The 57,671-nt window shown below is 46.0% G+C and carries 47 protein-coding genes and 3 tRNA genes (2 of these 50 running past the window's edge); 44 read left to right on the top strand and 6 right to left on the bottom strand.

The annotated features are described in order from the left end of the window. A protein-coding gene (locus BLHYD_RS09435) for a glutamine synthetase family protein (RefSeq protein ID WP_005946204.1) crosses the window boundary here: on the bottom strand, positions 1 to 755 show its 5' portion. It extends 457 nt beyond the left edge of the window; the window shows 755 of its 1,212 coding nt (coding positions 1-755); its start codon is at positions 753 to 755; the stop codon falls past the left edge of the window. 257 nt (positions 756 to 1,012) lie between these two features. On the opposite strand from BLHYD_RS09435, the gene BLHYD_RS09430 reads away from it, so the two are divergent. From BLHYD_RS09430 to purF, 4 genes are all read left to right on the top strand, one after another. Continuing rightward, positions 1,013 to 3,109 carry a glutamine synthetase III family protein gene (locus BLHYD_RS09430; protein ID WP_040350297.1) on the top strand — a complete coding sequence of 699 codons (2,097 nt, stop codon included), beginning with the start codon at positions 1,013 to 1,015 and terminating at the stop codon, positions 3,107 to 3,109. A gap of 72 nt (positions 3,110 to 3,181) precedes the next feature. Continuing rightward, complete coding sequence (gene asnB, locus BLHYD_RS09425) at positions 3,182 to 4,765, top strand: asparagine synthase B (RefSeq protein WP_040350296.1); 1,584 nt, start codon at positions 3,182 to 3,184, stop codon at positions 4,763 to 4,765. A gap of 45 nt (positions 4,766 to 4,810) precedes the next feature. Next, the gene (locus BLHYD_RS09420) at positions 4,811 to 6,421 is read left to right on the top strand and encodes a CTP synthase (protein WP_005946196.1); all 1,611 of its coding nucleotides are present in this window, start codon (positions 4,811 to 4,813) and stop codon (positions 6,419 to 6,421) included. Continuing rightward, a complete protein-coding gene (purF, locus tag BLHYD_RS09415; RefSeq protein ID WP_005946194.1) occupies positions 6,418 to 7,806 on the top strand; it encodes an amidophosphoribosyltransferase in 1,389 nt (462 codons plus the stop codon). Before BLHYD_RS09420 ends, purF begins: the two co-directional genes overlap by 4 nt. Positions 7,807 to 7,872: 66 nt before the next feature. Here purF and BLHYD_RS09410 read toward each other — a convergent pair whose 3' ends face one another. Both BLHYD_RS09410 and BLHYD_RS09405 read right to left on the bottom strand, forming a co-directional pair. Beyond that, positions 7,873 to 9,261 (bottom strand): DUF4179 domain-containing protein, encoded by a 1,389-nt coding sequence (locus tag BLHYD_RS09410; RefSeq protein WP_005946193.1) that lies wholly within the window; start codon positions 9,259 to 9,261, stop codon positions 7,873 to 7,875. Continuing rightward, positions 9,258 to 9,770, bottom strand: coding sequence for an RNA polymerase sigma factor (locus tag BLHYD_RS09405; RefSeq protein ID WP_021844700.1), 513 nt, complete (start codon positions 9,768 to 9,770; stop codon positions 9,258 to 9,260). The genes BLHYD_RS09410 and BLHYD_RS09405 overlap by 4 nt, the downstream gene beginning before the upstream one ends. A gap of 392 nt (positions 9,771 to 10,162) precedes the next feature. On the opposite strand from BLHYD_RS09405, the gene BLHYD_RS09400 reads away from it, so the two are divergent. The 7 genes from BLHYD_RS09400 (at position 10,163) to BLHYD_RS09370 (ending at position 17,736) form a co-directional block, all read left to right on the top strand. Continuing rightward, the gene (locus BLHYD_RS09400; protein WP_005946187.1) at positions 10,163 to 11,617 is read left to right on the top strand and encodes an acyltransferase family protein; all 1,455 of its coding nucleotides are present in this window, start codon (positions 10,163 to 10,165) and stop codon (positions 11,615 to 11,617) included. A gap of 40 nt (positions 11,618 to 11,657) precedes the next feature. Further along, on the top strand, positions 11,658 to 12,338 hold the full coding sequence (locus tag BLHYD_RS09395; protein ID WP_005946185.1) for a response regulator transcription factor: 681 nt from the start codon (positions 11,658 to 11,660) through the stop codon (positions 12,336 to 12,338). Beyond that, positions 12,335 to 13,807 carry a sensor histidine kinase gene (locus BLHYD_RS09390; protein WP_005946183.1) on the top strand — a complete coding sequence of 491 codons (1,473 nt, stop codon included), beginning with the start codon at positions 12,335 to 12,337 and terminating at the stop codon, positions 13,805 to 13,807. The genes BLHYD_RS09395 and BLHYD_RS09390 overlap by 4 nt, the downstream gene beginning before the upstream one ends. Before the next feature lie 183 nt (positions 13,808 to 13,990). Continuing rightward, entirely contained in the window at positions 13,991 to 14,608 is a 618-nt protein-coding gene (hisH, locus tag BLHYD_RS09385) for an imidazole glycerol phosphate synthase subunit HisH (RefSeq protein ID WP_005946179.1), read from the top strand. 4 nt (positions 14,609 to 14,612) lie between these two features. Further along, positions 14,613 to 15,374 (top strand): imidazole glycerol phosphate synthase subunit HisF, encoded by a 762-nt coding sequence (gene hisF, locus BLHYD_RS09380; protein WP_021844703.1) that lies wholly within the window; start codon positions 14,613 to 14,615, stop codon positions 15,372 to 15,374. Positions 15,375 to 15,384: 10 nt separating this feature from the next. Then, positions 15,385 to 16,092, top strand: a complete 708-nt coding sequence (ung, locus tag BLHYD_RS09375; RefSeq protein ID WP_005946175.1) for a uracil-DNA glycosylase — start codon at positions 15,385 to 15,387, stop codon at positions 16,090 to 16,092. A 24-nt stretch (positions 16,093 to 16,116) separates the two neighbouring features. Next, positions 16,117 to 17,736: a putative polysaccharide biosynthesis protein gene (locus BLHYD_RS09370; RefSeq protein ID WP_005946174.1), complete on the top strand. Its 1,620-nt coding sequence runs from the start codon at positions 16,117 to 16,119 to the stop codon at positions 17,734 to 17,736. A 236-nt stretch (positions 17,737 to 17,972) separates the two neighbouring features. Here BLHYD_RS09370 and BLHYD_RS09365 read toward each other — a convergent pair whose 3' ends face one another. After that, positions 17,973 to 22,229, bottom strand: a complete 4,257-nt coding sequence (locus BLHYD_RS09365) for a 2-hydroxyacyl-CoA dehydratase (RefSeq protein WP_005946172.1) — start codon at positions 22,227 to 22,229, stop codon at positions 17,973 to 17,975. A 258-nt stretch (positions 22,230 to 22,487) separates the two neighbouring features. On the opposite strand from BLHYD_RS09365, the gene tgt reads away from it, so the two are divergent. From tgt to BLHYD_RS09260, 21 genes are all read left to right on the top strand, one after another. Next, the gene (gene tgt, locus BLHYD_RS09360) at positions 22,488 to 23,618 is read left to right on the top strand and encodes a tRNA guanosine(34) transglycosylase Tgt (RefSeq protein WP_005946170.1); all 1,131 of its coding nucleotides are present in this window, start codon (positions 22,488 to 22,490) and stop codon (positions 23,616 to 23,618) included. Positions 23,619 to 23,762: 144 nt separating this feature from the next. Next, positions 23,763 to 24,065 (top strand): preprotein translocase subunit YajC, encoded by a 303-nt coding sequence (gene yajC, locus BLHYD_RS09355; RefSeq protein ID WP_005946169.1) that lies wholly within the window; start codon positions 23,763 to 23,765, stop codon positions 24,063 to 24,065. Between the two features lie 264 nt (positions 24,066 to 24,329). Beyond that, positions 24,330 to 25,412, top strand: coding sequence for a 3-isopropylmalate dehydrogenase (leuB, locus tag BLHYD_RS09350; protein WP_005946166.1), 1,083 nt, complete (start codon positions 24,330 to 24,332; stop codon positions 25,410 to 25,412). A 67-nt stretch (positions 25,413 to 25,479) separates the two neighbouring features. Then, positions 25,480 to 27,150, top strand: a complete 1,671-nt coding sequence (gene ilvD, locus BLHYD_RS09345; protein WP_005946164.1) for a dihydroxy-acid dehydratase — start codon at positions 25,480 to 25,482, stop codon at positions 27,148 to 27,150. Positions 27,151 to 27,173: 23 nt separating this feature from the next. Next, positions 27,174 to 28,850, top strand: coding sequence for a biosynthetic-type acetolactate synthase large subunit (ilvB, locus tag BLHYD_RS09340; RefSeq protein WP_005946162.1), 1,677 nt, complete (start codon positions 27,174 to 27,176; stop codon positions 28,848 to 28,850). Continuing rightward, positions 28,847 to 29,929 carry a 3-phosphoserine/phosphohydroxythreonine transaminase gene (serC, locus tag BLHYD_RS09335; protein ID WP_005946160.1) on the top strand — a complete coding sequence of 361 codons (1,083 nt, stop codon included), beginning with the start codon at positions 28,847 to 28,849 and terminating at the stop codon, positions 29,927 to 29,929. The genes ilvB and serC overlap by 4 nt, the downstream gene beginning before the upstream one ends. 1 nt (position 29,930) lies before the next feature. Continuing rightward, positions 29,931 to 31,094, top strand: coding sequence for a phosphoglycerate dehydrogenase (locus BLHYD_RS09330; protein ID WP_005946159.1), 1,164 nt, complete (start codon positions 29,931 to 29,933; stop codon positions 31,092 to 31,094). A gap of 19 nt (positions 31,095 to 31,113) precedes the next feature. Further along, positions 31,114 to 31,359: a hypothetical protein gene (locus tag BLHYD_RS09325; RefSeq protein WP_021844706.1), complete on the top strand. Its 246-nt coding sequence runs from the start codon at positions 31,114 to 31,116 to the stop codon at positions 31,357 to 31,359. Between the two features lie 172 nt (positions 31,360 to 31,531). After that, positions 31,532 to 33,781 carry a 1,4-alpha-glucan branching enzyme gene (glgB, locus tag BLHYD_RS09320; RefSeq protein WP_021844707.1) on the top strand — a complete coding sequence of 750 codons (2,250 nt, stop codon included), beginning with the start codon at positions 31,532 to 31,534 and terminating at the stop codon, positions 33,779 to 33,781. 5 nt (positions 33,782 to 33,786) lie between these two features. Continuing rightward, a complete protein-coding gene (locus tag BLHYD_RS09315; protein ID WP_005946155.1) occupies positions 33,787 to 34,647 on the top strand; it encodes a mechanosensitive ion channel family protein in 861 nt (286 codons plus the stop codon). Positions 34,648 to 34,741: 94 nt separating this feature from the next. After that, a tRNA-Thr gene (locus BLHYD_RS09310) sits at positions 34,742 to 34,814 on the top strand. Positions 34,815 to 34,870: 56 nt separating this feature from the next. After that, positions 34,871 to 34,943 (top strand) — tRNA-Ala (locus BLHYD_RS09305). 65 nt (positions 34,944 to 35,008) lie between these two features. Then, positions 35,009 to 35,081 (top strand) — tRNA-Thr (locus BLHYD_RS09300). Between the two features lie 204 nt (positions 35,082 to 35,285). After that, a complete protein-coding gene (locus BLHYD_RS09295) occupies positions 35,286 to 36,590 on the top strand; it encodes an amidohydrolase (RefSeq protein WP_021844708.1) in 1,305 nt (434 codons plus the stop codon). 30 nt (positions 36,591 to 36,620) lie between these two features. Continuing rightward, positions 36,621 to 37,970, top strand: coding sequence for an amidohydrolase family protein (locus tag BLHYD_RS09290; protein WP_005946153.1), 1,350 nt, complete (start codon positions 36,621 to 36,623; stop codon positions 37,968 to 37,970). Positions 37,971 to 37,982: 12 nt separating this feature from the next. Beyond that, positions 37,983 to 39,050 (top strand): ABC transporter ATP-binding protein, encoded by a 1,068-nt coding sequence (locus tag BLHYD_RS09285; RefSeq protein ID WP_005946152.1) that lies wholly within the window; start codon positions 37,983 to 37,985, stop codon positions 39,048 to 39,050. Positions 39,051 to 39,056: 6 nt separating this feature from the next. Further along, entirely contained in the window at positions 39,057 to 39,911 is an 855-nt protein-coding gene (locus BLHYD_RS09280; RefSeq protein ID WP_005946150.1) for an ABC transporter permease, read from the top strand. Next, complete coding sequence (locus BLHYD_RS09275) at positions 39,908 to 40,711, top strand: ABC transporter permease (RefSeq protein WP_005946148.1); 804 nt, start codon at positions 39,908 to 39,910, stop codon at positions 40,709 to 40,711. Before BLHYD_RS09280 ends, BLHYD_RS09275 begins: the two co-directional genes overlap by 4 nt. A gap of 11 nt (positions 40,712 to 40,722) precedes the next feature. Further along, complete coding sequence (locus tag BLHYD_RS09270; RefSeq protein WP_005946146.1) at positions 40,723 to 41,769, top strand: polyamine ABC transporter substrate-binding protein; 1,047 nt, start codon at positions 40,723 to 40,725, stop codon at positions 41,767 to 41,769. Between the two features lie 62 nt (positions 41,770 to 41,831). Continuing rightward, a complete protein-coding gene (ptsP, locus tag BLHYD_RS09265) occupies positions 41,832 to 43,463 on the top strand; it encodes a phosphoenolpyruvate--protein phosphotransferase (protein ID WP_005946145.1) in 1,632 nt (543 codons plus the stop codon). A gap of 15 nt (positions 43,464 to 43,478) precedes the next feature. After that, positions 43,479 to 44,612 (top strand): DUF362 domain-containing protein, encoded by a 1,134-nt coding sequence (locus BLHYD_RS09260; protein ID WP_260784501.1) that lies wholly within the window; start codon positions 43,479 to 43,481, stop codon positions 44,610 to 44,612. Positions 44,613 to 44,616: 4 nt separating this feature from the next. On the opposite strand, the gene BLHYD_RS09255 is transcribed toward BLHYD_RS09260, so the two are convergent. Beyond that, the gene (locus BLHYD_RS09255; RefSeq protein ID WP_005946139.1) at positions 44,617 to 45,483 is read right to left on the bottom strand and encodes a homocysteine S-methyltransferase family protein; all 867 of its coding nucleotides are present in this window, start codon (positions 45,481 to 45,483) and stop codon (positions 44,617 to 44,619) included. 207 nt (positions 45,484 to 45,690) lie between these two features. Here BLHYD_RS09255 and BLHYD_RS09250 point away from each other — a divergent pair, with 207 nt between their 5' ends. The 8 genes from BLHYD_RS09250 (at position 45,691) to BLHYD_RS09215 (ending at position 51,576) form a co-directional block, all read left to right on the top strand. Then, a complete protein-coding gene (locus BLHYD_RS09250; protein WP_005946137.1) occupies positions 45,691 to 46,425 on the top strand; it encodes an ABC transporter ATP-binding protein in 735 nt (244 codons plus the stop codon). Positions 46,426 to 46,428: 3 nt separating this feature from the next. After that, complete coding sequence (locus BLHYD_RS09245) at positions 46,429 to 47,346, top strand: SufB/SufD family protein (RefSeq protein ID WP_005946135.1); 918 nt, start codon at positions 46,429 to 46,431, stop codon at positions 47,344 to 47,346. 77 nt (positions 47,347 to 47,423) lie between these two features. After that, positions 47,424 to 47,612, top strand: coding sequence for a hypothetical protein (locus BLHYD_RS09240; RefSeq protein WP_005946133.1), 189 nt, complete (start codon positions 47,424 to 47,426; stop codon positions 47,610 to 47,612). A gap of 60 nt (positions 47,613 to 47,672) precedes the next feature. Beyond that, positions 47,673 to 49,121: a fibronectin type III domain-containing protein gene (locus BLHYD_RS09235; RefSeq protein WP_005946131.1), complete on the top strand. Its 1,449-nt coding sequence runs from the start codon at positions 47,673 to 47,675 to the stop codon at positions 49,119 to 49,121. Positions 49,122 to 49,168: 47 nt separating this feature from the next. Then, positions 49,169 to 49,831, top strand: a complete 663-nt coding sequence (locus BLHYD_RS09230) for a YkgJ family cysteine cluster protein (protein WP_005946130.1) — start codon at positions 49,169 to 49,171, stop codon at positions 49,829 to 49,831. Positions 49,832 to 49,846: 15 nt separating this feature from the next. Further along, positions 49,847 to 50,380 carry a nucleoside-triphosphatase gene (locus tag BLHYD_RS09225; RefSeq protein ID WP_005946128.1) on the top strand — a complete coding sequence of 178 codons (534 nt, stop codon included), beginning with the start codon at positions 49,847 to 49,849 and terminating at the stop codon, positions 50,378 to 50,380. Between the two features lies 1 nt (position 50,381). Next, positions 50,382 to 50,828, top strand: a complete 447-nt coding sequence (locus BLHYD_RS09220; protein WP_021844714.1) for a GNAT family N-acetyltransferase — start codon at positions 50,382 to 50,384, stop codon at positions 50,826 to 50,828. Between the two features lie 40 nt (positions 50,829 to 50,868). Beyond that, the gene (locus BLHYD_RS09215) at positions 50,869 to 51,576 is read left to right on the top strand and encodes a 5'-methylthioadenosine/adenosylhomocysteine nucleosidase (RefSeq protein ID WP_005946124.1); all 708 of its coding nucleotides are present in this window, start codon (positions 50,869 to 50,871) and stop codon (positions 51,574 to 51,576) included. 211 nt (positions 51,577 to 51,787) lie between these two features. Here BLHYD_RS09215 and BLHYD_RS09210 read toward each other — a convergent pair whose 3' ends face one another. Then, positions 51,788 to 53,308 carry an ASKHA domain-containing protein gene (locus tag BLHYD_RS09210; RefSeq protein ID WP_005946122.1) on the bottom strand — a complete coding sequence of 507 codons (1,521 nt, stop codon included), beginning with the start codon at positions 53,306 to 53,308 and terminating at the stop codon, positions 51,788 to 51,790. Between the two features lie 436 nt (positions 53,309 to 53,744). On the opposite strand from BLHYD_RS09210, the gene BLHYD_RS09205 reads away from it, so the two are divergent. The 4 genes from BLHYD_RS09205 to BLHYD_RS09190 all read left to right on the top strand — a co-directional run. Then, the gene (locus BLHYD_RS09205; RefSeq protein WP_005946120.1) at positions 53,745 to 54,920 is read left to right on the top strand and encodes a pyridoxal phosphate-dependent aminotransferase; all 1,176 of its coding nucleotides are present in this window, start codon (positions 53,745 to 53,747) and stop codon (positions 54,918 to 54,920) included. Continuing rightward, positions 54,917 to 56,092 carry a Zn-dependent hydrolase gene (locus tag BLHYD_RS09200; protein ID WP_005946119.1) on the top strand — a complete coding sequence of 392 codons (1,176 nt, stop codon included), beginning with the start codon at positions 54,917 to 54,919 and terminating at the stop codon, positions 56,090 to 56,092. Before BLHYD_RS09205 ends, BLHYD_RS09200 begins: the two co-directional genes overlap by 4 nt. A 71-nt stretch (positions 56,093 to 56,163) precedes the next feature. Beyond that, positions 56,164 to 56,889: an aspartate/glutamate racemase family protein gene (locus BLHYD_RS09195; protein ID WP_040350295.1), complete on the top strand. Its 726-nt coding sequence runs from the start codon at positions 56,164 to 56,166 to the stop codon at positions 56,887 to 56,889. Positions 56,890 to 56,910: 21 nt separating this feature from the next. Next, positions 56,911 to 57,671: the 5' portion of a sugar ABC transporter substrate-binding protein gene (locus BLHYD_RS09190; RefSeq protein WP_005946117.1), read on the top strand. Its footprint extends 292 nt past the window's final position; 761 of the gene's 1,053 nt are visible here — the first part of the coding sequence; the start codon lies at positions 56,911 to 56,913; its stop codon lies beyond the right edge, outside the window.

The raw sequence follows: 57,671 nt of genomic DNA, 5'->3' as shown, positions 1-57,671 counted from the left end.
TCATCAGGCTGTATGGAAATATTGATATGGAAGCCGTTTCCCGGCTCGACCGGAAGGGGCTTCGGTGTGAAATCTGCTGAAAGGCCATTGCGGTAGGAAACGATTTTTGTGATTGTTCGAAAGAGCATGGTCTGATCTGCCGCGGTGAGAGCATCGGAGTAGCGGAAATCAATTTCATTCTGTCCGGGCCCTGCTTCATGGTGAGAGCTCTCAGGGCGAATCCCCATCTGCTCCAGAGTAAGACAGATTTCCCGGCGTATATTCTCTCCTTTGTCGTCGGGGGCAATATCCATATATCCTGCTTTGTCATAGGGAGTTTTGGTGGGACAGCCCTTTTCGTCAAGCTGGAATAGATAGAATTCCTGTTCTGCACCAAAGAAAAACTGATACCCGGCTGTTCTCGCGTCTTCTATCGCTTTTTTCAGAAAGCTACGTGTGTCGCATTCGAAGGGCGTGCCGTCTGGGTAGGAAATATGACAGAAAATCTGGACTACCCGGCCGTGCTCTGGCCTCCAGGGGAGGAGTCTTAAAGTCTCAGGTTCCGGATGGAGGAAAAGGTCGGAATGGGTTTCGTCCCCAAAGCCTGCGATAGAAGAAGCGTCAAAGGCAATTCCGTACTGAAACGCGCGGGAGAGCTCTTCTGGGAGAATGGAAATGTTTTTCTGTCTGCCGAATACATCGCAGAAAGCGAGGCGGATAAACTTTACGTCTTCTTCCAGAACATACTGCATAACCTCTTCCTTTGAATACTTCATGGTCTTTTACCTTCTTTCTACTATTTCTTGGTTTACCATATCATTCCGTTTTTGATTTGTCAAGAGAGCTCAAAATTGTGCCCAGAATGCATTCCGAAGAAAAAAAGAAAATCAGGGGATTGACAAATGGAAGGACTGAGGAGTAGAATAAAGTTGTTTTTTAATTTAAGGCAAAGGCGTCTTTTATGTATCCGCATAAAAGGCGTCTTTGCCTTTTTTCAGACTTATCATAAATACAAAAGAAAGGAATGTTTGCTATGAGAACAGTATCAGAGTATTTTGGAAGCCTGGTTTTTGATGACAGGGAGATGAGAGCTGCCCTGACGGCGGAAGTATATGCTTCGCTTAGAAAAACCATAGATGAAGGAAGAAAGCTGGATATCACCGTGGCCAATGCGGTAGCGTTCGCCATGAAGGATTGGGCGTTATCCAAAGGGGCGACACATTTTACACACTGGTTTCAGCCGCTTACGGGAATTACTGCAGAAAAGCATGACAGTTTTATCATGCCGGCGCCGGACGGAGGAGTCATCATGGAGTTTTCCGGAAAGGAATTGATCAAAGGAGAACCGGATGCTTCCTCCTTCCCAAACGGAGGACTCAGGGCAACTTTTGAGGCCAGAGGGTATACTGCCTGGGATCCTACCTCTTATGCTTTTATCAAAGGAAAAGAACTGTGCATCCCCACGGCTTTCTGTTCTTACAGCGGACATGCGCTGGATAAAAAGACGCCGCTTCTGCGGTCAATGGAAGCTCTGAATAAGCAGGCTCTTCGAATCTTGAGGCTTTTTGGGGACAAAAAGACCAAATGTGTCCGTCCTTTTGTGGGCTGCGAACAGGAGTATTTCCTAATTACTAAGGAGATGTACGACAAACGTCCGGATCTACGGTATACGGGAAGGACTCTGTTCGGAGCGAAGCCCTCAAAAGGGCAGGAGATGGATGATCATTATTTCGGCGCTATCAAACCAAGGGTGGCTGCCTATATGGAAGAACTGAACGAAGAGTTGTGGAAACTGGGAGTTCTGGCGAAGACTGAGCACAACGAGGTGGCTCCGGCTCAGCATGAGCTGGCTCCGATCTATACGACTGCAAATATCGCCACAGATCACAATCAGTTGACGATGGAAATCATGCAGAAAGTGGCCAGGAAACACAATCTGATCTGTCTGCTCCATGAAAAGCCCTTTGCAGGCGTCAATGGAAGCGGAAAACATAACAACTGGTCCATCGCCACGGATTCAGGACAGAATCTTCTTTCTCCCGGGGAGACACCCTATGAGAACGCTCAGTTTCTTCTTGTCTTGTGTGCCGTCATCAAAGCGGTGGATGATTACCAAGATCTTCTGCGTATCGGAGTGGCCACAGCGGGAAATGATCACCGCCTAGGAGCAAACGAGGCGCCGCCGGCTGTCATATCCATTTTCTTGGGAGACGAACTGACAGGAGTTCTAGAAGCGATCGAGACGGACACGCCATATCAGGGTGTGAAAGCGACTCAGATGAAATTAGGGGTAGATGTGCTACCGAAGTTTAGACGAGACACCACAGACCGAAACAGGACATCGCCGTTTGCGTTCACCGGAAATAAATTTGAGTTTCGAATGGTCGGTTCCTCTGACAGTATTGCCTGTTCCAATATTATGCTCAATACGGCGGTTGCTGAGTCTTTGAAAATTTACGCGGACAGACTAGAGGGCGCGGCAGATTTTGAAACTGCTCTCCATGAAATGATCCGAAAGACCATCAAAGATCACAAGCGTATCATTTTCAACGGGAATGGATATGATGGAAGCTGGATTAAGGAAGCCATGGAGAAAAGAGGGCTGATGAATCTAAGGGCGACGCCCGATGCGGTTCCCCATCTGCTCGACAAAAAAAACGTGGACATGCTGACTAGGCACGGGGTATACAGCGAAGAGGAATTGAAATCTAGATATGAGATCACTTTGGGTAACTACTGCAAAACAGTGATTATTGAGGCGAATACCATGGCGGATATGGCAAGGACTCAAATTGCCCCGGCAGTGGAAGAGTATATTGCGGCTCTCGCGAATACGGCGTCTGCGAAAAAGGTGCTGGATTCCACACTAGACTGCGGGTATGAAAAAGAGCTTATATGGAGGCTCTCTGTTTTGAACGTCAAAATCTCTGTCAAGGTAAAGGAACTGGAAGAGTCGATGCAGTCTCTTGCGTCTGTGAAAGAGATCGGGGAGAAAGCAGCTTTGATTCGGGATACAGTACTTGAGAGGATGGAAGAACTGAGAGAGGGCTGCGATGAGGCGGAGACCCTTACGGCGAAAAAATATTGGCCATATCCCTCTTACGGCGATTTGCTGTTCAGCGTAAACTAAGGAGAGCATGCCGTCTTAATAAAAGCATCTGAGAAAAGTAGCACGTACAGTAAATGCAGGAGGCAGTGTTTTATGTGTTCCATTATGGGTTATTGCGGCAGCAGCGCCGCTTATGATGTTTTTTTGGAAGGATTTCAACGGACGATATCCAGAGGGCCGGACGATACTAGGATTGTGGATACCGGCAAGGGGTTTTTGGGATTTCATCGGCTTGCGATTATGGGGCTTAGCGATTCGGGGATGCAGCCTTTTGAGCTAGATGGCAGCTATGTGGTCTGCAACGGCGAGATTTATGGCTTTGAGAAATGGAGAGAGAAGCTGAGAAAAAAAGGGTATGCTTTTCAGAGTGGAAGCGACTGTGAAATCCTTCTTCCGATGTACCGGGAATATGGGGTGGAAATGTTCAGAATGCTGGACGCGGAGTTTGCCTGTATTTTTTATGACGGGAAGTCAGGGGAATACCTGGCTGCCCGTGATCCCATAGGGATTCGTCCTCTATATTATGGATATAATAAAGAAGGAGTGCTTTTGTTGGCTAGCGAGGCGAAAAATCTCGTAGGCCTTGTGGAAAAAATCATGCCGTTCCCACCCGGACATTACTATAAAGGTGGCAGGTTTATCCCTTACCGGGATATCACGGCAGTAAAGAAAATCTGTCGGGATGATCTGGAGACGGTTTGCCAGAAGATCCATGATAAGCTGATCGCCGGTGTAGAGAAGAGAATGGTTTCTGACGCCAAAATAGGCTTTCTGCTTTCAGGGGGCCTGGATTCTTCTTTAGTGTGCGCGATTGCGGCGAAAAAGAGCAAAAAGCCTATCAGGACTTTCGCCATCGGTATGAAAGAAGACGCGATTGATCTGAAATATGCCAGACAGGCGGCCGCTCATATCGGAAGCGAACACAGAGAAATCTATATGACCCCGCAGGAGGTATTTTCCTCTTTGGAGGAGTTGATTTATCTTCTTGGTACCTATGATATCACGACGATCCGAGCCAGTGTGGGCATGTATTTGTGCTGCAAGGCGATTCACGAACGGACAGACGTGAGGGTGATTTTGACCGGGGAGATTTCAGACGAACTGTTCGGCTATAAATATACGGACTTTGCACCGGACGCTCAGGCGTTTCAGAAGGAATCAGAAAAAAGAATCCGGGAACTTCACATGTACGATGTGCTGCGGGCGGACCGCTGTATTAGCGTGAACTCTCTGGAAGCCAGAGTTCCTTTTGGCGATCTGGATTTCGTAGAGTATGTCATGTCGGTAGATCCTGAAAAAAAGCAGAATGTCTATGGAAAGGGAAAGTATCTGCTTCGGCATGCTTTTGAAAAAGACGGGTATCTGCCAGATGAGATTTTATGGAGAGAAAAAGCTGCGTTTTCTGACGCGGTAGGCCATTCCATGGTGGATCATTTAAAGACTTACGCTGACAGCCACTATACCGATGAAGAATTTGAACTTCGGGCCCGGAAATACGATTACGCCCGCCCGTTTACAAAAGAGTCCTTGCTTTACCGAGAGATTTTTGAAAAGTATTATCCCGGACAGGCGCAGATGATCGCGGGCTTTTGGATGCCGAACAAAACTTGGAAAGGGTGCGATGTGAACGATCCTTCCGCCCGCGTTCTCTCAAACTATGGAGAGAGTGGAAGATAACACTCGGCAGCTGCCAGGGCTACCGAAAATTGAAAGGAGAAGTGCATGACAAAATATATTTTTGTAACAGGAGGCGTTGTGTCGGGACTTGGAAAAGGTATTACTACAGCGTCTCTGGGGAGACTGCTAAAAGCAAGAGGCTTGAAAGTCGCGGCTCAGAAACTGGATCCTTATATCAACATAGATGCAGGTACAATGAGCCCCTACCAGCATGGGGAGGTCTTCGTTACGGAAGATGGGGCGGAGACAGATCTGGATCTGGGACATTACGAACGGTTTATTGACGAGGATTTGAATCAGTATTCTAACCTCACCACGGGCAAGGTCTACTGGAATGTGCTCAATAAGGAACGGAGAGGGGAATATCTCGGTTCTACTGTCCAAGTGATTCCTCACATCACCAACGAGATCAAAGAATTTGTCTACCGCGTTGGGAAGAAGACAAACGCTGACGTGGTTATTACAGAAATCGGCGGTACCACCGGAGATATTGAGTCTCAGCCCTTTATTGAAGCGGTGCGGCAGATTTCTCTGGAAATAGGCGAGGAAAATAGTCTGTTTATCCATGTGACGCTGGTGCCGTTTCTGCAGGGTTCTCGTGAGCATAAGACCAAACCGACCCAGCATTCCGTAAAGGAACTGCAGGGGATGGGAATTACTCCGGATATTATCGTACTGCGCTGCAACGAACCTCTGGAGTTTTCGATATTCAGGAAGATATCTATGTTTTGCAATGTAAAACCGGACTGTGTGATAGAAAATATCACCCTGCCAGATTTGTACGAAGCTCCTCTAATGCTGGAAAAGTCAGGTTTTTCTCATATTGTCTGTCGAATGCTTGGTCTGAATGTCCCAGAGCCAGATCTGGCCGAATGGACAGAGATGGTCCGGCATATCAAAGCCCGGAGGTTTCATGTGGAAATTGGCTTGGTGGGAAAATATGTGGAGCTGCACGATGCTTACCTTTCCGTTTCGGAAGCTCTGCGCCACGCTGGATTTTTCTATAATGCTTACATCCACATTCATTGGATTGATTCAGAAAAGATAACAGAAGAAAACACAAAAGAAGTTCTTAAAGGACTGGATGGGATTCTGGTTCCTGGTGGTTTTGGATACCGGGGGACAGAAGGGATGATTTTGGCGGCGAAATATGCCAGGGAAGAAGAAATCCCTTATTTCGGCATCTGCCTGGGAATGCAGATCGCGGTGATTGAATTTGCGAGGAACGTAGCAGGCATTAAAGACGCAGGATCCAGGGAATTCGACCAGCATTGTCCCAGTAAAGTCATTGATTTTATGCCGGGGCAAAGCAGTCAGATTGCCAAGGGAGGAACCCTGCGTCTGGGGGCTTATCCCTGCGTCATCCGTCCGGAGACCACGATGGAGCGGTGCTATAAAACTACTCAGATCAGCGAACGGCACCGGCATCGCTATGAATTCAACAATGCTTTTTATGACAGGCTGCAGCAGTCAGGCCTAACTTTCAGTGGCTTTTCCCCGGACGGGACGCTGGTGGAAACCATCGAACTGAGCAAACACCCTTTTTATGTAGGGGTTCAGTATCACCCAGAATTTAAGAGCCGTCCCAATAAACCCCATCCTCTTTTCAAAGGGTTTGTCGAAACGGCTCTTTCTCATAATGGAGGAGGAGTATGAGCAGTATTCATGAAGAGTGCGGCGTTTTCGGTGTATTTGCGCCGAAACCGATGGAGACGGCGCAGATTACCTATTATGGACTATATGCCCTGCAGCATCGAGGACAGGAAAGTTGCGGTATCGTAGTGAACGACGACGGACAATTTTGTTCTCACAAAGATTTAGGACTCGTCAGTGAAGTATTTTCCGAAGATGTCCTTTCGCGTTTTCCCAGAGGGCGTATGGCGGTGGGACATGTCCGTTACGGGACTACAGGGGGAACGAGCAGGAGAAACTGTCAGCCCATCGAGGTAAATCATCAAAAGGGAAAGATGGCTCTGGCTCACAATGGAAATCTCTCTAATACAGATAAATTAAGGGACGTGCTGGAACTTTCCGGTGCTATTTTCCACACCACCAGTGATACGGAAACCATTGCCTATATTATTACAAAGGAACGGTTGAAAACGGATTCGATTGAGAAAGCAGTCAGTGAGGCAATGCCCGTCCTTGACGGTGCTTATTCTCTGGTACTGATGTCGCCGAGAAAGCTAATCTGCGTCAGGGATCCCTATGGATTCCGTCCTCTTTGCTATGGCAAAACTCGGGACGGTGTGTATATCGTGGCGTCGGAAAGCTGTGCGGTTCGGGCCGTCGGCGCTGAGGTTATACGGGATGTAGCCCCTGGAGAAATTCTGGAATTTTCAGACGAAGGAGTTGTTTCCCACAGAGAGCACTGTCAGGAAAAAGAGAAAAAAATCTGTATCTTTGAATATATTTATTTTGCGCGTCCGGATTCTAAGATTGACGGTGTCTCGGTCCACTTGTCACGGGTACGCGCAGGAAGGATTCTAGCCCGGACTCACCCAGTGTCGGCAGACCTCGTCATGGGAGCTCCGGATTCTGGCCTTGACGCGGCTCTGGGATTCAGCCAGGAATCCGGAATCCCTTTTGGAATCGGGTTGATCAAAAACAAATACATAGGAAGAACTTTTATTTCTCCCGAGCAGGGAGCGCGTCTTGATGCAGTGAAAATAAAGCTCTCCGCCGTGGAAGAAAGCGTGAAAGGCAAGCGGGTGGTTCTCGCGGACGATTCCATTGTCCGGGGCAATACCATAGGACGGGTCGTGGAGCTTTTGCGGGATGCAGGGGCGAAGGAAGTGCATGTACGAATTTCTTCCCCGCCTTTTCTGCATCCTTGTTACTACGGTACCGACGTTGATTCTGAAGAAAACCTTATAGCCTGTAAGCACGCGGTCTCAGAGATCGCGGCAATGATAGGAGCGGATTCCCTGGGTTATTTTCCGGTGGAAAAGCTCTCGTCTCTTACGGAAGAGGGGGGCTTTTGCAGCGCCTGTTTTGATGGGCGGTATCCTACGGCAATTCCGACCAAAATCAGAAAATAGCCTGTTGGCAAATTCGCTTTTACCATAGAATCTTTTATTCGCTTCTTTTCATCTGAAAAGAAAGAGTTATTCAACAGGTGTCAAGTTCAATGTAGTGTGATAGAAACACCGGTCATCCAGGAGCGTACTCCATTTTTCTTCCTCCGGTTTGTTCTCGTTGTTGTTGTAGTTTTCTTCGCCTTTCAGCTCATCCATATATTCCGTGTAATCCAAAATATAGAGATCGACAGTAGAGATATCCCGGTCTTGAATAGTGAAATAATTGCAGTTTCCGTTGGAATCGTTGTATGGAAGTTTATTGCCGTTGGCATCCAAAGCCACGAGGAAATAGTCGTAGAAGGGAACGCCGTCCGCATAGGCATCGTTGACGGTTAGCTCATAGGGGGTCAGGATTACGTTTGAGATTCCTACACCATTTTCGTTGATTTCATTGATCTCAATGGTCTGAACACGTGAGCTGTCGACGGTCAGGTCCAAAGAGAAATCCCAGGGACCGTCAAACCAGTAGTTTTCGTATTGATTTGGATGCTGGTTGTATTCCTCTGGCATTTGTTTCATGACCTCCTGGAATTCTTCGTCCGTCATCGCGGTCAGCTCTTCTTCGGTGTAACCGCTGTCCCAGTACTGGGCATCTTCCAGAGTGCCGATGACTTGCTGAATCTGAAAGTCGAGATGAATCTGTTCTGGGATTTCCACAAAGCTTTGCAGATTCTGATAGTTAATTACTGCGTCCGTCTCCTGGGCTGCCGCTTCAGCTTGAATCATCGCCTCGTTATAGGCCTGACGATCCAGACTGGCTTCGCGCAGATCCAGACGAAGAATGCACGAATAAGTGTAGTCGTCGAGGAATTGGCCTTCCGGGTTGAAATAGATTGGGTTGTTGTATTCTTCCGGCGTCGGATTAAAATCGTAGTTCTCAGAGGCAATCAAAGAAAGAACTGGCTGGTCTTGCTGGTCGATTAAGGTTGAGGGAAAAGCCTCTTCGCTTTCCATTAGTACAGTCAGATAGATGGCCTGGGTGTTCGCATAGACTTCAGAGAGCGTGATGGTCAGTCCGTCCTCAGTCTTTGAGAAAATTCCAGAGGAATCCGTATCCTTTGAGAAAGAGGTGTCTTCTTCAGGGACGAGAGGGGTCGCGTAGTCTTCAAAGTTGCCGAAAAAGCTGATTTTGTCCTGTAAGAGGCTGAAGAGATTGCCGATTACAGGGAAGTCCTGTGCCATGACTGGGTTAGTCAAGAAGAGCACCATACACAGAAGAAGGGCAGCGGCGACAGAACCCAGAGCGATGGCAGTCTTTTTCATCCAGCCTAAGGGAGTTTTTAAGACTTCTTCTTGGCGTATCTGACCGCTTTTGATTTTCAGATAAGCCTGTTTTGATTTTTTTTGTATGCATTCAGGAATTTCGATTTCCTGTCGTAGCTGTCTTTGCAATTCTTGTTCCAAATTCGATTTCATATAATTTCCTCCTTTGGGGAATGATAGGCATCGGCCAGTTGTTTTCGTCCTCGCTGTAGTCTTGACTTTACTGTAGGTTCTTTCATATCCAAAATCTCGGCAATATCTCTTATGGTGAAGCCATCCATATAGTAAAGTATCAAAATAACGCGGTATTTTTCGTCGAGAGGTTCTAACAAAGCATTCCACTCCACTTTTGCATATTCGGTAGAACAGCATGCGGTCTCTGGCAGAGATTCCATGGATTGAAGCCTTTGGTTAAAAGAAAGGATATCCTTACATTTGTTGATCAGAATTCGGGTCATCCATGTCTTAAAATATCTGTTTTGCCTCAGAGTCTGAAGCTTCTCATAACATGTCAGAATCGTATCCTGGATGGCGTCAGCTACGTCCTCATCATTTTTTAGGTAAGCTTTTGCCACTTTGTACATACTTTGCATATGCAGTTCCATCAACTGGCAAAAAGCATCGGCATCCTGCCTCTTTGCCTTTCGAATTAATGTGTCCATGAGCGCCCTCCTTTCAAATTTTGATGTACTGCAACCGGTTGTTTCAAACATTAGACGGGAGACCATCCATAAAAGATGCGAAAAGACAGAAAAAATTTGATTACAGTTCATGTCTCCAATATCTTGCGAGGCGTTTTTTTACATTTGGTACAAAAATCTCGAGACATACTCGTGCCAAACTGCTGGTTATAGCAGTTTGTGTGCAGCGCGAAGCGTGTGACTGCTCACGGCCTGCGAGTGAGAGGAGATTAATAAAATTTGTCACTGTTACTTAATCATAACATAATCGAAGTAGAAATATCGCGGAAGATGGGATATAATAGAAAAATATTAATGTCATCCTTTCTCTTAAGAGAGGTAAACGATAGTAAAGGATACGAAGGAATAAAAATATGAGAAAGAACAAGATTCCATATGTGATTGCTGTCATGTTGATTTTAGTATTATTGATCGGTTATGTTCCTTATAAAGGGATGGAGTTCCCCTTACTTGGACAGATAAAAGCCGGAGGCTGGTTCAGACAAGGATTGTATTTCTGCCTGGGACTGTCTTTTACTGCATTGTTGTGTGAGGAGAAAATGCAGCATGGAAAAATTTTGGCCAGAGAAAATGCGAGGCAGTTTGTGAGAGGTGCGGCGTTGGCAGTTTTTTGTTCCGTCTCTGAGAGGCTTTACTTTTTCGTGGTGGGAACTAGAGAGTTTTCTGGGATAGAGATGGGCCTGGACTTGCTGTGTGCTGTGTTAGGCAGTGGGGTGATGATGGCAGTTCTTGCGCTGAGGGCTTCCAAAGAAAAAGGCTGTGTCCATTCCATTTCGAGAAGAAATTTTCATCTGGATTCCATCAGTACATACCGGAGCCAATTGATGGGAGTGGCAATTCTTCTGGTTATGCTTTTTCACATGAAGTCTGTTCGTGCAACTTTTGGCGGGCCACTTGTCGGAAAGATTATCAGCTGCGGATATGTAGGCGTGGACGTCTTCATGCTGATGTCTGGGCTGGGGATGGTATTTTCTCTGTCTAAAAATCAAAATTGGGCGAATTTTATGAGAAGGCGTCTGGTGACGGTTATGCCGGCATATTTTGCAGTCGCAGGGATTTACAGTCTGATGATGATTTTTGCAGGAGACTGTGGTTGGGAAATGCTGGTGTTGAATTTGACGACTCTTAGTTTTTATACAGGAGGCGACGGGACCTTCAATTGGTATATTCCCTGTATTCTTTTGTTCTATTTGGTGACTCCTTGGATTTACCGGAGGCTGAGTAATCCAGGAAGGAGAGTGGCTTGGACTGTGGGATTGTGCCTGGGTAGCTATCTGTTCTCGGGAATTTTGGGAAATGTCTTTGAGCTTGGCAGGTTAAATATCGCATTTACGAGGTTCCCAGTGTATGTGCTGGGAATGCTGACGGGCTTTGCAATAAAGGAAAAATGGACGTTTGGCTGGAAGGACCGAATAGCTATGTGGGTCGGAGGGATTTTGTTTGGCGGACTCTATCTGCTGCACGAGGGAAAAGTCGTAGGAATTTTTTGCGGCCATTGGCTGCTATTTGCACCTTTGGCGTTTCTGGGATGTGCAGAATTGGGAGCTCTCATGAAAAAAGTGCCGGAATCTTTTGTCGGGATGAGGGCTCTGAAATGGATGGGGGACAATAGTCTTTTGCTTTTCTTGCTGAATATCCTTTTAATTCGGGCAGCATGGGTCGTTTGTCCAAGTCTTGGATGGCAGGGAATCTGGTTTCGAAGAGCGGTAGGAGTTGGGATTGTGATTGTGGAGATCTTGGCAGTTGCCGGCATCAATCGGGTGAAAAAGCGTCTACTGGCAAGAAAAAAATTCACAAAAGCGACATAATTTTTTGCTATAGTTTGAAGAAAAGGAGGAGGGTGAAAAGATGGATGCTTTAAAAATATTAGTGGTTGACGATGAGAGCAGAATGCGCAAGCTGGTAAAAGATTTTTTGGTTCGCGACAACTTTGAGGTGATTGAGGCAGCGGACGGGGAGGAAGCAGTCGACTTGTTTTACTCTGATAAAAATATCGCGTTAATTATTTTGGATGTGATGATGCCGAAAATGGATGGTTGGGAAGTTTGCCGTGAAATTCGTAAGAATTCCAAAGTTCCGATTATCATGCTGACCGCTCGGGGGGATGAGAGAGATGAACTTTTAGGATTCGAGTTGGGAGTCGACGAGTATATTTCGAAACCGTTCAGCCCTAAGATACTGGTGGCTCGGGTTGAGGCAATTTTGCGCCGGACGGGACAAACAAACAAAGAAGATGTTCTCAGTTTGGGTGGAATTGTCGTGGACAAAGCTGCTCACCAGGTGACGGTGGAGGGAAGTCCCATCGAGCTTAGCTTTAAAGAATTTGAATTGCTTTCCTATTTTATCGAGAACCAGGGAATTGCGTTGTCAAGGGAGAAGATTTTAAATTCCGTTTGGAATTACGACTACTTTGGAGACGCCCGTACGATTGACACTCATGTAAAAAAGCTAAGAAGTAAACTGGGAGAAAAAGGAGAGTACATTAAGACCGTCTGGGGAATGGGGTATAAGTTCGAGGTGGAAGAATGAGAGAGTGGCGTCCCCACACACTGCGGTTTCAGATCACAGTATTGTTTACAGGCCTGGTGTTTGTGTTTTTAGGGGCCATTTTGCTGATTAATCAGTTTTTCTTGGAAGATTATTATATCACCCAGAAAGAGGATACGCTAAAATCTTCTTTTATGAAATTGGAAAAGCTGAAAAATGAAGAAGGAATTCCGGATACCTGGATAAAAGAAAGCTCAGAGAAGAATTTAAGCTGGGTAGTATTAAGCCCGGAGGGAGTCATCGTAGGAGGGGTCGGAGAGAAAGACATGTTGGCCTCTCGGCTCTTTGGCTATCTGTACGGAATAGGTGGCAAGGAGAAGGTAAAGACCAAGGTTCTAGAACAGAGCGATCAATATGTGATACAAAAGAGTGAGGACAATTTCGTGGACATGGATTATGTGGAGATTTGGGGAGAGCTGGACAACCAGAACTACTGCATTATACGAACGCCTCTAGAGAGTATCCGGGAGAGTGTGAATATCTCAAAGGGCTTTTACCTCTATGTAGGACTTGCTGTTTTGGTGATAAGCTTTGTGATCATCGCCTTGGTGACCAGAAGAATTACAAAACCGATTTGTCAGCTCACAAAACTATCTCAGCAAATGGCAAAGCTGGATTTTGGCGTGAAGTATGAGAGTAGGGCTGGCAATGAGATTGACACCTTAGGAGAAAATTTTAATTTCATGTCGATGCAGCTTCAGAACACGATTTCTGAGTTACAGCAGGCAAATGGGCAGCTTCATAGAGATATTGAAGAAAAAATCCGTATTGATGAAAAGCGAAAAGAATTTTTAGACAATGTGTCCCATGAGCTGAAGACGCCGATTGCCTTGGTGCAAGGATACGCGGAAGGGCTGAGAGAGAATATTTCGGATGACCCTGAGAGTAGAGAGTTCTACTGCGACGTGATTATGGACGAGGCCGCGAAGATGAACAAGCTGGTGAGAAATCTGTTGAATTTGAATCAATTGGAGTCCGGTGTGGATTTGGTGACTATGGAGGAATTCGATCTGGTGGAAGTGATTCGGGGAGTGATTCAGGCTTCGGATATTCTGGTACAGCAAAAAGAGGCAAGGGTGATCTTTAACAGCCAGGAGCCTGTGATGGTCTGGGCTGATGAATTTAAGATTGAGGAGGTCATCACGAACTATTTTACCAATGCTCTGAATCACCTGGACGAGAATAAGATTGTGGAGATCAAGATTTTAAAGATGGATGAGCACATAGTAAGGGTGACTGTGTTTAATACGGGAAAAGCGATTCCTGAGGAAGATCTAGATCAGATTTGGAATAAGTTCTACAAAGTGGATAAGGCCAGGACGAGAGAGTATGGAGGAAGTGGCATTGGACTTTCCATCGTAAAGGCGATCATGGAATCCATGAGACAGCAGTGCGGTGTGGAGAATTTTAAAAATGGTGTACAGTTTTGGTTTGAACTGGAGAAAAGATAAAAATTAGTTAAAAAAATAAAGCTTCAGGGGCAGAATCATTTTGACCCTGAAGCTTTTATGCGGTATACTAATAGCCGAGACAGAAGTCAAATTCTGTGCTGTTTCGCCATTGTTCTTTTCGGTATCTAAGTCGGTGAAAAAACGTACGGACAGCACAGTGATATAAAAATTACGGAGGTTGGTATGATCGGAATTATCGATTACGATGCGGGTAATATTAAGAGTGTTGAGAAAGCACTGCTCCATCTGGGAGAGACACCTGTGGTGACCCGTGAACCGAAGGAGCTGCTGGCTGCTGACAAGGTGATTTTGCCAGGGGTGGGAAGTTTTGGGGATGCAATGGGAAAACTAAGAGAGTATGGTCTGATTTCTGTGATTCATGAGATTGTAGACAGGGGAACCCCATTTTTAGGTATCTGTCTGGGACTTCAGCTACTCTTTGAGTCCAGCCAGGAGAGCGAGGGAGTAGAGGGTCTGGGGATATTAAAAGGCCAGGTTTTGCGACTTTTGCACCAGGATGGACTGAAGATTCCACATATGGGCTGGAATTCTCTGGAACTAAAAAATGGTGGCAGGCTGTTTGCAGGAGTGCCGGAACAGACCTATGTGTATTTTGTACATTCTTATTATTTGAAGGCAGAGGACCCTGCGGTTGTGAAAGCAACGACTCAGTACGGAGTTGAGATTCACGCTTCTGTAGAACAGGGTAATGTCTTTGCCTGTCAGTTTCACCCGGAAAAAAGTGGCAGCTGGGGATTGAAAATGCTTGAAAATTTTGCAAAGCTGGATGGAGGGTGCTAAGAGGATGTTTACGAAAAGAATTATTCCGTGTCTGGATGTGAAAAACGCGAGAGTGGTAAAAGGGGTTAATTTTGTCAATTTAAAAGATGCGGGAGACCCAGTGGAAGTAGCAAAAGCTTATGACGCGGCAGGAGCGGATGAGGTGGTATTCTTAGATATCACGGCATCTTCTGACCAGAGGGCCACAGTGGTGGATATGGTACGGCAGGTGGCGGCGAATGTGTTCATCCCGTTTACGGTAGGGGGAGGAATCCGCACAGTGGAAGACTTTCGGATGTTGCTTCGGGAGGGTGCCGATAAAATTTCCATCAATTCCGCGGCGATTGACCGTCCTGAGCTTATCCGAGAGGCAGCAGAGAAATTTGGCAGTCAGTGTGTCGTCGTGGCGATTGACGCTAAAAAAAGGGCCGACGGCAGTGGTTGGAATATCTATAAGCATGGCGGTAGAGTTGACATGGGAATGGATGCAGTCTGGTGGGCGAAGCAGGTGGAAGCTTTGGGAGCGGGCGAAATTCTGTTGACGAGTATGGACTGCGATGGGACGAAGGCAGGATACGATCTGGAATTGACCAGTGCCATTGCCGGGTGTGTGTCCATACCGGTGATTGCCTCCGGAGGAGCGGGCAGTCTGGAACATTTTTATGACGCTCTGACCGTGGGAGGGGCGGATGCAGCGCTGGCTGCGTCGCTGTTTCATTACAAAGAACTAGAGATACAGGAAGTAAAGAACTATCTGGCGCATCGTAAGGTGCCGGTCAGAAGATAAAGGAGTCGTTATGGCAGCATTGGAAGGTGAATGGCTGGAGGCTCTCAAAGGGGAGTTTCGCAAGCCTTATTATGCGAAATTATATAAAAAAGTCTTGGAAGAATATCAGACGAGAAAGATTTTTCCTCCTGCACAGGAGATGTTTAATGCGTTTCATTTTACCCCTTTAAATGAGGTAAAAGTAGTGATCCTAGGACAAGATCCGTATCACAATGACGGGCAGGCTCATGGTCTTTGCTTCTCTGTGAAAAAGGACGTGGAGATTCCGCCGTCTTTGGTAAACATCTATCAGGAGCTTCATGATGATTTGGGGTGTTATTTTCCCAACAATGGATATCTGGAAAAATGGGCAAGACAGGGAGTTCTTTTGCTGAATACGGTGTTGACGGTGCGGGCTCATCAGGCTAATTCCCACAGAGGAATCGGCTGGGAGGAATTTACTGATGCGGCGATACAGGTTTTGGACCAGCAGGATCGACCAATTGTTTTTTTGCTTTGGGGAAAGCCGGCACAGATGAAAAAAAGTATGCTTCACAATCCCAAACATTTAATCTTGGAGGCGCCGCATCCTAGCCCCCTGTCGGCATACAGAGGATTCTTTGGATGTAGACATTTCAGCCAGACGAATGAATTTTTAAGGGCCAATGGCCTGACGCCCATCGACTGGCAGATCGAGAATATACCTGCGGCCGGGAATCGAACAGATGCAGTGTTCTAGGAATATGAGAAGGATGGAGATGGAATGAGTAAGAAGGACAATACGTTGGTAAAAAATGCCTCCTTTTTGATGGTGGCGGCGCTGGTATCCAAGATCATCGGGTTAATTTATAAAAGACCGTTGTCCTCTATGTTGGGAAACGAAGGATTTGCCTGTTTTCAATTTGCGCAGAACATTTATTTCATTCTGTTGATGATTGCGTCTTTTAGTATTCCTCAGGCAGTGTCCAAAATCATGGCGGAGAGGATTGCTTTTGGTCGCTACCGGGATGCCCAGAGAGTATTTCGGGGGGCGTTAATTTACGCGGTGATTATGGGTGGTGCAGTGTCGTTGTTTTGCCTGTTCGGGGCTTCTATACTGATCCCTTCCAATATGGCGAACGCTAGGCTGGCTCTTCGAGTTCTCTCTCCGACGATCTTTTTTTCAGGTATTTTAGGTGTATTCCGGGGATATTTTCAGGCGTACCGGAACATGATGCCGACTTCCCTGTCCCAGATTCTCGAACAGATTGCCAATGCCAGCGTCGCACTTTTGATGGTTCATTTTATGCAGGTGAGTTTTTCAGCGGCTTCCGATTCCACGCAGCAAAGATGGGGAGCTGCAGGAGCGACCATGGGTACTGGAGCGGGAGTGTTGGCAGCATTGATGCTGATGGTTGTGATTTATGGAATCAACCGGAAGGGAATTCGCAGGAGAGTGAGCAAAGACCGAGTATCCTCAGATGAGAGTTATGGAAGTGTTCTGAGGATTATCGTGTTGATCGCTTCACCGATTATTCTAAGTGCATTTATTTATAATGTGAATGGCTATATCAACAGCTATATGTACTCTGCTATTATGGAATACAAAGGTGTGGCGGAGGATGTGGTGAAATCCCTGTACAGTCAGAACTCTTATTTTATGACGATTATCAACATCCCTCTGACATTGGCGAGTACGGCGCCCACATCTATGATTCCTGAAGTGTCCGCCCACTATGCCTATGGGGATATCAAAAGTGCCAATGCTAAGACGGACCAGGCTGCATGGATTAGTATGCTGATTTCCATTCCAGCTGCTGTTGGACTTGCGGTTTTGTCAGGACCGATCACAAGACTGTTGTTTCCGGTCTCCACACCGGTGGCGGCAAATATCTTGATTATTGGCGCTGTCACCATTGTTTTAAACGGATGTTCGAATATCTCCAATGGGGTTCTTCAGGGAATTGGAAAACCTAAAATTCCAATGATCAACGCGGCAGTTTCTCTGGTAGTGGACGTGATTGTCATGGCAGTTTTGCTGTTTCTGACAGATTTAGGTGTCTACACGATTGTGTGCGCGATGATTGTGTACGCTGTGGTGATGTGTGTGTTGAATGACCGGGCGATGAAGAAGTATATGGGGTATCGAAATCCTTGGAGAAAAGCGTATCTTCCGCCTCTGTTGGCGTCTGTGCCTATGGGACTGGTGGCAGGCGGAGTCTATTACGGTTTATATCTTTTGGTGCCGATCAGTGTTCTTTGCCTGGTACTTGCGATTGGACTGGGAGGACTTACGTATTTTGTGTGTTATCTGAAATTGGGAAGACCATCTGCTGAGGAGTTAGGTGCGCTTCCAGGCGGAGGTTTGATGATTCGCCTAGGTCGAAAATTGGGGATGCTGTAAGAAGGTGTGTAAACCCACTTCAGTTCCTCCTTCCCCTCAATCTCGAGGGGAGCGCCCACTTTGCGCGCCGCTGCAACACCGCAAAGCGGTGAATTCCTCATTGCGGCGTGCGCATCCTTAGCGGAGCGTTTATGAATAGAAAAGGACTTTCAAGCGTTAGCGTGACAAGGGTTTTCCTATCACATAAAGACAGCTCTATTCTTGGAGTTATCCTCCTTGAATAGAGCTGTTTGATTTTATACCGTAATATCTTTCTTTAAGTTTTTCTGGGCGGTGGAGAGCATCAGCTTGATTCGGTTCAGCTGGTTCACCTCGCTGGCTCCGGGGTCGTAGTCGATGGCCACGATATTAGCCTGAGGGTACTGCTTGCGAATCTGCTTGATGACACCTTTTCCCACGATATGATTTGGCAGACATGCGAATGGCTGAGTGCAGACAATGTTCGGGGCATCGTTGTGAATCAATTCCAGCATCTCACCGGTCAGGAACCAACCTTCTCCCGTCTGGTTTCCGGTAGAGACGATCGGACGGGCCATTCTCGCCAAATCCCGAATATCTGCGGAAGGCTCAAAATGCTTGCTCTCACGGAATGCTTGGTTAGCGGCACTTCGTATCCAGTCGAGGGCCTTAATTCCCATATTTGCTGTGACTGCCACAGACTTTTTAGAACCTAAATATTTTACTTTGAAATTCTGATTGTAGAAGCAGTAGGCCAGGAAATCGATGAGGTCGGGAACGACAGCTTCCGCTCCTTCTGACTCCAAAAGCTCTGCCAGATAGTTGTTTGCGGCGGGAAGAAATTTTACCAGGATTTCACCGACGATTCCGACCCGTGGCTTTTTCTCGTCTGTGATGGGAATCTGATCAAATTCCTGAATCATTTTGCGGCACATCCACTTGAATTTTTTATGTGTGATTTTTTTGTCACTGATAAATTGGATACAACGTTTTTCCCATTTTCTGTGTAACCGGTTGACAGAACCCTTTTTCGCTTCATAGGGGCGCATCCGGTAGACACATTTCATCAGAATATCGCCAAAGACACCACCGTAGGCTACTCGCTGAATCAGTTTCGGAGTCAGCTTAAAGCCTGGATTGCTCTCCAATCCGCTTAGGTTCACCGAGATCACCGGAATCTGACTCATACCTGCTTTTTCTAAAGCGCGGCGGATAAAAGCGATATAGTTGGAGGCGCGGCAGCCGCCTCCGGTTTGACTCATGATGATTGCCACACGATTTAAATCGTATTTACCTGAGAGCAGGGCCTGCATGACCTGTCCCACCACCATCAAAGACGGATAGCAAGCATCGTTGTTTACATACTTTAATCCCACGTCTACTGCTTCTTTGTTGTCGTTGGGCAGAACCTCGAGATGGTATCCGCTTGCGTTGAAAGCAGCTTGCAGGATAGAAAAATGTATCGGTGACATCTGCGGACATAATATTGTGTAGGTTTTCCGCATTTCCTTGGTGAATGGCACCTTGTAGATGGAAGAGGGGCGGATTACCCGAGGCTGTTTTTTCTTTTCCTTTACTTTCAAGGCTGCGATCAAGGAACGAATTCGGATTCTGGCTGCTCCTAGGTTGTTTACCTCATCAATTTTCAGACAGGTATAGATTTTCCCGCTTCGCTCTAAGATCTCGTAGACTTCGTCCGTGGTAACTGCGTCCAGCCCACAGCCAAAAGAGTTGAGCTGAATTAAGTCCAAATCTTCCCTGGTCTTTACAAAGTTCGCGGCCGCGTACAGTCGGGAATGGTACATCCACTGGTCATTGACACGCAGCGGACGCTCAATGTGTGCCAGATGTGAGATGGAGTCTTCTGTGAGCACTGCGATCTCATAACTGTTAATCAGTTCAGGGATACCGTGATGTACTTCGGGATCCACATGGTAAGGACGTCCAGCCAGGACGATTCCCCGGTGGTGCGTACGTTCCATCCACGCTAAGACTTCCTCTCCCTTTTTTTGAATATCTTTCCGAGTGTTTTCCAATTCCACCCAGGCTTTATGGGCAGCTTGGCGAACTTCTGCTTCTGGGAGATTTGAAAATTCTTGTACCAGGCGTTCTGTGAGAACTTCCTCTGAGGTAAAAGCCAGAAAAGGATTGGAAAAGCGAATCGAAGGGTCGCTTAACTCATCCACGTTGTTTTTGATGTTCTCGGCGTAAGAGGTCACGATTGGACAGTTATAGTGATTGACTGCCTCAGGAAATTCTACCCGCTCATAGGGAATGCAAGGATAGAATATGTACTTGACGCCCTTTCGAATCAGCCAGGAGATATGGCCGTGGGCGAGCTTTGCCGGATAACACTCGGATTCACTGGGAATCGATTCGATACCCAGTTCGTAGATTTTCCGGCTAGAGCCGGGCGAGAGCACCACCTGATATTTCAATTCCGTAAAGAAGGTATGCCAAAATGGATAGTTCTCATACATGTTGAGCACTCTGGGAATTCCCACCTGTCCCCGAGTTGCTTCTAGTGGAGACAGAGGAGCGCGGTGGAACAGTTTTTTATATTTGTAATCGAATAGATTTGGAATTTTCTTTTGGTTCTTCTCTTTGCCAAGGCCCTTCTCACACCGGTTTCCGCTGATGAACTGGCGGCCGCCGGAGAATTTGTTGATGGTCAGACGACAGTTATTGGTACAGCCTTTACAGTTTGCCATGGAAGTGGAAAATTCCAATGTATTGATCTTCTCGATGGGGAGCATGGTCGTCTCTGTGTCCGCACAGTATCGTTCGCGGGCGATTAAGGCTGCTCCGAAAGCTCCCATGATGCCAGCGATATCCGGACGGATGGCATGGCAGTCCGCGATTTTTTCGAAACTTCTCAGCACTGCGTCATTGTAGAAGGTGCCGCCCTGTACGACAATATGGCGTCCAAGCTCGGAGGCATCGGATACTTTGATGACCTTGTAAAGCGCGTTTTTGATGACAGAGTAGGCGAGTCCGGCGGAAATGTCCGAGACCTCAGCCCCTTCTTTTTGTGCTTGTTTGACTTTGGAATTCATGAATACCGTACAACGGGTACCAAGATCAATGGGATGCTTTGCGTATAAAGCTGCTTTGGCGAAATCAGATACGCTGTAGTTCAGGGATTTCGCAAAAGTTTCGATGAAAGAGCCACAGCCGGAGGAACAGGCCTCGTTGAGCTGAACGCTGTCTACAGTCTGGTTTTTGATCTTGATACACTTCATATCCTGGCCGCCGATATCCAGAATACAGTCTACTTCCGGGTCAAAAAATGCGGCCGCGTAATAGTGAGACACGGTCTCTACTTCTCCTTCATCCAACAAAAGAGCTGCTTTGATCAAAGCTTCTCCATATCCGGTGGAACAGGAATAGGCGATGTGTGCGCTAGGTGGCAGCTGCTGGTAAATTTCCTGAATAGAACGGATTGCTGTGTTTAGGGGGCTGCCATTGTTGTTGCTGTAGAAAGAATAGAGCAGGGTTCCGTCTTCCCCGACGAGAGCTGTCTTTGTGGTGGTAGAACCTGCGTCAATTCCGAGATAACAGTTGCCCTCGTAGGTGGACAGATCTGCGGTTGCCACATTGTACTGACTTTGACGCTTTTCAAATTCTCGATAGTCTTCCTCAGATTCAAAGAGAGGTTCCATGCGGGCAACCTCGAAGTCTAGTTTGATAGAAGCAGCCAGCCGATCTTTCATGGATGACATAGAGACGGATACTTCTTCTTTTGCATTCAGTGCGGACCCCATAGCTGCAAACAGATGCGAGTTTTCAGGAATGATGGTATGTTCCTCATCTAGCTTTAGGGTGCGGATAAATGCCTGGCGCAGCTGAGTCAAAAAATGGAGCGGGCCGCCTAAGAAGGCCACATGTCCGCGGATAGGTTTACCGCAGGCCAGTCCGCTGATGGTCTGATTTACGACTGCATGGAAAATAGAAGCGGCCAAATCTTCTTTCGTGGCGCCCTCATTGATTAAGGGTTGAATATCCGATTTGGCGAAGACACCGCACCGGGCCGCTATGGGATAGAGTGCCTGATAGTGTTCGGCGTAATCATTTAAGCCAGACGCATCCGTCTGGAGCAGAGAAGCCATTTGGTCGATAAAAGAGCCGGTGCCTCCGGCACAGATGCCGTTCATACGCTGTTCGATATTTCCGCCTTCGAAGTAGATGATTTTTGCGTCCTCTCCACCTAGCTCAATAGCAACGTCTGTTTTTGGAGCGAAGGTCTCCAGGGAAGTAGATACAGCGATTACCTCCTGCACGAATGGAACTTCTAGATGATTGGCCAAGGTAAGGCCTCCGGAACCGGTAATTACTGGGTGTACAATGAGTTCCCCTAATTTATCCTGGGCTTTTGCCAGAAGATTTGCCAGAGTCTCCTGGATATTAGCAAAATGACGTTCATAATCTGCAAACAACAGAGTATTGTCTTGGTCGAGAATGGCTATTTTTACTGTGGTTGAACCGATGTCGATACCTAAACGATAAAAATCGTCTGTAGATGAAATGACAGCCAAAACAGTACCTCCTTTTTCATATTAATTGTATAGTGATCGTGCTGGCACGATATGACAACATAATTCTTTCTTATTTATAATAGATAGTTTTTTTGGTCGGTAACATTATACGACAGGAGTTCTCAAAATACAACAGTTAAAACTTAACAATTTATATCCTGATATGGACTTGAATTTCAGAACTTTTCAAGATATACTGAACGGGTAATGCCTGTGTGCACTGCACTGGGCAAAGAATGAAGAAAATGAGGAAGGCGAATGTATCAGATATTAAAAACCGAAGGCAGAGCGAAGAGAGCGAAGCTGACAACTGTTCATGGAACCATTCAGACACCTGTCTTTATGAATGTGGGGACAGCCGCTGCGATTAAAGGGGCGGTATCCACGGTGGATTTGCATGAGATTGGCACTCAGGTGGAACTGTCCAATACATACCATCTACATGTGCGTCCAGGTGATCAGGTGATCAAAAAGTTGGGGGGACTGCATAAATTTATGAATTGGGACAGGCCGATTCTCACGGATTCCGGCGGATTTCAAGTTTTTTCCCTTGCAGGGCTTCGTAAGATCAAAGAGGAAGGCGTATACTTTCAGTCCCATGTCGATGGGAGAAAGATTTTTATGGGGCCGGAAGAGAGTATGCAGATTCAGTCGAATCTGGCGTCCACGATCGCGATGGCTTTCGACGAATGTCCTTCTAGTGTGGCTACCAGAGAGTATGTTCAGAATTCTGTGGAACGCACGACCCGTTGGCTGAGACGTTGTAAGGAAGAGATGGCAAGACTGAATTCTCTGGAAGACACCATCAATCCTCACCAGCTTTTGTTCGGCATCAATCAGGGAGCGATCTATGAGGATATCCGTATCTCTCATGCACAGCAGATCTCTGAGATGAATTTGGATGGCTATGCAGTCGGAGGTCTGGCAGTGGGAGAGAGCCATGAGCAGATGTACCGGATTTTGGATGAGGTGGTTCCACATTTGCCCAAGGAAAAGCCGACTTATCTGATGGGAGTAGGAACACCTGCGAATATCCTAGAGGCGGTGAGCCGAGGGGTAGATTTTTTTGACTGTGTCTATCCGTCCAGAAATGGAAGGCATGGGCATGTCTATACTAACCAGGGAAGGCGTAATCTGTTCAACGCAAAATATGAGTTGGATGACAGACCCATTGAGGAAGGATGTCAGTGTCCAGCCTGTCGCAATTACAGTAGGGCTTACATCCGCCATCTTTTGAAGGCAAAAGAGATGTTGGGGATGCGGCTGTGTGTTCTCCATAATCTGTATTTCTATAATACGATGATGACAGAGATCAGGGACGCTCTGGACGCGGGAAATTTTGAGGAATATAAAGAGAAAAAACTGGCTGGAATGGAAGAAAACACTTGAAGAAATTGCGATTTTTGTGTATGATGTTCTGTAGTGCATATTGAAACGCAGAACCCCATAGGGATGAAAGAGGGGCCTTGCCTACCAAGGGTAGGTTCTGCCATATACACAAAATGAAACATTTTATTTAGGAGGTATCGTTCAATGAACAGCCAGGGTGCAATGGGAGTTGGCGGAATGATTATCTGGATTGTCATTTTATTTGTAATTATGTATTTCCTGATGATTCGTCCCCAGAAGAAAGAACAAAAGCGTGTGAATGCCATGCTTTCCAGTATGGAAGTTGGTGACAGCGTTGTCACCACAAGCGGATTCTATGGAGTTATTATTGATCTGACAGAGGAAGATGTGATCGTAGAATTTGGTAACAACCGTAACTGCAGAATTCCAATGCGTAAAGCAGCAATTGCTGAGGTTGAGAAGGCAAGCACTTCGGTATCGGAATAGAAATTTCCCGAACCGTTGTAAATTTCCAAATACTGCCAAACCGGGGGAGAGCCGGGAGAGGCAAGTGTTTGGGGAGTTTACAACGGTTTTTGTGTATCAAGATCAGGATAAATAATTAACGAGAACGAAACTGCCGGATGGCAGGAAAGCGGTAGCGCCAGCCGGGCCCTATTTTTTGAGGGAAGTGGTTGAAAATATTAGTGATGTAGAGTATCATATTAAAATATACTTAAATTTATTACCAGAAGGGAAGGATGGAAAACCATGGAATATAGACTGGGATTGATTTACGGCGATGGAATTGGGCCGGAAATTGTTCGGGAAGCGAAGAAAATTCTGGACAAAGTTTGTGAAAAATATCACCATACATTTCACTATGAGGAGCTTTTACTAGGAGGGGCATCCATCGATGTGTGCGGTGTACCTCTGACTGAGGAGACCATCGAGAGAGCGAAAGCCGCCGATGCAGTCTTGATGGGTTCCATCGGAGGTGATGCAGCTACTTCACCCTGGTATAAGCTGGAACCGTCGAAGCGGCCGGAGGCCGGCCTGCTGGGTATCCGCAAAGCTCTGAACCTGTTTGCAAATCTACGGCCAGCGTATCTGTATCAAGAGCTTAGAGCAGCTTGCCCTCTTCGTAGCGATATTATTGGAGACGGATTTGACATGATGATTATGAGGGAGCTGACAGGGGGCCTATATTTCGGAGAGAGAAAGACGGTAGAAGAGAATGGAATCCGCAGAGCGATTGACACCTTGACTTACGATGAGAATGAGATTCGCAGAATTGCAAGACGTGGTTTTGATATTGCCAGAAAACGCCGCAAGAAGGTTACGAGTGTGGACAAGGCAAATGTATTGGATTCTTCCAGACTTTGGAGAAGCGTGGTAGAAGATGTGGCAGCAGAGTACCCAGATGTGACTTTGGAGCATATGCTGGTAGATAACTGTGCGATGCAGCTTGTGATGAATCCTGGTCAGTTCGATGTGATTTTGACAGAGAATATGTTTGGGGACATTTTGTCGGACGAGGCGAGTATGGTAACAGGCTCCATTGGAATGTTGTCGTCGGCAAGCCTCAATGAGACAAAATTTGGTCTGTATGAGCCGAGCCACGGTTCTGCGCCGGACATTGCAGGACAGGATAAAGCCAATCCAATCGCGACGATTTTGTCGGCTGCTATGATGCTGAGGTATTCTCTGGATTTAGACGAGGAGGCTAAGGCTGTGGAAGATGCGGTTAAAAAAGTGTTGTCCGAAGGATACCGAACCGGTGATATTATGTCAGAAGGCTGTACTTTGGTGGGAACTCGTCAAATGGGAGATCTGATTTGTAGCAGAATTTAATGGGCAAAGACGCAGATAAACACGGGGGAATTCCCTGAAATACGATAGAAGAACAGGAGAGAAATTTATGAGAAGTGATGCAGTGACAAAGGGAGCGCAGCAGGCTCCCCATCGGTCTTTATTTCACGCTCTGGGTATGACTCAGGAGGAGATGGACCGTCCATTGGTGGGAATTGTAAGTTCCTATAATGAAATTGTGCCGGGGCACATGAATCTGGACAAAATTGTGAGTGCGGTGAAACAAGGTGTAGCTATGGCAGGGGGGACACCGATTGTATTTCCGGCGATTGCAGTCTGTGATGGAATCGCTATGGGACATATCGGGATGAAGTATTCCCTTGTGACTCGTGATTTGATCGCCGATTCCACTGAGGCGATGGCGATGGCTCATCAATTTGATGCCTTGGTTATGGTACCAAACTGTGACAAAAACGTGCCGGGGCTTTTGATGGCTGCAGCGAGACTGAATATTCCAACGGTCTTTGTGAGCGGAGGACCGATGCTTGCAGGCCATGTAGGAGGACATAAGACTAGTCTGTCCAGCATGTTTGAGGCAGTAGGTTCCTACGCTGCAGGTACGATTTCGGAGGATGAACTGAGGGAATACGAGCAGAAGACTTGCCCGACTTGCGGTTCTTGTTCGGGTATGTACACTGCCAACAGTATGAATTGTCTGACAGAAGTTTTAGGAATGGGATTAAAGGGAAATGGCACGATACCGGCAGTATATTCTGAGCGCATCGCGCTTGCGAAACACGCAGGAATGCAGGTTATGGAAATGTATAGAAGAAATATTCGCCCAAGAGACATTATGACAAAGGAGGCGATCTTAAACGCTCTGACTGTGGATATGGCTCTGGGATGTTCCACGAACAGTATGCTGCATCTACCTGCGATTGCCCACGAAGTGGGAATGGATTTTGATGTGAGCTTTGCCAATGAGATCAGCGAGAAGACACCGAACTTATGTCATCTAGCTCCGGCAGGGCCTACCTACATTGAAGAGCTGAATGAGGCAGGTGGTGTCTATGCGGTCATGAATGAGCTGAATAAAAAAGGATTGCTGTACACGGAGTGCATGACAGTGAGCGGCAAAACTGTGGGAGAGAATATTGAAGGCTGTGTCAACAAAAACCCTGAAGTGATCCGTCCCATTGAAAATCCATACAGCGAGACAGGAGGCCTGGCTGTGTTGAGAGGAAATCTGGCTCCTGATGGTGGTGTCGTGAAACGCTCCGCGGTCTGTGAGCAGATGATGGTCCATGAGGGACCGGCCAGAGTCTTTGATTGTGAAGAAGATGCGATTACCGCAATCAAGAGTGGGAAAATTGTTGCTGGAGATGTAGTGGTAATTCGCTATGAAGGGCCAAAGGGTGGTCCGGGAATGAGAGAAATGTTAAATCCGACCTCCGCAATCGCGGGTATGGGACTGGGTTCCAGTGTTGCTTTGATTACGGATGGACGTTTTAGCGGGGCTTCTAGAGGTGCTTCTATCGGTCATGTCTCACCGGAGGCAGCAGTAGGAGGACCAATTGCATTGGTGAAAGAAGGTGATAGGATACAGATTGACATTCCGAATCTGTCCATGAATCTGAAAGTGTCAGAGGAAGAATTGGAAGCCAGAAGAGCCAAATGGCAGCCCAGAGAACCTAAGGTGACTACCGGTTATCTGGCACGCTATGCGTCTATGGTGACCAGCGGTAACAGAGGGGCAATCCTGGAAGTGCCAAAGAGATAAAGAAAGTGATAGGGGGAAAGTACATGCAGTTAAACGGTTCAGATATCATCATTGAATGTCTGCTGGAACAGGGGGTAGATACCGTATTTGGGTATCCGGGCGGAGCAATTTTGAATTTATATGACGCTCTGTATAAATACAGAGATAAGATTCATCATGTTCTGACTTCTCATGAGCAGGGAGCAGCCCATGCAGCAGACGGCTATGCCAGAGCAACCGGAAAGGTAGGGGTCTGTATGGCCACTTCAGGCCCGGGGGCGACAAACCTGGTGACGGGGATCGCTACGGCTCACATGGATTCGATACCTATGGTGGCTATTACAGCCAATGTGGGGAAACCGCTTTTGGGAAGAGACTCTTTCCAGGAGGTGGATATTGCAGGAATCACGATGCCGATTACCAAGTACAGTTTCATTGTCAAGGATATTGACATGTTGGCAGACACGATACGAAAAGCATTTTACATCGCCAAAAGCGGCAGGCCTGGACCTGTGCTCGTAGATGTGACCAAGGATGTCACTTCTTTCACCACGGAATATGAACCACGGCGACCAGCGACTATCAGCCGTGTGACAGAGAACATTCATATGATGGATCTAGAAGTCGCAGCAAAGATGATTGCGGAGGCTGAGCGGCCTTTTATCTTTGTGGGGGGTGGCGCGAACATTTCTGGCGCTTCGGCGGAAGTGACAAAACTGGCTCACCGTATTCAGGCGCCTGTCTGTGATAGTCTGATGGGAAAAGGAGTCTTCAGCGGTGAGGATGAGCTTTACACGGGTATGTTAGGAATGCATGGGACAAAAGCATCGAATCTGGGAGTTTCAGAGTGTGATCTTTTGATTACTCTAGGAGCCAGATTTAGTGATCGTGTGACTGGCAATACCAAAAACTTTGCTAAGAATGCGAAAATTCTTCAAGTCGATGTAGATGCTGTGGAGATCAATAAAAATGTAGTTGTGGATGCCAGTATAGAAGGTGATGTGAGAGAAGTCTTGAGGCGTCTCTTGGAAATGGTGGAGCCTAAAAAACATCCAGAATGGCTGAAAAGAATTCAGGATTACAAAGAGAGATATCCGCTGAAGGTTCAAGAAGACAAACTGTCAGGTCCCTACGTAATCAGCAAGCTCTATGAGTTGACAAAAGGAGACGCTTTGATTGTCACAGACGTGGGACAGCACCAGATGTGGGCAGCACAGTTTTACAAGTATAAAAATTCGAGAAGCCTTCTGACATCGGGAGGATTGGGAACGATGGGGTATGGTTTGGGTGCTGCCATTGGAGCTACCTATGGAAGACCAGATAAAACGGTGGTGAATATCGCCGGAGACGGGTGCTTCCGTATGAATATGAATGAATTGGCGACGGCAGTCAGAAGTGGCCATCACTTGGTAGAGATTGTGCTGAACAATCATGTGCTGGGAATGGTCCGTCAATGGCAGACGCTATTTTATGATGAGCGCTATTCTCAGACGATTGTCAAAGATCAGGTGGATTTTGTCAAACTAGCCGAGGCGATGGGGTGTGAAGGCATTCGGGTATCAAAACCGGAAGAAGTGGAACCAGCGTTAAAGAGAGCTCTTGCGAGTGAAGGAGTTGTAGTGGTGGAATGCGTGATTGATGAAGATCAAAAAGTATTTCCAATGGTTCCAGCGGGAGCGAATTTAGAAGATGTATTTGATGAGGAGGATATTCAAAAATGAAACGAGTGTATAACTTTTCTGCGGGACCGGCAGTGCTGCCGGAAGAAGTACTGGAAGAGGCAGCCGAGGAAATGCTGGACTACCGCGGAACCGGGATGTCAGTGATGGAGATGAGCCATCGTTCCGCGGCTTTTCAACAGATTATAGATGAGGCTGAGGCAGATCTGAGGGACCTTCTTCAGATTCCAGATAATTATAAGGTACTCTTTTTGCAGGGCGGGGCGTCTCAGCAATTTGCGATGATTCCCATGAATCTGATGAAGAATCGGGTAGCTGACTATATTGTGACTGGTCAGTGGGCGAAAAAAGCTTGGCAGGAAGCGCAGAAATACGGCAAAGCCAACAAAATCGCGTCCTCTGAGGACAAAACCTTCAGTTATATACCGGATTGTTCCGATCTGCCGATCAGTGAAGACGCAGATTATGTATACATTTGTGAAAATAATACCATCTATGGGACGAAGTATAAGACGTTGCCAAACACGAAGGGAAAACTTCTGGTGGCAGATGTCTCCTCCTGTTTCTTATCAGAGCCGATGGATGTGGAGAAGTACGGTATCATCTACGGAGGCGTTCAAAAAAATATTGGACCGGCCGGTATGGTGATTTCCATTGTGCGTGAAGATCTAATCACAGACGATGTGCTAGAGGGAACTCCTACGATGCTGAAATTTAAGACACATGCTGATGCAGGTTCTATGTACAATACACCGAACTGTTATTGCATCTATATCTGCGGCAAGGTCTTTAAATGGCTGAAAAAGATGGGTGGTCTTCAGGCAATGAAAGAGCGCAATGAGGAAAAAGCCAGGATCCTCTATGACTATCTAGATCAGAGTAAATTGTTTAGAGGAACGGTAGAGCCAGCCTCCCGTTCTTTGATGAACGTGCCCTTTGTCACAGGAGACAAGGAGATGGACGCAAAATTTGTCAAGGAAGCGAAAGAGGCAGGCCTGGAGAATTTAAAGGGACACCGCAGTGTGGGCGGTATGCGCGCCAGCATCTACAATGCTATGCCAGTAGAGGGTGTGCAGGCTTTGGTCGCATTTATGAAAAAATTTGAGGAGGAGAATTGCTAAAATGTTCCGGTATACTTGCTTAAATCCAATCTCTCAAAAAGGGCTGGAATTGTTTTCAGATCAATATACAGAAGTAAAGGAGCTGGCCGCTGCAGACGCGGTACTGGTTCGAAGTGCGAAAATGACCGAGTTAGAGATTCCAGATTCTGTACTCGCCATCGGCCGTGCAGGAGCCGGGGTCAACAATATTCCGGTAGCGGATTGTGCAGAGAAGGGAATCGTAGTGTTTAACACCCCTGGAGCCAATGCCAACGGTGTGAAAGAGTTGGTTCTGGCAGGAATGCTTCTGGCGTCCCGTGATATTGTAGGCGGTGTGGAGTGGATTAAAGATAACCAGGAAGACCCCAACATCGGAAAACTGGCTGAAAAGCAGAAAAAACAGTTTGCAGGCTGTGAGATTAGCGGTAAAAAGTTGGGAATTATCGGTTTGGGTGCGATTGGCTCCATGGTGGCAAATGCTGCGGATGCTCTAGGAATGGAGGTCTACGGATACGACCCGTATCTCTCTATTGATGCGGCCTGGAATCTTTCTAGAAACGTGCATCACAGCAAAAATGTAGAAGAGATTTATGAGCAGTGTGACTATATCACAATTCATGTGCCTTTGCTGGACAGTACGAAACAGATGCTGAATGAGGAGGCGATCTCCAAAATGAAGGAGCACGTGGTGATTCTGAATTTCGCGCGCGATCTTTTGGCAGATGAGGAGGCCATTGTCAAAGCTTTGCAGAGTGGCAAGATTAAGAGGTATGTGACAGACTTTGCAAATCCTGTGGTTGCGGGCAAAAAAGGAGTGTTGGTGATTCCGCACTTGGGAGCTTCCACAGCGGAGGCGGAGGAGAACTGCGCGATTATGGCTGTAAAAGAACTGAGAGATTTTTTGGAAAATGGAAATATTCGTAATTCTGTGAATTTCCCCAACTGTGATATGGGAGTCTGCAAGGGTAGAAGCCGGGTGGCGATCACCCACAGGAATATCCCTAACATGATTAGCCAGTTCAGTAAAATATTGGGTGATGAAGGTATGAATATTGCGGATATGACCAACAAAAGCCGGGGAGAATATGCCTATACATTGATGGACATGGAGGCAGAAATTCCAGGAGAGGCTATCGAGGCTTTGGAATCTGTGGAAGGCGTCTCTAGAGTCCGTGTGGTGAGATAACGATAAGTGGGGAATGCCTGTGAAATTGCACAAAGTATTAGAAGAGGCGGCTAGGAAGACGAAGCGGATAGAAAAGAAGCTAGAGCGAATGAAAAAATTTCCCCAAAATGCTCCGAAAGTGGCAGTGAAAAAACTGCCAGGTGGTTTTCGGGCGCTGTATGTGGGAAAGAAACGTCTGGGCTGTCTGTACAGGAATCGAAAACGTGTAGTTCCGTGTGCTAAAAGTGTGTTTTATATGGTTTCAAAACTAAGAAGCAGAGTGTGAAGCGAACAAGAGGGGAAATGTTTTCTTTGGATACACCGAAGAAAGCGTTTCCCCGTTGTCATTTCTTTGAAAAAGGCTTTTCGAACTGCTGCATTAATGATAAAATAAAAGAAATATCAAACAGTTTTGCACCTGAGAGTATCAGAACAAAATGCAGCAGGAGGAATGCAAAGTGAAGAATCAAGCTTATGAGTATATGAATTGGCCTAGAATAGAAGGGATTTTGTATGGTGAGGAAAGTTCTCCGAGAGATGTTATGCAGCCGAGAACAGTTCCAGGGGGAGTGCTTGTCCAGGGATATTTTCCGGGGGCAGCGAAGGTCACAGTGCGGAATTTAAAAAGCGGTCAGAAATTTCCGATGAGTCTTGAGGAGGAAGCAGGGTATTTTGCGGCTATTCTTCCATATAAGAGAATTCCGTCCTATGAGTTCCTTGTAGAAAATGAGAAAGGGCAGACAGAGCGCAGAAGAGACTTATACAGTTTTCCGTCACTGATTACGGAGGAGGATGAGAAGAAATTCTGTGCGGGAATCTATTATGAAGTCTACAAAAAACTAGGGGCTCATCACTGTATGCACAAAGGAGTTGAGGGGACCTCGTTTGCGGTTTGGGCTCCCAACGCTTTACATGTGAGTGTAGTGGGAGATTTTAATCAATGGGACGGTAGAGGGACCTTGATGCACCGCTGTCCAATGTCTGGGATTTATGAGCTATTTATACCGGATGTAAAGCCGGGGGCACTCTATAAATACGAGATCAAAGTTAAGGGCGGAAACACGATTTTAAAGGCTGATCCCTATGGACAGCAGAGCGAAATGCCTCCAGCTACTGCGTCTGTGGTGCCGAAAGTTTCTGATTTTCAGTGGGAAGATCAGAAGTGGATGGAGAAGAGAAAAAAGTACGTGAAGAAAAATGTTCCCATATCTATCTATGAGGTGAACCCATTTCAGTGGATGACCTCAGAAGGCGAGAAGCCGGACAGCTATCAGAGCCTGGGAAGAAAACTGGCTGAGTATGTCTCCGAGATGGGATATACCCATGTGGAATTGACACCGGTGATGGAGTATTTGGACGAGAAAAGTTCTGGATATGTGACTTTTGCCTACTATTCTCCCAGCCGCCGGCTGGGAGAGGCTGAAGATTTCAAAGAGATGGTTTCTATTTTGCACCAGGCAGGTGTGGGTGTGATTCTGGATTGGACACCTGCACAGTTCTCCAATGCGGGGGCAGGGTTGGCCTTGTTTGACGGGACTTGTCTATATGAGCCGGAGTGGGCTGAGAGAAAATTTCACCCAGTCTGGGGGACATACCTCTATAAGTATGGCAGTCCGATGGTGAAAAATTTTCTCATTGCGAATGCCTGGTACTGGCTGGAACAGTTCCACGTAGACGGACTGCGCATGGACGATGTGGATGTGATGCTTTATCTAGATTACGGCAGACGGGACGGCGAATGGTTGCCCAATATGTATGGGACTAATGAGAATCTTGACGCGATGGAGTTTTTGAAACACTTAAATTCTATTGTCAAGAAAAAGATGCCAGAGGTTCTTTTGATTGCGCAGGAGGATGGCCTGTGGCCAGACTTGACAGACAGTGTCGAGAATGACCATCTTGGCTTTGATTACAAGTGGAGCGGCGGGTGGACGAAAGACTTTTTGAACTATCTCTCCAGGGACAGTGCTGTTCGCGGAAAATACCATGATGAGCTGACCTTGAGTATGCTCTATGCTTACTGCGAGGAGTATGTACTGACACTGGCTAGCCGGGACGTGGGAAATTACGAGAGATTTTTAAAGAGAATTCCAGGTACGGACAAAGAAAAAGAGGCGACTGTACGTGTTGCTTACGGCTATCTGATGACACATCCAGGGAAGAAAATGCAGGCGATGGACGCATCGGCTCCAGCGTATATGCAGGAGTATGTAAAGACACTGAATCAGCTTTACAGATCTCAGCCGGCACTGTATCAGAAGGACGATGAGACGGAAGGGTTCGAGTGGATTCAGCTGATGAAAGCAAAGGAGCATATCATTACATTCCTGAGAAAGACTGGGAAACCAGAAGAGACTTTGCTGGTGATCTGTAATTTTTCTACTGCGGCTTATGACAACTATTCCGTAGGTGTGCCGTATGCAGGCAAATACAAAGAGGTTCTAAACAGTGACCATGAAAAATTCGGCGGTTCCGGTGTCACGAATCCTCGGATAAAGATGTCCAAGAAAGTGGAATGTGACGAGAGGAATGCATCTATCACAGTAAAAGTCCCGCCGCTTGGAATTTCTGTCTATGCGTTTAGCCGGGAAGTGAAAAAGGTTACAGGAAATCAAGGGGCAAAGCGTTCTCAGAAAAAGACAACCCGGGCAGGAAAGAAGAACTTAAAAGATGAGCTGGCTGAGAAAATTCGGAAAGAGAGTGAATAAATCTCATGGATAAAATATCAATTTGGATAGAGAACCAGCTTCCTTCGCTCGCTTCTTTTGGAATTAAAGTGCTGCTTTCCATATTGGCATTTTATATCGGGACGAGGCTGATTAAGTGGCTCTTGAACTTTCTGCGCCGTTCTCTGGGACGCACGGGAATCGACACGGGGGTTGTACAGTTTATCTGTTCTCTGGCCAGAATTTTGCTGTACTGTCTGTTGATTTTCAGCATTGCGACACAGTTCGGAGTGACAGAAGGGTCAGTGGCTGCTCTGCTAGGGTCGGCTGGCTTGACTATCGGACTTGGACTTCAAGGTGGGCTTTCAAATTTGGCAGGCGGTGTGCTGATCTTGATTTTCAAACCTTTTTTAGTGGGGGATTATATCATTGACAATAGTACGGGCTGCGAGGGCACTGTGACCAAGATAGAAATCTGTTATACGACCCTTGCCTCCGTGGACAATAAAAATATTGTGATTCCCAATGGCTCACTGTCCAACAGCAGCATCACAAACGTGACGGCCAGGGATCAGAGGCGACTGGAACTGAAAATTGGAATCTCCTATGAATCGGATTTTTGCCGGGCAAAGGAGATCCTGAATCAGCTGCTGGAGGAGGAACCTGGAATTCTGTCAGAACACGAGACCGTGGTCTTTGTGGATGAGCTGGCGAATATGGCAGTCGTTGTTGGATTTCGGGCTTGGGTGAATACAGATGACTACTGGCCGGTGCGCTGGAGGATGAACGAGAGTATCAAATTGGCCTTTGACGCGGCGGGAATTGTCATAGCCTATCCGCAGATGGAGATCCATCTGCGGGATGAGAAAGAGAAGAAAAAAGGCTGCTGTGAATGGAGCGAACAGTAGCCGAGGGGTGTACTCCGGAAAAACAGAAAAATAATTAAAAAATAACTTGATTTTTTTGGAAAATCTAGTACAATATCTTTTGGACGGAGTACAAGCTGGAATAGCTCAGTCGGTAGAGCACTTCACTCGTAATGAAGGGGTCGAGGGTTCAAGTCCCTTTTCCAGCTTTGCAGCCAACAGAGATATTTTTTGGTCAGGGCGTGTTGCCCTGTGGGGCTGACCGGGGGCATTAGCGCAGTTGGGAGCGCGCAACATTCGCATTGTTGAGGCCGTGGGTTCGAATCCCATATGCTCCATTTTTAAATCCGAATCTTTGCCAGTAGGTGACAGATTCGGATTTGTGATGTTTTGTTAATTGTAAGCTGGAATAGCTCAGTCGGTAGAGCACTTCACTCGTAATGAAGGGGTCGAGGGTTCAAGTCCCTTTTCCAGCTTTATTCTGTCATAGGAGAAAAGCTCTAGTGGCTGTTTTCTAGACTTGTGTGATAGGTCGGAATCACTTGTGAATCGAGACAAGGATTCCGGCTTTTTGTATTTTAGGGTTTTATTTTTTTTGTTTGCGGTTAGCTATTTACAAGGTATTGTAAGAAAGGAGCAGGTATGATAGAATGGATGCAATATGTCGCAGAGGAGAAAATATGGATAAAATTGAGAGAAAGATAGAGGCTATCATCGATGCCCACGCAAAGGAGCTCATTGAGTTCGCGGAGGATATTTATCGGCATCCAGAAGAGGGATTTTATGAGGAGAGAACTGCAGCTAAAGTTGCAGATTTTTTGCGTGGCTTAAATCTGAAGGTACATACCGGTTTGGCTCGTACCGGTGTACGTGCGGACTGGATGGAGCAGGATGGACCGAATGTCACTATTATTGGGGAACTGGACGCGATCGGGTGCAGGGAGCATCCGATGGCGGATTCTGTCACGGGAGTGGCACACGCATGCGGACACCACGCACAGTTGGCGGCTATGATAGGCGCTGCATTGGCTTTGGCCGATGAGGAAGTGAGAGCTTCCCTGTCTGGGTCCGTATCTTTTTTTGCGGTTCCGGCGGAAGAGTATATCGATGCTAGGAAGAGAGAAAAATTAGCCCGGGAAGAGAATATCGGATTTCCAGGAACAGGAAAAAGCGAGTTGATTCGAGTCGGTGCTTTTGACCACACTGACATCGCTTTGACGACTCATGTACATATGGTTCCGGTGGAAGAGGATTTGTATCTGGGAAATCCTTCCTGTAATGGATTTTCCTCTGAGCTGGTGATAATCCGGGGAAAGGCAGCCCATGCGGCGATCTCTCCTTGGGAAGGAGTAAACGCGGTAAATATCGCGGCCAGTGCTATGAATATGATCGGACTGATGAGGGAGACTTTTCGGGATGACGAGCATGTTCGAGTTCACAGCCTAGTTCGGGAAGGCGGAGAAGTGCTCAACAGCGTGCCGGATAAAGTCGTGATGGAGGAGAAAGTCAGGGCCAAGACGCTAAAAGGCATTGAGGACGCGAAAGAGAAGATCGACCGGGCTTTTGACGCAGCAGCTATGGCTTTTGGAGGCAAAATCATCCGGAAGAATCTTCAAGGATATATGCCGGTCAGAGTCCGTAAAGCGGATTCTGCACTGGTGGAGGCAGCGAGAGATCTAGGGGCTACTTATCGGGAAGTAGAGCTTACGGATCACAACAATGCCAGCACAGATGTGGGAGATTTGACTCATCTGATGCCTGTGCTGAATTTCACATTCCGTGGGTTTGAAGGGAGCCTTCACGGGGCGGATTTTCGCATCACAGATACGGATACCGCCTATATTTTGCCGGCGAAAATGCTGGCTTTGACTACCTATAAGTTACTGAGAAAAAATGCTGCCCAGGCTAGGGAAATTCTCAGGGAATTCGAACCAGTCTTTGACCGGGAAGCCTATGTAAGATATATTCATAGCAGAACGGAATAGAAATACAATAGAGAAAGTGATGATGGAAAGATGTTGACGACAGCGATTAACCATGGGGTGATGGTCGACGTTCTCACTAAGACCAGACACCAAAGGAACATCGGCATTCAGGAAGGAAAAATTGTACAAATTTCAGACAGGCCTTTGGAGGCCGAATCGGTCATTGATGCAAATGGGCTTACAGTCTCGCCAGGCTTCATTGATGTCCACAGCCATGTAGACGGGGACAACTATGCGGGTATTCTCTCTGTGTGTCAGGGGATTACGACGACAGTTGGAGGTAATTGTGGCTGTTCCCCTGTGGATTTAAATGCATTTTTCCGAGAACAGGAAGAAATAGGCTTTCCCATTCACCAGGCTATGTTGATCGGTCATCAGACGTCACTTCGAGAGAGGGCAGGTGCGGTAGACAGGTATCGGCCGGCCACGAAAGAGCAAGTGGAAAAAATGGGGATTTTAGCAGAAAAAGCGTTGCAGGATGGAGCCTGCGGTGTCTCTTTCGGCCTGGACTATGTTCCAGGAAGTAGTCTGGACGAAGTGATGGAACTGGCCAGAATCTGTGAGAGATATGGAAGGATTTGCCCGGTTCACACCAGGCTTTTGACTGACAAAGATATGTATTCTTTGTATGAGCTGTTTCAGGTGGCGAGAGAGACGAAAGTGGACATTTTAATTTCACACTTTGTCTATCAATATTGTAACGGTCTGGTACAGGAAGGTCTTAGAATGGTAGAGAAAGCTAGAAGAGAAGGGCTGCGAATTCAGATGGACAGCGGAATGTATACGAACTGGACGACTTATTTTGACACGGCGACTTTTGATTTGGCTAATATTCAAAACAATCACTGGCATTGGGAGCAGATGGTTGTGGCCACTGGAAAATACAAAGGACAGATCATGAGCGAAGAACTATACCACCATATGAAGAAGGAGTACCCAAAAGAAGCGATCATCTTTTTTGAGGGGGAAGAACAGGAGGTCTATGACTGTCTGGTGAAGCCCTATGTGATGCCCTCCACAGACATCGGAGCCTATGCTAAGGGTGAAGGACATCCGCAGATCGCCGGGACTTTTCCCAAGTATTTGAAAGAGATGGTCCGGGAGAGAAAACTACTGTCACTAGAAAAGGCAGTGTATAAGGCCACCTGGATGCCGGCCCAAGTTTTTGGATTCGCGCAGAAAGGGGAAATTTCCGTGGGAAAAGATGCGGATTTGACACTGTTTGACGCTGAGAAAATCTGCGACAAGGCGGATTATCCCCATCGAGGCGCCCCGGACGCGAGACCGGAGGGAATTCCTTATGTGTTCGTGGACGGAGTGTTGACGGTGAAGAATGGGGAGTATACCGGGGCATGTAGTGGAAAAATAATTAAAAAATAGGAGACTGGAATCATGGGTGAACTACTGTTAGAGATTAGAGACATCAAGAAGAAATTTGACGGGGTGGATGTGCTGGAAGGTATCAGTCTGTCAATCCAGCGAGGAGAGTTTATCACTTTTTTAGGGCCTTCCGGATGCGGAAAAACGACGACACTGAGAATCATTGCTGGATTGGAGAACCCAGATAGTGGTCAGGTACTGCTGGAGGGAAAAGATGTGACAAACCTAGAGCCAAACTGCCGGGATGTAAATACAGTCTTTCAAAATTACGCGCTGTTTCCCCATATGAGTGTGGCAGACAATGTGGGATACGGGCTGAAAATTCGAAAGGTGCCAAAAAGTGAGATTCAAAGAAAAGTAAAAGAGATGTTAGAACTTGTTCAGTTGGAGGGATTTGAAAAGAGAAAACCTTCTGAGCTGTCAGGGGGACAAAAACAACGGGTGGCCATCGCCAGAGCTCTCGTAAACAATCCAAAGGTTCTTCTGCTGGATGAACCTTTAGGAGCGTTGGACTTACAGCTGCGAAGGACCATGCAATCAGAACTGAAAAAGCTGCAAAAGAGGTTGGGAATCACGTTCATCTATATCACTCATGACCAAGAAGAGGCCATTAACATGTCTGACCGTATTGTGGTGATGAATCAAGGAGTATTTGAACAGATTGGATGTCCAGATGAGGTCTATAATCATCCTAAAACTAGTTTTGTAGCTACTTTTGTGGGAAATGCCAATATCATCAAGGGTGTCGTGGAACGTGTGGTGCAAGATAAGGCTTTGGTGGTCGCCTGTAAAGGCAAGGCTTTGGTAGATTTAAATGGAGAGACTCTTCGGCCTGGAGAGCAGGTGACTTTGGCTGTCCGCAGCGAGAATATCAGTTTGGATGAGGATTGTGGCTGTGGTCTGGAAGCGACGGTGGAAGAAAAGACTTTCTCAGGTGGACTGCTTCGGATGGTTCTTAGAGCAGAAGATGGGAGCACCTTGGTATCCAGCAGGTATGGGATTGACGCCAATGTCCAAGTGGGCCAGAAAGTCTGTTTTCGATGGGAATCCAACCAAGCGGTTTTGGTTGATAGAGGGTGAAAAAATATGAGAAATGATAACCGAAGAGGAGTGCTGATGTCTCTCCCGCTGTTTTTATTTACCATTGTGTTCGTCGCCGCACCTTTGATCTATATGGTGGCTTTGAGCCTTGCCACGAACAATGAAGGGTATGGGGTGACTTGGAGCTTTACTCTGGAAAACTATACTAGAATCTTAGAGCCGGTGTATCTTCAGACCTTTGCACAGTCCTTTCAGCTGGCGCTTACCAGTACGATCGTGATTATATTGCTCGGCTATCCATTTGGCTATTTTATGGCGAAGCTTTCAGAAAAATGGAAGCCAAGGGCGATGCTTCTTTTGATGCTGCCTTTTTGGGTAAATTCGCTGATTCGTCTCTATGGATGGATTATTATTTTGCAGACAAAGGGAATGTTAAACGGGGTGTTGATGAAGCTGGGAATTATTGAGGAACCTTTGAAGATTCTCTACAGCTATCCGGCAATTGTCATCGGCATGGTCTATGTGCTGCTGCCTTTTATGATTTTGTCTGTGTATTCCAGTGCAGAGAAACTAGATTGGTCTTTGATTGAAGCGTCGAGAGATCTGGGAGCCACCGCTTTTCAGACCTTTCGGAATATTACGCTGAAACTAACACTGCCGGGCCTTCTGTCCGGAGTGATTCTCACCTTTATCCCTTCCATGGGACTGTTTTTCATCGCGGATATCCTGGGAGGTAATAAGATTGTTCTGGTGGGAAGCCTGATTCAAGATCAGATGACTAGAGGAAGCAATTGGCCGTTCGCTGCCGCGCTTGCAGTGGTATTGACAATTTTAACCTCTCTGATGATCTATCTGTACCGTAGGCTGACGAAAGTAAAAGATTTGGAGGGACTGTATTGAAAAAAAATTCGAAATTATCCAATCTCTATCTAGGACTGGTCTTTTTGCTGATGTATCTGCCAATTCTCGTGGTGATTGTCTTTTCTTTCAACGATTCCAGACTGACAGTGGGCTGGAAGGGCTTTTCTCTTCAGTGGTATGAGAAACTGTTTCAGAACAGTAGTCTGATGGAGGCATTGGGAAACAGTCTTATTTTGGGAGTGTTAAGCTGTCTGCTCTCGGCAGTGATTGGGACGCTGGGAGCTGTGGGGATGGCGAAGCTCAATTACAAAAGCAAAGGACTTTTGGAATATGTGTCTATTCTGCCGCTTATGACGCCGGAGATTATTCTGGGCATGGTGTTTCTGGCGTTTTTCTCTCAGTTGAACCTGCCTTTTGGAATGCTGACGCTTTTGATTTCACACACGGTGTTTTGTGTCCCGTATATCCTGATGGAAGTAAAAGCACGGCTCGTGGGAATGGACAAATCTTTAGAGGAGGCAGCGATGGACTTGGGGGCTACGCCCAGAAGAACCTTTTTTGATATCACACTGCCTTTGATTATGCCGGCGGTTCTGTCCGGCTCTCTGCTGGCATTTGCGATGTCTATGGATGATGTGGTAATTAGCGTGTTTGTAAATGGTCCGAGGCTTAGCACGCTGCCGATTAAGGTTTACACACAGATGAAGACCGGGGTGACTCCGGAAATCAATGCACTGTGTACCTTGATGTTGGTGGTCAGTGTTGGTATATTATTACTATACTCTCTGGTACGCAGGCTCAGCGGCAGAGGGATAACTAAAAAGAATAGGGAATTATAAAGGAGGATTCAATGAAAAAGAAAGTGATAGCAGGAATATTAGGGATGACAGTGCTGGGAACTTCTATGCTGAGTGGATGCTCAGGTGGAAGCTCTGATAAGGATGCAGGGGAAATGGTACTGTATACCTGGGAAGCTATGTTTCCCCAGGAGGTCTTAGACGGATTTGAGGAGGAGACCGGCATCAAGATTATCTACTCCAACTTTGACACGGACGAGACCATGTTAGAAAAGCTGGCCCAGGCAGAGGGCGGAGATTATGATGTGGTAATTGCCGACGATTATATTTTGGAAACGGTAATACAGCAGGAGCTAGCCCAGAAGCTGGACAAGGAAAAATTGGAGAATATCGGAAATGTGAATCCGCTGTATCAGGGGCAGTTTTATGATCCGGAGGATGCCTATACGGTTCCCTATGGGGCAGGAATTCCGTTGATTGTCTATGATCCTGAGCAGGTGGATATCGAGATCAAGGGTTACAAAGATCTCTGGGATCCATCACTGAAAGACAGCATTGCCCTTACGGCGAACTACCGCGTAATCAATGGAATTACTCAGCTTGCCATGGGAAGGAGTATGAATGAGGAAGATGTAGATGTGATTAAGGAGACGGGAGAGAAGCTGTTGGAGCTGGCACCGAATGTGCGTCTGATTCAGGACGATAACACACAGAATGCTCTGCTGAATGGGGAGGCCAGTGTCGGATTCCTGTACACATCCCAAGTGACTTTGGCACTCCAGGAAAATCCGGATTTGAAAGTGGTATACCCAGAGGAAGGATTGGGCTTTGGTATCATGAATATGTTTATTCCGAAGGAAGCTCCAAATGAGGAGGCGGCTTATCAGTTCCTCGACTACATTCTCGAACCAGAGGTGGCGGCGCAGTGTTTTAATAGTATCGGCTATTACAGTACCAACAAGGCGGCGGACGAGCTGGTAGATCCGAATTTGGTGGTGCCGGATTCCGTGAACAAAGGTGAAATTGTCCAGAATGTAAGTGAAGAGGCGGATATTCAGTATAACAAAAACTGGACGGAGTTTAAAGCGGCTTGTGACTGAGACAGAATGCAAAGAAAGTAGGTTGAAATATAAGAAAGATCGTCAAGCGGGGGTGACAAGCGATGAATGTCTATCACGGAGTAGGGACGTTTCCAGGAATAGCGATAGGTAAGATACAGTTTTACCGCGGATGCGAACAGCATATTCATAAGTATACGGTCACAGATACACAAAGTGAGTTGATACGTTTTCAAAAGGCCAGAAAAAAAGCGATTGAGGAGTTGCAGGACTGGCATAAAAAGGAACAGGCGGAGCTGGGGAGGACACTCAGGCGGATTGAGACGTACATCCAGCTTTTGGAAAACAGCAGTTTTATCCGGGCAATTGAGAGTATGGTACAGTCGGAGAAGGTGAATGTATCCTATGCGATTGCTACCACAAAGGATGAGCTGTCTACGACTTTTGCAAAGTTGGATGACCCTTATGTGCAGGCCAGAGTGGAGAGTATCCGGTATATCTCAGATCAGTTGATTGGAATTTTGGATAGTATCAGCCGGGACCGGATTCAAGGAGAGGAGCCTGTGATTCTGGTTTCCCGGGAACTCTCGCCGGCACATGTGATGGAGGTGGACCAGAAGAAGCTGCTGGCGATTGTGACAAAGCAGGGTTCAGCGATTTCTCACACTTCTATCTTGGCGAAGACGATCAACATTCCGGTGTTGATCGGATTGGAGGTGGACGTAGAATGGGATGGCTGTATCGGAATCGTGGATGGGTACAATGGCACGCTCTATGTGGAGCCTGATACGGACACCTTGAAAGTCTACCAGGAAAAACAGGTCTGTGACTTGAAAAAACAGGAAGAATTGTTGAAACTAAGAGACGCGGAAGATGTGACCAAAGACGGAACGAAGGTTGAGCTTTTGGCGAACATTGCAAATCTGGAGGATTTGGACAGTGTTCTGACTAATGGTGCGTCAGGAATCGGTCTACTGCGCAGTGAGTTTCAATATCTGGGAAGAGAGAACTATCCCAGAGAAGGAGAGCTTTACCGGGTATACCGTCAGGTAGCGCAGACCATGGGAGACCGCAGAGTCGTCATTCGGACGGTGGACCTGGGAGCAGACAAGCAGGCGAACTATATGAATCTGCCGCAGGAGCTGAATCCTGCCATGGGAAATCGAGGAATCCGGGTCTGCCTGGATCGAAAAAAGATGTTTCGCGCCCAAATCCGAGCGATCTACCGTGCCAGCATCTACGGAAATTTGGCGATTATGTATCCAATGATCACTTCTATGTGGGAGGTGGAAGAAATCTGGGAGATTGTAGAAGATGTGAAAAAAGGTCTGGATCAAAGAGAGATCCCCTATAAAGACATCCCCAACGGCATCATGGTTGAGACTCCAGCAGCGGCTATGATCAGCTCTGAACTTGCTGAGAAAGCGGACTTTATCAGCTTGGGAACCAATGATCTGACCCAGTATGTCTTAGCTATGGATGCCCAGAATCCTCAACTAGAAAGGAAGTTTGACAGACATCACCCGGGTGTTCTTCGAATGATGGAGATGGTAATAAAGTCTACTCATGAGGCAGGTAAAAAGGTTTTGGTCTGCGGAGAGCTGGCTGCGGAAAATGTGATGATTCCTTATTTTTTGAATCTGGGAGTAGATGCTTTGTCTATGGCGCCCGCCTGTATTTTGCCGGCCCGAAAGATCGTGCGTAATCTGGATTTGAGAAAAGTAGAAGAGAAATGACTGGAAAGGGATAAGATGGAGAAAAGAAGCAAGGTTGTTTTGCTTCCTTGTAAGGCTTATGAGGAAGAAGAGCTTAAGAGACAACTAAAAAGAGGACTGGAACTTTTAGGAGGTCTGTCTTCCATTGTAAAAAAGAATGAAACTATCTTGTTGAAACCCAATTTGCTGAAAAAGTCAGAAACTGAGAAAGCCGTCATAACGCATCCTGCGGTTATGGGGGCTTTTGCCCTTTTATTAAAGGAGGAGGGCTATCGGCAGATAAAAGTAGGGGATTCCTGCGGGACGAGTACTGCCAGGAAGGTGATGGAGCTTTGTGGGATGGACCAGATTTTAAGTGAGCAGGGAGTTCAGGCAGTGGATTTTGACCGGGGAGTACGGGTGGACTTTCCTCAGGGGAGACAGGCGAAAGAATTTGTGATGGCCGCTGAGGTGGAGGAGTCAGATGCCTTGATTAATGTCTGCAAGATGAAGACGCACCAGCTAGAGAGAATTACCGGTGCAGTGAAAAATCTATACGGTTGTATCTATGGATTTCATAAGGCAAAAGGACATACAAAGTATCCAGACGCCCACAGCTTTGCCAGAATGCTGGTGGACTTGAATTTCCATGTGAAGCCCAGACTTCACATTATGGACGGAATTATGGCCATGGAAGGAAACGGGCCAGGCTCCGGGGACCCGGTGCCGATGAATGTAATTTTAATGTCTCAGGACCCAGTGGCATTGGATAGTGTGTTCAGTCATTTGATTTATCTAAAACCTCAACTAGTGCCCACGAACGATCAAGGGGAGAAGATGGGGCTGGGTTATTGGCATCCAGAGCGTATCTGTCTTTTGCTTCCTGACGGTGAGATTTCCATGGAAGAGGCGGTTCGTAGATTTGGAAATCCTAAGTTTGTGGTAGATCGTAGTCCTCAAAAGAGTGACTGGTGGGTATGGATGGCGAAATTCTTTCATATATTCCAGAAGAAGCCTTATATTCTAGAGGACAAATGCATTGGCTGTGGAATTTGCGTAGATAGTTGTCCGGTAGAGGGAAAAGCTTTGAAGTTCATTGGAAAAAAAGCACCGGTATACAATTACAGAAAATGTATCCGATGCTTTTGTTGCCAGGAGATGTGTCCGAAAAAAGCAATTCAAGTAAAGTAAGAGGCTAGAGGATTTCTGTCATCCTACGGATGAATTCGGGTGTGGTTCCACAGCAGCCTCCGACGATAGAAGCCCCCATATCTACCAGAGTTTTCATGTGCAGAGCAAAATCTTGTGGGGTCATATTGTAGACTGCCTGGCCGAGATCGTCGATAACGGGCATTCCCGCATTGGGTTTCGCAATGACTGGGATGGAAACAGTCTCATAGAGTGTGCGGATAATTGCCACCAGTTGTTCTGGGCCGACGGAACAGTTGATGCCCACAGCGCTGGCTCCGGCGCTTTCTAGGGCAAGGGCTGCCTCAAAGATGTTCCCACCGGTGAAGAGGCTGCCGTCGGATTCTATGGTCATGGAGCACATGACAGGGAGATCACAGACGGATAAAGCGGCGTCTAAGGCCGCCAAAGTTTCTTCTATGCTAATCATGGTCTCAACGGCGAGAAGATCGACCCCTGCCTCAGCTAAATAGTGAATTTGTTCTTGATAGACTTCAAAGGCCTGTTCATAGCTCAGTTCGCCGGCAGGGGCCATCATTTTGCCTGTGGTGGTCAGATCACCGGCTACCAACACCTTGTCGTCAGCAGCCTCCAGCGAGTAGGAGACCAGTGTTTTGTTTAAAGCTTCTATTTCATTTTCTAGGCCGTGCATGGAGAGGCTGATGCGATTGCCACCGAAGGTAGGCGCGTAGATTACCTGGCTTCCAGCTTCTATGTATGCTTTTTGCAGTCTGAGAAACACGTCCTTGTGGTCTCGTACCCAGATTTCTGTACAGACACCGCGGGGCATTCCTGCGGCCATAAGGTTGGAGCCTGTGGCTCCGTCCAGCAAAAGGGGGAATTTAATTTGTGTCTGAAATTCTTCTCTTTTCATAAGTGTTCTCCTCTGTGAGATATTAAAAAATACTAATTGTAATTAGAATACCATATTTTGATAAATTGGGCAAATATACTCTAAAAATTTCTCTAAGGGGTTGAAAAATTTTCAAAAACTGGTACTATAAGCTAGGGCGGTGCATTGAAATTAGGTTGAGATAGAGGTGGCACTGCGCAAGTTAAGACTACGGATGGAGGAGAAAAGATGTTAGAGTTAGAGCACATTTCCTTCGAGGTCGCTGGAGAGCGAGGCGAGAAGGAGATTTTAAAAGACGTAAGTTTTGTCTTACCGGATAATAAATTTGTGGTGATTACGGGACCTAACGGCGGTGGAAAATCTACGCTGGCAAAGGTGATCGCAGGCATTGAGACGCCAAATTCAGGGAGAATTCTCTGGGACGGAGAGGATATCACAGACTTAGATATTACACAGAGAGCTAGATTGGGAATCAGCTATGCCTTTCAGCAGCCGGTACGGTTCAAAGGTGTGACCGTATTCGATTTGATTCGTCTGGCATCTGGGAAAGAGATTTCCGTCAGCGGAGCCTGTGAGTATCTGTCAGAGGTGGGACTGTGCGCGAAAGATTATATCAACCGTGAGGTAGATGCGAGTCTGTCGGGAGGAGAGATTAAGCGCATTGAGATCGCGACGATCATGGCCAGGAAGACGAGAGTTTCTGTATTTGATGAACCTGAGGCGGGAATTGACTTGTGGAGCTTTCAGAATTTGATTCAGGTGTTTGAAAAAATGCACAGTCAGATTCAGGGTTCAATTTTGATTATTTCCCATCAAGAGCGGATTTTGAACATTGCGGATGAAATTCTTTTGATTGCAGATGGGGAATTAGTAAAACATGGAAGCAAAGACGAAGTTTTACCGACTCTTTTGGGGACGGCAAACGCGGCTGATTTTGCTTGCAGCAAGATTGAGAGGTGTTAAGGGATGGACGCGATTCAAAGACAGTTATTGGAGGCAGTTTCAGGACTGCATGAGGTTCCGGAAGGAGCTTATAATATACGGGCAAACGGTCAGAGTGTGGAGAGAAACAGCACAGAACATATCCAGATTACCAGTAAAGACGACGGTAAGGGAATTGACATTCATATTGCGGACGGGACAAAAAACGAGAGTCTTCATATTCCTGTAATTTTGAGTCAGAGCGGTTTAAACGAAGTGGTCTACAATGACTTCTTTATCGGAGACGGCTGTGAGGTGACGATTGTGGCGGGCTGCGGAATTGACAACTGTGGAAATTCCAACAGTCAGCACGATGGAATTCATCGCTTTTATATCGGCAGGAACTCCCGTGTGAAATATGTGGAGAAGCACTATGGAAGCGGAGATGGTATGGGAAAGAGAATCATGAATCCCGAGACGGTGGTGGAGCTGGGAGAGGACAGCTATATGGAAATGGACACTGTCCAGATCAAAGGCGTGGATTCCACAAAACGTCTGACCCAGGCAAAGCTAGCGAAGGGAGCAAAGCTGGAAGTCATGGAAAGGTTGATGACTCACGGTGCGCAGAGGGCAGACAGCCATTTCGATGTAGAGATGAATGGTGAGGGTTCTAGTGCCAATGTGGTATCCAGGTCTGTAGCCAGAGATTCTTCTTATCAAATGTTCTCATCTAATATTATTGGAAATGCAAAGTGCAATGGACATACAGAATGTGATGCAATCATCATGGATGAGGCGAAAATCAGCGCACTTCCGGAAATCACAGCAAACAACCCGGACGCGGCTTTGATTCATGAGGCTGCGATCGGAAAAATCGCTGGAGAGCAGATCATCAAGCTTATGACACTGGGTCTGACAGAGTCAGAGGCGGAAGAACAGATCGTCAGCGGCTTCTTGAAATAGAGGATAGAAATATAAGAAGGACTTTTCATTTGAGAAATGAAAGGTCCTTTTTTGTTTTATCAGGAAACTGCGTACTTATGAAGCAAAAAACGTTCCGCGTGGATCGCACTGCGGCGGAGACGAAAATGTTGCTGACGCAACCCGCCGCAGGCGGAGAATCCTACAAGCAGGATTCTTTTTTAGAAAAACTAGATAGCAGGAAGAAAATCTGCTATAATAAAACACGATTGAAAACACCACACAGAAGGCAAGAGGAATTGGAGTGATTAAAATAGATTGAGGCTGTCTAAGAGGGGAGAGACAGCGGAAAGATCAGGAGGAAGAATATGAGAAATAAAAAATGGATGAAAGCGCTGGCAGTCACCTTGTGCCTGACCGCGGGAGTGGGAAACACTGTTTATGCGAATCCCGGTGAGGAACAGAACCTGATGATGCAGGAGGGTGCACAGAACCTGACGGTGCAGGAGGATGCCGCAGAAAGCACCTTCGAGGAGACAGATGAGGAAGAAGCGGACTTGCCTGACAGCGGGACAGAAGAGGAAAGACAGGAGGTTCCTGAAGTTTTCTCGGAGGAGACGAAGCAGGAAACGGAAGAATTGAGATCCGGGGATGGGACGGATGTGAACGAGGAGTCCCAAGAGATGGAGCCGGATGAAGGGATGACGGAGAAAGAATTTCAGGCGCAGGTTCCTGTGGTGACTGAGATTCAGGCGATGGACTATCAGACGGTCCAGTTGTCTTGGGATGAGGTGGAGGAGGCGCAGGGATACTCTGTCTATCGTCGGGTAAAGGGGACTGAGGGCTGGAAATGGTATGCCAAGGCGCTGACGAATTCCTATGTGGATGAGAAGGCCCAGACAGGAGTTCGCTACGAGTATACGGTGAGAGGATTCTGCCAAGGGGAAAGCGAGAGAATTTTTACTCAATATGGAAATACCATGTCGGCTGTGACGAAATTGGAGATTGTTGATTTTACGGCAAAGCCTTTGAACTACTGTAGCGTTCAGCTTTCCTGGGAGAAGACAGCAGGTGCGACTCAGTATGATGTTTTTCGAAGGACTTCCTCATCGGAAACATGGAAATGGTTGAAGAGAGTGTCTGCCAATACTTTGAAATATGTGGACAAGACAGCTCAGACCGGGGTGAATTATTACTATACCGTGCGTGCCCAGAGAGTGACATCTCAAAGAAGAGTGGTGGGAAAATATAGGACTGACGTGCGTGCGAAAGCAGTTTTAAACACGCCGGGGATTGGAGCCAAGGTCAATGACGATCAGATTCGGGTCACTTGGGGAAAGGTGGCTGGTGCAGACGGATATCACATCACGAGGAAGGTCGGAGATGGGCAGTTTGAGTGGTACTGCAATCGGACTAGTCTGTATCTTGATGATAAGAATGTAGAGCAGACGAAAGCATACACCTACCGCATAGCCGCGTATCGCTATGTGAACGGCAGGAAAGTCTGGAGTGAAAAGAGAGCAAGCAGCCAGATTGTGGTGCCGCCGGACAAGCCAGTCGTCACGGTAGCGTCTAAGAGTAAAAGCGCTGTGCAGTTGAAGTGGACGAAGAACAGCAAGGCGGACTTTTTCTATGTGTATCGCCTGGACAACGGAAAGTGGTCGCGAATCGGGACAGTGAAAGCAGGTACCTATCAATACAAAGATACGACTGTGAAGAGAGGAAAAACCTACAAATACCGAGTGCGCGCTGGTGCTAAAGTCAATGGAAAAAATTACTATAGCGTTTATGGTCAGAGCAAAGAGTGTAAGATTTGACCGGACGGTGTGAAAGCTGAGAGAGAAGATGTTTTAGGAGAGAGGGTATGAGAAGAAACGTGGAGATTGGCGAGATCTCGGATGGAAAGTTTTATTCGTCCAATGATATGGCAAAGCTAAGCTGTAGCGGCTGCGGTGGATGCTGCCGGGGAATGGGGCACTCTGTAATTCTAGACCCTTGGGATATCTGGGAGATGACGAGGAATCTGGGAGTGACTTTTGATGATCTGCTCTCGGAGGCAGTGGAGCTGCAAGTGGTGGACGGCGTGATTTTGCCGAATTTGAAGATGATAGGACAAGGGGAATCGTGTTTCTTTTTGAGCAGTGAGAATCGCTGCAGAATTCATAAGTTTCGCCCGGGAGTCTGCCGTCTGTTTCCTCTGGGAAGATATTATCAAGGAAATACCTTTCAATATTTTGTCCAGAAAGGGGAATGCCACCATCCAGCTAAGATAAAAGAAAAAATTCACAAGTGGATTGGGATACCGAGTCTGAGATTATATGAGAAGTATATAAGAGAATGGCATGCTTTTTTGAAGGAGGCAGAGAACGCTGTCGAGCGTCTGAAAGACCCACAGTCGACGAAAAATCTGTGCCTCTATATCTTGAATCAATTTTATCGAAAACCTTATGGAGCCGAGAGGGATTTTTATGCACAGTTTGAAGAACGTCTGCGAGAGGCGAAGGCACTGTTGGCTTTAGAGAATTGAGAGAGGAAAGGCATAGTGAAAAGAAAGCATTGCTTTTTGACCGGGGAAAAGCAGGTGGGAAAGAGTTATTTGCTGAGGAAGATATTTGAGGAAAATGCGTTGCCTCTTCGCGGGTACGAGACCAGGCCGCTGATGATCGAGGGAAAGAAAAAGGGATATTACCTTCATGGATTAACAGAAGGGTGGATGCCAGAGAATGACAGTCCTATTGTGGTTCGTATCAGAAATGAGAGAAAGATACAGATACCTGAGACCTTTGACTATTTGGGAGCGAATCTATTAAAGGCATACAGTCCGGAAGAGGTCTTGCTGATGGATGAGATCGGTGCGGCAGAAGACAAGGCATATGAGTTTCAAAGGGCGGTCTTAGACTGCCTGGACCGGCAGAGACTGGTATTAGGTGTGTTGCAAAAGGGTGGTGGAAGACTGGTTCAGGCCATCGAAAGACGGGAAGATGTCTGTGTCTATGAGATCACTAGAGAAAACAGGGGTGATATGGAGGGAATGTTGGTGAATATAGTCAGAGAGATCATCAGTTATGGAGGTTAAGATGAACATTATTGAAGCAACAAGCAGAAATTCATTACTGATAGAACAGTTATTAGGAGTGTGGGAAAGTTCTGTAAAGGCAACACACTTGTTCTTATCTGAGAGTGAGATAGAAGAAATCAAAGAATATGTTCCGCAGGCATTAAAAGAAATCCCTCGTTTATTTATAGCAGTAAATGAGAAACAGCTCCCTGTCGGATTTATGGGGATTGCAAAGCAACATCTGGAAATGCTTTTTATCGCTCACGAAGAAAGAGGAAAAGGAATTGGAAAGAAATTGCTTCAATACGGAATTGAGAAGTATTCAGTCAATAATCTGGCTGTGAATGAACAGAACCCTCTTGCAAAAGGGTTCTATGAACATATGGGATTTGAAGTTTATAGAAGAACAGAGTGTGATGAGCAAGGAAATCCATACCCACTTTTATACATGAGATTAGCTGAATAGGCTTCAGTTTTCACAAATCAGTAGGTAAGGAGGAAAAGTTATGAAAATTGGAATTGTTTGTGCCAGTGATGATGAACTTGTTCCTTTTTTAGCCATGATAGATAATTGCAAAATTACGGAAAGGGCAATGCTGAAATTTTATGAGGGACAAATTTGTGATGTGCAGGTTGTTGCTTTATTTTCAGGGGTATGTAAGGTAAACGCTGCCATAGCAACACAAATACTGATTGACCTTTTTGAAGTGAATATCGTTATCAATGCAGGGACAGCAGGCGGAATGAACCCAAAGCTTAGAATATTTGATACTGTTATATCTACGGAAACCTGTTATCACGATGTTGCACAAGATATTTTAACGGAATTTCACCCGTGGTTGAAAACTGTATTTTTTGAAGCAGACCGAGAATTGATAAAAATATCTGAAAGAGTTGTAAAGGAAATGGAGGCGAAAGGCAAAGTGTTCTGGGGACGGATTGTAACGGGGAAAGCCTTTATCACAGATGAGGGGCGTAAAAAGATCAATGATGAATTTGCACCTTTGGCGGTCGATATGGAAACGGCAAGTATCGCTCATGTATGTTATGTAAATAAGGTACCATTTCTTTCCATTCGCTGTATTACAGATACTGTTGAACATAATGGCGTCAAAAATTTTGAAGAAAATTGTGTTGAAGCTTCCATGATTGCAAAAGATATTACAGTAGCTGTGTTGAAAGATTATAGCAGACAGCATAAATTGAGACAATAAAACTAGAAGAGAAAGCGGAAACATCCGATTACTAAAGCTTAAAAAGAGACGTTTTATTAAACTATGCTAAAAATCAGGAGAATATCCACAAACAAGAGGATATTCTCCTGATTTTTCTATAAACAGAGCGAAGGTATCGCTCAATTTTTTTATTATGTTATGTGGAGAAATTTTCGACGATACGGCGAAGGCGAAAAATGAGCTTGCTCACTTATCTTAGCAGACCTCTGCGTTTCATCTCATCCACGACGGAAGGGTACTGTTCGAGATTCGTATGAGGAATCGCTGTCGCAGCGGTCATGAGATGGATGAAATTGTCCACGGCTCCAAACTGGACGTACTCCATAGTTTCAATGATTCGGTCTAAGTATTCCAGAATGCTTCTGTCCAGAAGCAGCATCTGTGCTCCAGTCAGAGAAGAATTTCCAACAGGCACCAGCTTTTCGCGCTCCACATCAGGATACATACCGATGGTGACGGCGGATTCTTTGGAAATATGAGCTCCGAAAGCTCCAGCCATGTAGAAATGCCCGATCTCGTCTGCGGGCAATCCTGTCAGTTCCAACATGTAGTAAATCATGGTGACGGCGGCAGCCTTTGTCTTTAGAAATTCGTCGATGTCGCTTTGATAGAAATTTAGGCCAGGAGCATAGGTGACACAGTACTCTTCCTCCTCTAGATGAATTAAAGGGCTTTTTTCCGGAAGAAATTTGCCTTGAATACTAATCCAGCCATTGAGAAAGAGCTGTGCTAGCATGTCCACGATTCCAGACCCGCAGATTCCCTGGGGAGGTTTTTGGCCGATAGTCAGAAGATGAAAATGGCCGTCTTTTAGCTCTACCCGCTCGACAGCTCCTGGTACTGCTCGCATTCCAGTTTTGACAGAACCGCCTTCTAAGGCAGGGCCGGCAGCGCCAGCGCCGCACAACAAGAATTCTCGGTTGCCGATGATGAGTTCACCGTTGGTACCAATGTCAAAGAATAAAGAAAGTTCTTTTTTTTCATAGATACGGGTAGCGATGGCACCGCTTATGATGTCTCCGCCCAGATAGTTGGCCTTTCCCGGATAACAATATACGTATCCGAGCAGAGGAAAACCAAGCTCACGGGCGCAGAGAAATCCAGGATTCAGCGTGTGGACTGCATAGGGGGAAGAAAAGACACAGAATGCGTCTATTCCCAGAAGAAAGTGAACCATGGTGGTGTTTCCAGCGACAACCATACTGATACACTCCGAACAGGAGATGCCGGTCATATTTTCTAGCTGCGCAAAAACTTCCAAAAAAGTATCGACAGTGGCACGGCGAATCTGTTCCAGATGTTCAGGCTGGTCCTTTGCGTGAAAAATTCTGGTGAGAATGTCTTCGCCGAACTGTATTTGATGGTTGTAGACACTGGCTTCTCCTAGTATTTCACCGGTATTGCAGTTTAACAGGCGAATCACCAAAGTCGTACTGCCTAAATCGGCGGCGTATCCGTAGTGACAGGCAGTAGTGTCTTGAGGTTCTAGGTTTACGGCTGTCCACTGGCCTCCGTCATAGGCCAGTGAGATGGTAAAGTCCCAGTTTTCTTCTGTGCAGAAAGGGTAGAGTTTTCTTAGAATGGGCAGAGGCAGTACTGCATCCACTCCCTGTTTTTTTAAGGCTCTCTGAATCCGTTCTTGGTCAGATACACAGTCTTCCTCTGTGGGGATAGGAAGGGTTAAATGGATTTTTTTTGTAATTCCGCGCATAGTAAACTCCTTTATCTAAATTACAAAATGAGATATCATTCAGCAAATTTGACAATTCTGGAACATTATAACACATCTTGAAAGAAAAATCATTCCTTTATGATAAGACCAACAGAGGGGATTCCGCCTGATATCCTGAGAGAAACAGGCTTTTTAAAGGAGAAATATACCTTTATTTTTTAAAAATATTCCCGATATAAAATACGAGATTTTTTATTAATCAAATAGTTGCAAAAAAAGTCACAATATTTAAAATAAAAATATGTGAAATGTGTATATGCTGAATTTTTTGATAAAATATTGATTGCTATCAAATTTTATGATATTATTTAATTAATAAAACATAGATTCATAATATGAAACTCGCATTTGGCGAGTTTAAGATCTAGACTAAAAATAAAACTAAGTTTTATAATATGAAACAAAGGAGGGGCTTATGTATCTATCGGAGAATTCAAAAGAAATTCAGGCTTCCAAAATAAGAAAGATGTTTAATAAATCTTTAAAGTATGATAAAGTAATTAATTTTACTTTGGGAGAACCTGATTTCACAGCTTCTCAGAATGTAGTAGAAGCAGGTTGTCAAGCAATTATGAACGGAAATACGAAATATTCTGAGAATGCAGGGATTTTGCCACTTAGGCAAGAGATTAGCAAAATTTTATTGAAAGAGTATGAGGTCTATTACAATCCAAAGAATGAGATTACAGTCACTGTAGGCGCTATGGGGGCACTTTATCTGACTTTAAAATCCATCTTAAATCCGGGGGATGAAGTAATTATTTGTGAACCATTTTGGACTAATTATTTGCAACAGGTAAAGATGTGTGGAGGCGTACCGGTTTTGATATCCTGCAAAGAAGAAAATGATTTTATGCTAAATTTGCAGGATTTGGAAAACGCTATAACAAAAAAAACAAAGGCCATTCTTTTGAATTCTCCTAACAATCCGACGGGGAGCGTACTTAATTTGGAAAATTTAAAGGGAATTGCTCAGATTGCCCAGAAGAATAAAGTCATTGTTATATCGGATGAGGTTTATAAAGGGATTTTATATGATGATAAAGACTATTCTTCAATTGCTTCCTTAGAGGGAATGAAAGAACGAACAATTGTGATTAACAGCTTTTCGAAGGAATATGCAATGACTGGCTGGAGAATTGGGTATGCAGCGGGGCCAGAAGAGATTATTGCAAATATCACTAAGCTTCAAGAAAACGTTTCTGCATGTGCAGCTATGCCTTGTCAATATGCAGCTTTGGAAGCCCTTAGAGGTTCCCAGGATTTTAAGAAATTTATGTTGAATCAGTACAGACAGAGAAGAGATAGAATCATAAAGAGAATTCGAGAGATTCCTAGATTAAGTTGTAAAAGTCCGAAGGGGACATTTTATGCTTTTGTAAATATAAAGGAACTTGGAATTACATCCGATGAGTTTGCGGATAAATTATTGGAAAGTAAACAGGTGGTAGTGGTTCCAGGAACAGCTTTTGGGGATGGCGGAGAAGGATATGTGAGGATTTCCTATGCAACTTCCATGGAGATGATCGAAAGAGGCTTGGAACTGATTGAGGAATTTGTTAGAGAGATGATAGAAAGAGAGAACAAATGAGGATTAATGGAAAACGTCTTTACAATCATATAAAAACGCTTGGGGGGATTGGTTATGAGCCAGAACTTGGGACTACAAGGATGGCATACTCAGAGACATTCCATGAAGGGAGAGATTACGTAAAACATTTAATGGAACAAGCTGGGATGCAAACGATGATAGACGGTGTGGGAAATCTAACAGGACGGATAGGCGGAAAGAGTAAACAAATAATCTCAATAGGTTCACACATTGATACAGTTCCAAATGGAGGCATGTTTGACGGAGCGCTGGGTGTTCTGGCAGGAATAGAAGCGATACAGACTCTGCGGGAAAATGGGTATCAGAATCATTACAGTATGGAAGTAATCGCATTCACAGAAGAGGAGGGGAATGTGATTGGAGGGACTTTTGGCAGTAAGGCTTTCGCGGGTGTTGACCAGGAAGAGGATGTAATGCGTAAAATTTCTTTTTATGGTATGGATTCACGAAGCATTCAAAGTTCAAAAAGAAGCTCTGAGGACTATAAATGTTATTTAGAATTACACATTGAGCAGGGCGGAGTCTTGGAAGCTAATCAGATACCTATTGGAGTGGTGGAAGGAATTTTCGGGATTGCCAGATATAAGGTTACGGTATGTGGAAAATCAAACCATGCGGGAAGTACTCCGATGAATTTAAGGGAAGATGCGCTTGTAAAAGCGAGTCAAATGATACTGAGAATGATTGATATATGCAAAGAAGTGAATTCCTCTATGACATGTACAGTAGGAAAGTTGTCGGTAGAACCAGGAGTTGTGAATGTAATTCCTGGAATGGTGGAATTTTGTGTTGAGCTGCGTTGTTTAGATATGGGTGATATCCAGAAAGCAGTGGACAAATTTATGGACGAATTTTGCTCTGATCGGGTGTCTATAGAACGATTTCTTTGGCAAAGAGAGACTGAGATGGACGCACAGTTGAAAAATTTGTTAGGTTTGTGCTGCCAGGAGCAAAAGATCCCTTACATAGAGATGCCAAGTGGCGCGGGACACGATTCCATAAATATGGCCTTGTTTACCCCCACTGCGATGCTCTTTATACCAAGTGTGGATGGGATTAGCCATAGTATTTTGGAGAAGAGTGAGCCTGAAGATATGGAAAGAGGGACAAATTTACTGTTAGAGATGATCTTAAAATTAGAAAAATTATGAAAATTCTTTTTATCACCGTAGAAAATACGGTGAATGATAAGGATAAAAAATGAGAACAAGGAGGTGAAAATGTGAAGATTAAGTTGATTAATCCCAACACAACGCAATCCATGACAGAGAGTATTGAAATGTGCGCGAGAAAATATGCTCGTAAGGACACACAGGTATACGCGGTAAGTCCAGACATGGGGGTAGACAGTATTGAGTGCTATGTCGATGAGTATTTATCTGTGCCAGGAGTCCTGAAAGAAATTGTAAAGGGGGACCGAGAGGAAAATGCGGATGCATATATCATCTCTTGTTTTGGAGATCCGGGATTACAGGCAGCGAGAGAAATTACAGATAAACCGGTGTTGGGAATTGCGGAGTCAGCCATTGCAGCGGCTAAGATGATTGCGCCTTATTTTTCCATTGTCTCAGTTTTAGATCGGTCTAGGAAGGTGACAGAAGATGTGGTTTTCAATTATGGGGCGACACAATTTTGCCGTTCTATTCGTTCCACTGGATTAAGTGTGCTGGAATTTGGGGAAAACCCCAAAAAAGGACTGGAAGCTTTGGAAAGAGAGAGTATTCAAGCTGTCCGTGAAGATGGAGCAGAATGTATTCTACTGGGATGTGCGGGATTTGTGGACTTTGTGGAACGGTTGAAAAGTCGTTTAGGTGTGCCAGTATTAGATGGTGTTATGCCGGCAGTGAAATTTGCGGAAGCATTGGTGGATATGGGACTAAAAACCAGTAAAGTGAATACATGGAAATATCCAGAGGCAAAAGAATATGTTGGTTATACAGGGCTTTAATTTATACAAGGAGAAGAAAATATGAAGAGAAAATTTATTGGAATGTTGGTGAGTTGTGTATTGACGACGTCTATGTTGATGGCAGGATGTACGACAGAGAGTCCGGCAGACGCTCCTGTGGAAGAAACGTCGAAAGAGGAGAAAGCAGCGGCTACCGAAGAATCTAGTGATTCAAAAGAAACGGCTCCAATGGATGGAGATGTGGTAGTAGGCGTAAGCATCAATGCGTTGGATGCGATCAATAATCGCCAAGTGTTTGAGTTGATGCAGGAAAAGGTAAAAGCTGCAGGATATGAATGTATGGCCACGAATGCTAACGGTACGGCGGTTCAGCAGTCCACGGATATTGAAAATTTAGTTCAGCAAGGCTGCAATGTAATCGTTGTATTGAATGGGGATACAGATGGTTTAACGAATGCGGTAAAAGAGGCTGCTTCTAAAGGTGTGCATGTTATCAGTGTGGAATCCGGCTATATACCGGGAATATCGGCGTATTTTACCAAGAATGATTTTGCGTTGGGTGCAACGATGTATATGATGCTGGCCAGCGAGATGGGATATGATGGAGAAATCATTGCAACAGGTCACAACGAGCATCCTGCAATTCGTGCAAGAGTAAATGTGCAAGAAGCAATGCTGAAGGAATATTCGAATATAAAACTGGTAAATCGGATTACAACCGGTTATCCGGGAACTACAGAACTAGCTTATAATGGCGTAGAGAGCGCTCTTCAGCAGAATCCAGATGTAGAGACAATCTGGTGTACCTTTGATTTGGAGGC

The organism is Blautia hydrogenotrophica DSM 10507, from assembly GCF_034356035.1.
GTDB lineage: Bacteria > Bacillota > Clostridia > Lachnospirales > Lachnospiraceae > Blautia_A > Blautia_A hydrogenotrophica.
The sequence above is the reverse complement of the archived record's forward strand: the minus strand, read 5'-3'. Positions and strand labels throughout refer to the sequence as shown.

Excerpts from the sequence above, each read along its gene's own strand:
- BLHYD_RS09370 (WP_005946174.1), top strand. The coding sequence starts at position 16,117 with ATGAGTAAGAAGGACAATACGTTGGTAAAAAATGCCTCCTTTTTGATG.
- BLHYD_RS09410 (WP_005946193.1), bottom strand. The coding sequence starts at position 9,261 with ATGAAATCGAATTTGGAACAAGAATTGCAAAGACAGCTACGACAGGAA.
- BLHYD_RS09245 (WP_005946135.1), top strand. The coding sequence starts at position 46,429 with ATGGACGCGATTCAAAGACAGTTATTGGAGGCAGTTTCAGGACTGCAT.
- BLHYD_RS09235 (WP_005946131.1), top strand. The coding sequence starts at position 47,673 with ATGAGAAATAAAAAATGGATGAAAGCGCTGGCAGTCACCTTGTGCCTG.
- BLHYD_RS09430 (WP_040350297.1), top strand. The coding sequence starts at position 1,013 with ATGAGAACAGTATCAGAGTATTTTGGAAGCCTGGTTTTTGATGACAGG.
- BLHYD_RS09260 (WP_260784501.1), top strand. The coding sequence starts at position 43,479 with ATGGAGAAAAGAAGCAAGGTTGTTTTGCTTCCTTGTAAGGCTTATGAG.
- BLHYD_RS09285 (WP_005946152.1), top strand. The coding sequence starts at position 37,983 with ATGGGTGAACTACTGTTAGAGATTAGAGACATCAAGAAGAAATTTGAC.
- BLHYD_RS09215 (WP_005946124.1), top strand. The coding sequence starts at position 50,869 with ATGAAAATTGGAATTGTTTGTGCCAGTGATGATGAACTTGTTCCTTTT.
- hisF (WP_021844703.1), top strand. The coding sequence starts at position 14,613 with ATGTTTACGAAAAGAATTATTCCGTGTCTGGATGTGAAAAACGCGAGA.
- leuB (WP_005946166.1), top strand. The coding sequence starts at position 24,330 with ATGGAATATAGACTGGGATTGATTTACGGCGATGGAATTGGGCCGGAA.
- asnB (WP_040350296.1), top strand. The coding sequence starts at position 3,182 with ATGTGTTCCATTATGGGTTATTGCGGCAGCAGCGCCGCTTATGATGTT.
- BLHYD_RS09200 (WP_005946119.1), top strand. The coding sequence starts at position 54,917 with ATGAGGATTAATGGAAAACGTCTTTACAATCATATAAAAACGCTTGGG.
- BLHYD_RS09400 (WP_005946187.1), top strand. The coding sequence starts at position 10,163 with ATGAGAAAGAACAAGATTCCATATGTGATTGCTGTCATGTTGATTTTA.
- BLHYD_RS09395 (WP_005946185.1), top strand. The coding sequence starts at position 11,658 with ATGGATGCTTTAAAAATATTAGTGGTTGACGATGAGAGCAGAATGCGC.
- BLHYD_RS09270 (WP_005946146.1), top strand. The coding sequence starts at position 40,723 with ATGAAAAAGAAAGTGATAGCAGGAATATTAGGGATGACAGTGCTGGGA.
- BLHYD_RS09240 (WP_005946133.1), top strand. The coding sequence starts at position 47,424 with ATGAAGCAAAAAACGTTCCGCGTGGATCGCACTGCGGCGGAGACGAAA.
- ptsP (WP_005946145.1), top strand. The coding sequence starts at position 41,832 with ATGAATGTCTATCACGGAGTAGGGACGTTTCCAGGAATAGCGATAGGT.
- ilvD (WP_005946164.1), top strand. The coding sequence starts at position 25,480 with ATGAGAAGTGATGCAGTGACAAAGGGAGCGCAGCAGGCTCCCCATCGG.
- BLHYD_RS09205 (WP_005946120.1), top strand. The coding sequence starts at position 53,745 with ATGTATCTATCGGAGAATTCAAAAGAAATTCAGGCTTCCAAAATAAGA.
- BLHYD_RS09420 (WP_005946196.1), top strand. The coding sequence starts at position 4,811 with ATGACAAAATATATTTTTGTAACAGGAGGCGTTGTGTCGGGACTTGGA.
- yajC (WP_005946169.1), top strand. The coding sequence starts at position 23,763 with ATGAACAGCCAGGGTGCAATGGGAGTTGGCGGAATGATTATCTGGATT.
- BLHYD_RS09280 (WP_005946150.1), top strand. The coding sequence starts at position 39,057 with ATGAGAAATGATAACCGAAGAGGAGTGCTGATGTCTCTCCCGCTGTTT.
- BLHYD_RS09315 (WP_005946155.1), top strand. The coding sequence starts at position 33,787 with ATGGATAAAATATCAATTTGGATAGAGAACCAGCTTCCTTCGCTCGCT.
- hisH (WP_005946179.1), top strand. The coding sequence starts at position 13,991 with ATGATCGGAATTATCGATTACGATGCGGGTAATATTAAGAGTGTTGAG.
- ung (WP_005946175.1), top strand. The coding sequence starts at position 15,385 with ATGGCAGCATTGGAAGGTGAATGGCTGGAGGCTCTCAAAGGGGAGTTT.
- BLHYD_RS09220 (WP_021844714.1), top strand. The coding sequence starts at position 50,382 with ATGAACATTATTGAAGCAACAAGCAGAAATTCATTACTGATAGAACAG.
- BLHYD_RS09255 (WP_005946139.1), bottom strand. The coding sequence starts at position 45,483 with ATGAAAAGAGAAGAATTTCAGACACAAATTAAATTCCCCCTTTTGCTG.
- BLHYD_RS09330 (WP_005946159.1), top strand. The coding sequence starts at position 29,931 with ATGTTCCGGTATACTTGCTTAAATCCAATCTCTCAAAAAGGGCTGGAA.
- BLHYD_RS09290 (WP_005946153.1), top strand. The coding sequence starts at position 36,621 with ATGTTGACGACAGCGATTAACCATGGGGTGATGGTCGACGTTCTCACT.
- purF (WP_005946194.1), top strand. The coding sequence starts at position 6,418 with ATGAGCAGTATTCATGAAGAGTGCGGCGTTTTCGGTGTATTTGCGCCG.
- serC (WP_005946160.1), top strand. The coding sequence starts at position 28,847 with ATGAAACGAGTGTATAACTTTTCTGCGGGACCGGCAGTGCTGCCGGAA.
- BLHYD_RS09210 (WP_005946122.1), bottom strand. The coding sequence starts at position 53,308 with ATGCGCGGAATTACAAAAAAAATCCATTTAACCCTTCCTATCCCCACA.
- BLHYD_RS09390 (WP_005946183.1), top strand. The coding sequence starts at position 12,335 with ATGAGAGAGTGGCGTCCCCACACACTGCGGTTTCAGATCACAGTATTG.
- tgt (WP_005946170.1), top strand. The coding sequence starts at position 22,488 with ATGTATCAGATATTAAAAACCGAAGGCAGAGCGAAGAGAGCGAAGCTG.
- BLHYD_RS09405 (WP_021844700.1), bottom strand. The coding sequence starts at position 9,770 with ATGGACACATTAATTCGAAAGGCAAAGAGGCAGGATGCCGATGCTTTT.
- BLHYD_RS09230 (WP_005946130.1), top strand. The coding sequence starts at position 49,169 with ATGAGAAGAAACGTGGAGATTGGCGAGATCTCGGATGGAAAGTTTTAT.
- BLHYD_RS09295 (WP_021844708.1), top strand. The coding sequence starts at position 35,286 with ATGGATAAAATTGAGAGAAAGATAGAGGCTATCATCGATGCCCACGCA.
- BLHYD_RS09250 (WP_005946137.1), top strand. The coding sequence starts at position 45,691 with ATGTTAGAGTTAGAGCACATTTCCTTCGAGGTCGCTGGAGAGCGAGGC.
- ilvB (WP_005946162.1), top strand. The coding sequence starts at position 27,174 with ATGCAGTTAAACGGTTCAGATATCATCATTGAATGTCTGCTGGAACAG.